This is a genomic window from Nigerium sp. (assembly GCF_039811905.1).
Classification (GTDB): Bacteria; Actinomycetota; Actinomycetes; order Propionibacteriales; family Propionibacteriaceae; genus Propioniciclava.
Genome location: NZ_JBDHZL010000005.1, coordinates 1 through 55,508, shown reverse-complemented (window position 1 = coordinate 55,508; position 55,508 = coordinate 1). Strand labels below are relative to the sequence as shown.

Annotated in this window: 53 protein-coding genes, 1 other RNA gene, 2 pseudogenes and 1 riboswitch (1 of these 57 running past the window's edge); of the genes and pseudogenes, 34 read left to right on the top strand and 22 right to left on the bottom strand. The window is 71.8% G+C overall.

The window, feature by feature from the left end:
• On the bottom strand, nucleotides 1-664 hold the 5' portion of the coding sequence (locus WMJ97_RS02610) for a sensor histidine kinase (RefSeq protein ID WP_347347401.1). The gene continues 587 nt to the left of window position 1, outside the view; the window shows 664 of its 1,251 coding nt (coding positions 1-664); the start codon lies at nucleotides 662-664; its stop codon lies beyond the left edge, outside the window.
• 10 nt (nucleotides 665-674) lie between these two features.
• Nucleotides 675-1,604, bottom strand: a complete 930-nt coding sequence (locus WMJ97_RS02605; protein ID WP_347347400.1) for a hypothetical protein — start codon at nucleotides 1,602-1,604, stop codon at nucleotides 675-677.
• Nucleotides 1,605-1,801: 197 nt separating this feature from the next.
• On the opposite strand from WMJ97_RS02605, the gene WMJ97_RS02600 reads away from it, so the two are divergent.
• Genes WMJ97_RS02600 through WMJ97_RS02590 form a run of 3 tightly spaced genes read left to right on the top strand, consistent with a single transcriptional unit; the run spans nucleotide 1,802 to nucleotide 3,364 of the window.
• Nucleotides 1,802-2,476, top strand: coding sequence for an SIMPL domain-containing protein (locus WMJ97_RS02600; RefSeq protein ID WP_347347399.1), 675 nt, complete (start codon nucleotides 1,802-1,804; stop codon nucleotides 2,474-2,476).
• A 44-nt stretch (nucleotides 2,477-2,520) separates the two neighbouring features.
• Complete coding sequence (locus tag WMJ97_RS02595) at nucleotides 2,521-2,886, top strand: NUDIX domain-containing protein (RefSeq protein ID WP_347347398.1); 366 nt, start codon at nucleotides 2,521-2,523, stop codon at nucleotides 2,884-2,886.
• Between the two features lie 10 nt (nucleotides 2,887-2,896).
• On the top strand, nucleotides 2,897-3,364 hold the full coding sequence (locus tag WMJ97_RS02590; RefSeq protein WP_347347397.1) for an NUDIX domain-containing protein: 468 nt from the start codon (nucleotides 2,897-2,899) through the stop codon (nucleotides 3,362-3,364).
• An 82-nt stretch (nucleotides 3,365-3,446) separates the two neighbouring features.
• On the opposite strand, the gene WMJ97_RS02585 is transcribed toward WMJ97_RS02590, so the two are convergent.
• From WMJ97_RS02585 to WMJ97_RS02575, 3 genes are read right to left on the bottom strand one after another with little or no spacing between them, the layout of a single operon-like run.
• Complete coding sequence (locus WMJ97_RS02585) at nucleotides 3,447-4,289, bottom strand: metal ABC transporter ATP-binding protein (protein ID WP_347347396.1); 843 nt, start codon at nucleotides 4,287-4,289, stop codon at nucleotides 3,447-3,449.
• Nucleotides 4,282-5,109: a metal ABC transporter permease gene (locus WMJ97_RS02580; protein ID WP_347347395.1), complete on the bottom strand. Its 828-nt coding sequence runs from the start codon at nucleotides 5,107-5,109 to the stop codon at nucleotides 4,282-4,284. The genes WMJ97_RS02585 and WMJ97_RS02580 overlap by 8 nt, the downstream gene beginning before the upstream one ends.
• A gap of 11 nt (nucleotides 5,110-5,120) precedes the next feature.
• Complete coding sequence (locus WMJ97_RS02575) at nucleotides 5,121-6,065, bottom strand: metal ABC transporter substrate-binding protein (RefSeq protein ID WP_347347394.1); 945 nt, start codon at nucleotides 6,063-6,065, stop codon at nucleotides 5,121-5,123.
• Between the two features lie 113 nt (nucleotides 6,066-6,178).
• Here WMJ97_RS02575 and WMJ97_RS02570 point away from each other — a divergent pair, with 113 nt between their 5' ends.
• The 3 genes from WMJ97_RS02570 (at nucleotide 6,179) to WMJ97_RS02560 (ending at nucleotide 9,965) form a co-directional block, all read left to right on the top strand.
• Complete coding sequence (locus WMJ97_RS02570) at nucleotides 6,179-6,808, top strand: YigZ family protein (protein ID WP_347347393.1); 630 nt, start codon at nucleotides 6,179-6,181, stop codon at nucleotides 6,806-6,808.
• Nucleotides 6,805-8,619 carry an ABC transporter ATP-binding protein gene (locus WMJ97_RS02565; RefSeq protein ID WP_347347392.1) on the top strand — a complete coding sequence of 605 codons (1,815 nt, stop codon included), beginning with the start codon at nucleotides 6,805-6,807 and terminating at the stop codon, nucleotides 8,617-8,619. Before WMJ97_RS02570 ends, WMJ97_RS02565 begins: the two co-directional genes overlap by 4 nt.
• 131 nt (nucleotides 8,620-8,750) lie before the next feature.
• Nucleotides 8,751-9,965: an MFS transporter gene (locus WMJ97_RS02560; RefSeq protein ID WP_347347391.1), complete on the top strand. Its 1,215-nt coding sequence runs from the start codon at nucleotides 8,751-8,753 to the stop codon at nucleotides 9,963-9,965.
• Nucleotides 9,966-10,031: 66 nt separating this feature from the next.
• On the opposite strand, the gene WMJ97_RS02555 is transcribed toward WMJ97_RS02560, so the two are convergent.
• Nucleotides 10,032-11,441, bottom strand: coding sequence for an alanine/glycine:cation symporter family protein (locus WMJ97_RS02555; RefSeq protein WP_347347390.1), 1,410 nt, complete (start codon nucleotides 11,439-11,441; stop codon nucleotides 10,032-10,034).
• Here WMJ97_RS02555 and pulA point away from each other — a divergent pair.
• From pulA to WMJ97_RS02540, 3 genes are all read left to right on the top strand, one after another.
• The gene (gene pulA, locus WMJ97_RS02550; RefSeq protein WP_347347389.1) at nucleotides 11,428-14,256 is read left to right on the top strand and encodes a pullulanase-type alpha-1,6-glucosidase; all 2,829 of its coding nucleotides are present in this window, start codon (nucleotides 11,428-11,430) and stop codon (nucleotides 14,254-14,256) included. The two genes, WMJ97_RS02555 and pulA, sit on opposite strands and share 14 nt — an antisense overlap.
• Nucleotides 14,257-14,824: 568 nt before the next feature.
• Entirely contained in the window at nucleotides 14,825-16,897 is a 2,073-nt protein-coding gene (tkt, locus tag WMJ97_RS02545) for a transketolase (RefSeq protein ID WP_347347388.1), read from the top strand.
• A gap of 207 nt (nucleotides 16,898-17,104) precedes the next feature.
• Nucleotides 17,105-18,862 (top strand): VanW family protein, encoded by a 1,758-nt coding sequence (locus tag WMJ97_RS02540; RefSeq protein WP_347347387.1) that lies wholly within the window; start codon nucleotides 17,105-17,107, stop codon nucleotides 18,860-18,862.
• Here the strand turns inward: WMJ97_RS02540 and mmuM are convergent.
• On the bottom strand, nucleotides 18,859-19,800 hold the full coding sequence (mmuM, locus tag WMJ97_RS02535) for a homocysteine S-methyltransferase (protein ID WP_347347386.1): 942 nt from the start codon (nucleotides 19,798-19,800) through the stop codon (nucleotides 18,859-18,861). The genes WMJ97_RS02540 and mmuM overlap by 4 nt on opposite strands.
• A gap of 108 nt (nucleotides 19,801-19,908) precedes the next feature.
• Here mmuM and WMJ97_RS02530 point away from each other — a divergent pair, with 108 nt between their 5' ends.
• Nucleotides 19,909-21,318 (top strand): amino acid permease, encoded by a 1,410-nt coding sequence (locus WMJ97_RS02530; RefSeq protein ID WP_347347385.1) that lies wholly within the window; start codon nucleotides 19,909-19,911, stop codon nucleotides 21,316-21,318.
• Between the two features lie 46 nt (nucleotides 21,319-21,364).
• On the opposite strand, the gene WMJ97_RS02525 is transcribed toward WMJ97_RS02530, so the two are convergent.
• Nucleotides 21,365-21,997, bottom strand: coding sequence for a hypothetical protein (locus tag WMJ97_RS02525; RefSeq protein WP_347347384.1), 633 nt, complete (start codon nucleotides 21,995-21,997; stop codon nucleotides 21,365-21,367).
• An 86-nt stretch (nucleotides 21,998-22,083) separates the two neighbouring features.
• Here WMJ97_RS02525 and fdxA point away from each other — a divergent pair, with 86 nt between their 5' ends.
• Nucleotides 22,084-22,404 carry a ferredoxin gene (gene fdxA, locus WMJ97_RS02520; protein ID WP_347347383.1) on the top strand — a complete coding sequence of 107 codons (321 nt, stop codon included), beginning with the start codon at nucleotides 22,084-22,086 and terminating at the stop codon, nucleotides 22,402-22,404.
• Nucleotides 22,401-23,507, top strand: coding sequence for a succinyldiaminopimelate transaminase (gene dapC, locus WMJ97_RS02515; protein WP_347347382.1), 1,107 nt, complete (start codon nucleotides 22,401-22,403; stop codon nucleotides 23,505-23,507). Before fdxA ends, dapC begins: the two co-directional genes overlap by 4 nt.
• Before the next feature lie 15 nt (nucleotides 23,508-23,522).
• Here the strand turns inward: dapC and WMJ97_RS02510 are convergent, their stop codons facing one another.
• Genes WMJ97_RS02510 through WMJ97_RS02500 form a run of 3 tightly spaced genes read right to left on the bottom strand, consistent with a single transcriptional unit; the run spans nucleotide 23,523 to nucleotide 26,584 of the window.
• Entirely contained in the window at nucleotides 23,523-24,368 is an 846-nt protein-coding gene (locus tag WMJ97_RS02510) for a hypothetical protein (protein WP_347347381.1), read from the bottom strand.
• Nucleotides 24,369-24,370: 2 nt separating this feature from the next.
• Complete coding sequence (gene dapD / locus WMJ97_RS02505; RefSeq protein WP_347347380.1) at nucleotides 24,371-25,303, bottom strand: 2,3,4,5-tetrahydropyridine-2,6-dicarboxylate N-succinyltransferase; 933 nt, start codon at nucleotides 25,301-25,303, stop codon at nucleotides 24,371-24,373.
• Between the two features lie 60 nt (nucleotides 25,304-25,363).
• Nucleotides 25,364-26,584 carry a hypothetical protein gene (locus WMJ97_RS02500; protein ID WP_347347379.1) on the bottom strand — a complete coding sequence of 407 codons (1,221 nt, stop codon included), beginning with the start codon at nucleotides 26,582-26,584 and terminating at the stop codon, nucleotides 25,364-25,366.
• A gap of 134 nt (nucleotides 26,585-26,718) precedes the next feature.
• Between WMJ97_RS02500 and dapE the strand changes: the two genes are divergently transcribed.
• From dapE to WMJ97_RS02480, 4 genes are all read left to right on the top strand, one after another.
• Complete coding sequence (gene dapE, locus WMJ97_RS02495; protein WP_347347378.1) at nucleotides 26,719-27,783, top strand: succinyl-diaminopimelate desuccinylase; 1,065 nt, start codon at nucleotides 26,719-26,721, stop codon at nucleotides 27,781-27,783.
• Nucleotides 27,784-27,793: 10 nt separating this feature from the next.
• Nucleotides 27,794-28,567 carry a TIGR00730 family Rossman fold protein gene (locus tag WMJ97_RS02490; protein WP_347347377.1) on the top strand — a complete coding sequence of 258 codons (774 nt, stop codon included), beginning with the start codon at nucleotides 27,794-27,796 and terminating at the stop codon, nucleotides 28,565-28,567.
• Complete coding sequence (locus tag WMJ97_RS02485; protein WP_347347376.1) at nucleotides 28,567-28,899, top strand: DivIVA domain-containing protein; 333 nt, start codon at nucleotides 28,567-28,569, stop codon at nucleotides 28,897-28,899. The genes WMJ97_RS02490 and WMJ97_RS02485 overlap by 1 nt, the downstream gene beginning before the upstream one ends.
• A gap of 70 nt (nucleotides 28,900-28,969) precedes the next feature.
• On the top strand, nucleotides 28,970-29,137 hold the full coding sequence (locus tag WMJ97_RS02480) for a DUF3117 domain-containing protein (protein WP_347347375.1): 168 nt from the start codon (nucleotides 28,970-28,972) through the stop codon (nucleotides 29,135-29,137).
• A 113-nt stretch (nucleotides 29,138-29,250) separates the two neighbouring features.
• Here the strand turns inward: WMJ97_RS02480 and glgA are convergent, their stop codons facing one another.
• Nucleotides 29,251-30,447 carry a glycogen synthase gene (gene glgA, locus WMJ97_RS02475; RefSeq protein WP_347347374.1) on the bottom strand — a complete coding sequence of 399 codons (1,197 nt, stop codon included), beginning with the start codon at nucleotides 30,445-30,447 and terminating at the stop codon, nucleotides 29,251-29,253.
• 150 nt (nucleotides 30,448-30,597) lie between these two features.
• Between glgA and glgC the strand changes: the two genes are divergently transcribed.
• Nucleotides 30,598-31,824, top strand: a complete 1,227-nt coding sequence (gene glgC / locus WMJ97_RS02470; RefSeq protein ID WP_347347373.1) for a glucose-1-phosphate adenylyltransferase — start codon at nucleotides 30,598-30,600, stop codon at nucleotides 31,822-31,824.
• 102 nt (nucleotides 31,825-31,926) lie between these two features.
• Here glgC and WMJ97_RS02465 read toward each other — a convergent pair whose 3' ends face one another.
• Nucleotides 31,927-32,601 (bottom strand): class I SAM-dependent methyltransferase, encoded by a 675-nt coding sequence (locus WMJ97_RS02465; protein ID WP_347347372.1) that lies wholly within the window; start codon nucleotides 32,599-32,601, stop codon nucleotides 31,927-31,929.
• Between the two features lie 38 nt (nucleotides 32,602-32,639).
• Between WMJ97_RS02465 and WMJ97_RS02460 the strand changes: the two genes are divergently transcribed.
• The 8 genes and pseudogenes from WMJ97_RS02460 to WMJ97_RS02425 form a co-directional block, all read left to right on the top strand.
• Nucleotides 32,640-32,861, top strand: coding sequence for a biotin/lipoyl-binding carrier protein (locus WMJ97_RS02460; protein WP_347347371.1), 222 nt, complete (start codon nucleotides 32,640-32,642; stop codon nucleotides 32,859-32,861).
• Nucleotides 32,862-32,871: 10 nt separating this feature from the next.
• Nucleotides 32,872-33,753, top strand: a complete 882-nt coding sequence (gene dapA / locus WMJ97_RS02455; RefSeq protein WP_347347370.1) for a 4-hydroxy-tetrahydrodipicolinate synthase — start codon at nucleotides 32,872-32,874, stop codon at nucleotides 33,751-33,753.
• 20 nt (nucleotides 33,754-33,773) lie between these two features.
• Nucleotides 33,774-34,211, top strand: coding sequence for a twin-arginine translocase TatA/TatE family subunit (locus tag WMJ97_RS02450; protein WP_347347369.1), 438 nt, complete (start codon nucleotides 33,774-33,776; stop codon nucleotides 34,209-34,211).
• Between the two features lie 40 nt (nucleotides 34,212-34,251).
• A complete protein-coding gene (locus WMJ97_RS02445; RefSeq protein ID WP_347347368.1) occupies nucleotides 34,252-35,517 on the top strand; it encodes a CBS domain-containing protein in 1,266 nt (421 codons plus the stop codon).
• Entirely contained in the window at nucleotides 35,510-36,106 is a 597-nt protein-coding gene (locus tag WMJ97_RS02440) for a DUF1003 domain-containing protein (RefSeq protein ID WP_347347367.1), read from the top strand. Before WMJ97_RS02445 ends, WMJ97_RS02440 begins: the two co-directional genes overlap by 8 nt.
• Nucleotides 36,107-36,116: 10 nt before the next feature.
• Entirely contained in the window at nucleotides 36,117-37,274 is a 1,158-nt protein-coding gene (locus tag WMJ97_RS02435) for a P-loop NTPase (RefSeq protein WP_347347366.1), read from the top strand.
• A gap of 29 nt (nucleotides 37,275-37,303) precedes the next feature.
• Nucleotides 37,304-38,242 (top strand): CoA ester lyase, encoded by a 939-nt coding sequence (locus WMJ97_RS02430; protein ID WP_347347365.1) that lies wholly within the window; start codon nucleotides 37,304-37,306, stop codon nucleotides 38,240-38,242.
• 2 nt (nucleotides 38,243-38,244) lie between these two features.
• Nucleotides 38,245-38,733: pseudogene (locus WMJ97_RS02425) on the top strand (general stress protein); the annotation flags it as partial.
• 427 nt (nucleotides 38,734-39,160) lie between these two features.
• Here the strand turns inward: WMJ97_RS02425 and WMJ97_RS02420 are convergent.
• From WMJ97_RS02420 to WMJ97_RS02405, 4 genes are all read right to left on the bottom strand, one after another.
• A complete protein-coding gene (locus WMJ97_RS02420; RefSeq protein WP_347347364.1) occupies nucleotides 39,161-40,471 on the bottom strand; it encodes a TrpB-like pyridoxal phosphate-dependent enzyme in 1,311 nt (436 codons plus the stop codon).
• A 56-nt stretch (nucleotides 40,472-40,527) separates the two neighbouring features.
• A complete protein-coding gene (locus tag WMJ97_RS02415) occupies nucleotides 40,528-41,661 on the bottom strand; it encodes a magnesium and cobalt transport protein CorA (RefSeq protein ID WP_347347363.1) in 1,134 nt (377 codons plus the stop codon).
• Between the two features lie 19 nt (nucleotides 41,662-41,680).
• Complete coding sequence (locus tag WMJ97_RS02410) at nucleotides 41,681-43,162, bottom strand: aminopeptidase P family protein (RefSeq protein ID WP_347347362.1); 1,482 nt, start codon at nucleotides 43,160-43,162, stop codon at nucleotides 41,681-41,683.
• 149 nt (nucleotides 43,163-43,311) lie between these two features.
• On the bottom strand, nucleotides 43,312-43,872 hold the full coding sequence (locus WMJ97_RS02405; RefSeq protein WP_347347361.1) for a histidine phosphatase family protein: 561 nt from the start codon (nucleotides 43,870-43,872) through the stop codon (nucleotides 43,312-43,314).
• Nucleotides 43,873-43,965: 93 nt separating this feature from the next.
• On the opposite strand from WMJ97_RS02405, the gene WMJ97_RS02400 reads away from it, so the two are divergent.
• From WMJ97_RS02400 to WMJ97_RS02390, 3 genes are all read left to right on the top strand, one after another.
• Nucleotides 43,966-44,709 carry a C4-type zinc ribbon domain-containing protein gene (locus WMJ97_RS02400; protein WP_347347360.1) on the top strand — a complete coding sequence of 248 codons (744 nt, stop codon included), beginning with the start codon at nucleotides 43,966-43,968 and terminating at the stop codon, nucleotides 44,707-44,709.
• 61 nt (nucleotides 44,710-44,770) lie between these two features.
• Entirely contained in the window at nucleotides 44,771-44,950 is a 180-nt protein-coding gene (locus tag WMJ97_RS02395; RefSeq protein ID WP_347347359.1) for a hypothetical protein, read from the top strand.
• A 3-nt stretch (nucleotides 44,951-44,953) separates the two neighbouring features.
• Nucleotides 44,954-46,378: an RNB domain-containing ribonuclease gene (locus WMJ97_RS02390; RefSeq protein WP_347347358.1), complete on the top strand. Its 1,425-nt coding sequence runs from the start codon at nucleotides 44,954-44,956 to the stop codon at nucleotides 46,376-46,378.
• A 44-nt stretch (nucleotides 46,379-46,422) separates the two neighbouring features.
• Here WMJ97_RS02390 and WMJ97_RS02385 read toward each other — a convergent pair whose 3' ends face one another.
• Nucleotides 46,423-46,737, bottom strand: a complete 315-nt coding sequence (locus tag WMJ97_RS02385) for a multidrug efflux SMR transporter (protein ID WP_347347357.1) — start codon at nucleotides 46,735-46,737, stop codon at nucleotides 46,423-46,425.
• A 10-nt stretch (nucleotides 46,738-46,747) separates the two neighbouring features.
• Nucleotides 46,748-46,814, bottom strand: a riboswitch (guanidine-III (ykkC-III) riboswitch).
• Between the two features lie 117 nt (nucleotides 46,815-46,931).
• Here WMJ97_RS02385 and WMJ97_RS02380 point away from each other — a divergent pair.
• From WMJ97_RS02380 to rnpB, 3 genes and pseudogenes are all read left to right on the top strand, one after another.
• Nucleotides 46,932-49,073: pseudogene (locus tag WMJ97_RS02380) on the top strand (alkaline phosphatase family protein); the annotation flags it as partial.
• Between the two features lie 86 nt (nucleotides 49,074-49,159).
• Nucleotides 49,160-49,711, top strand: a complete 552-nt coding sequence (locus tag WMJ97_RS02375; RefSeq protein ID WP_347347356.1) for a hypothetical protein — start codon at nucleotides 49,160-49,162, stop codon at nucleotides 49,709-49,711.
• A 31-nt stretch (nucleotides 49,712-49,742) separates the two neighbouring features.
• Nucleotides 49,743-50,164: RNase P RNA component class A (gene rnpB, locus WMJ97_RS02370), an RNA gene on the top strand.
• Between the two features lie 67 nt (nucleotides 50,165-50,231).
• Here the strand turns inward: rnpB and map are convergent.
• Nucleotides 50,232-51,077, bottom strand: coding sequence for a type I methionyl aminopeptidase (map, locus tag WMJ97_RS02365; RefSeq protein WP_347347416.1), 846 nt, complete (start codon nucleotides 51,075-51,077; stop codon nucleotides 50,232-50,234).
• 70 nt (nucleotides 51,078-51,147) lie between these two features.
• Here map and WMJ97_RS02360 point away from each other — a divergent pair, with 70 nt between their 5' ends.
• Nucleotides 51,148-51,378, top strand: a complete 231-nt coding sequence (locus WMJ97_RS02360) for a hypothetical protein (RefSeq protein WP_347347355.1) — start codon at nucleotides 51,148-51,150, stop codon at nucleotides 51,376-51,378.
• A gap of 10 nt (nucleotides 51,379-51,388) precedes the next feature.
• Here the strand turns inward: WMJ97_RS02360 and WMJ97_RS02355 are convergent, their stop codons facing one another.
• Together WMJ97_RS02355 and WMJ97_RS02350 are read right to left on the bottom strand one after the other, a co-directional pair.
• Complete coding sequence (locus WMJ97_RS02355; protein ID WP_347347354.1) at nucleotides 51,389-52,177, bottom strand: hypothetical protein; 789 nt, start codon at nucleotides 52,175-52,177, stop codon at nucleotides 51,389-51,391.
• A complete protein-coding gene (locus WMJ97_RS02350) occupies nucleotides 52,174-52,818 on the bottom strand; it encodes a SatD family protein (RefSeq protein WP_347347353.1) in 645 nt (214 codons plus the stop codon). Before WMJ97_RS02350 ends, WMJ97_RS02355 begins: the two co-directional genes overlap by 4 nt.
• Nucleotides 52,819-53,016: 198 nt before the next feature.
• Here WMJ97_RS02350 and WMJ97_RS02345 point away from each other — a divergent pair, with 198 nt between their 5' ends.
• Together WMJ97_RS02345 and WMJ97_RS02340 are read left to right on the top strand one after the other, a co-directional pair.
• On the top strand, nucleotides 53,017-54,354 hold the full coding sequence (locus WMJ97_RS02345; RefSeq protein ID WP_347347352.1) for a glutamine synthetase family protein: 1,338 nt from the start codon (nucleotides 53,017-53,019) through the stop codon (nucleotides 54,352-54,354).
• Between the two features lie 104 nt (nucleotides 54,355-54,458).
• Nucleotides 54,459-55,106, top strand: coding sequence for a GNAT family N-acetyltransferase (locus WMJ97_RS02340; RefSeq protein ID WP_347347351.1), 648 nt, complete (start codon nucleotides 54,459-54,461; stop codon nucleotides 55,104-55,106).
• Here the strand turns inward: WMJ97_RS02340 and WMJ97_RS02335 are convergent.
• The coding region (locus WMJ97_RS02335; RefSeq protein ID WP_347347350.1) for a sterol carrier family protein at nucleotides 55,056-55,508 on the bottom strand (453 nt) is incomplete at its 5' end. The two genes, WMJ97_RS02340 and WMJ97_RS02335, sit on opposite strands and share 51 nt — an antisense overlap.

Here is a 55,508-nt window from a genome sequence, read left to right as displayed (position 1 = left end):
CGGCCTGGACGACGATCACCGACAGCGAGTGCGCCACGACGTCGTGCATCTCGCGCGCGATGCGGGAGCGCTCCTGGGTGGCGGCCAGCGCGCGGGACTGGTCGCGCTCGCGCTCGAGGGCGTCCGCCCGGTCGCGCAGCGCCTGGATGTTCGAGCGCCGCGAGCGCGCGAGCATGCCCATGAACCAGGACGCCGCGACGCTCGCGGAGCCGAACATCCACCAGCCGAGCGGGTCGGTCGCCAGGGGCTCCGCGCCGTGGGCGATGGCGCCGACGACGGTCCAGTCGAGCGCGCCGACGAGCGCTGCGACCAGGCCGAACAGCAGCCACGGGCGCGTCAGGCGCGGGCGCCCGTAGGCGGCGACCGCGTACAGGGCGAGCAGCGCGGTGACGTTGCCGGGGAGGACGTTGTCGGTCCCCGCGAGTTGGATGAGGTGGGCGGGCACGAGCGCGAGCGCGCACAGGTCGGGGTGCGTCCGGCGCCAGAGCAGGGGAGCGCAGTAGAGCGCGGTCCAGCCGAGGCCGATCAGGAGGCCCCAGGAGCCCATCGTCCGGTTGAGGGCGACGGTGCAGCCGATCCAGACGGGCAGGAAGATCACCGCGGCCCACACGGCGTCGCCGGCCATCGGGCGGGCGGCGAACCAGGCGTGGAGACGGGCGATCACGCCCCTCAGCCTAGGGACGGCTGGTCGCGACGGCGTCCACCGACGGGATGGTCCGGGTGTGCGACCGCAGGAGGCTGCCGCGGGCGGCGAGCAGCGTGAGCGTCCACAACAGGGCGACGGTGGCGACGGAGTAGGGCGCGCCCAGATCGTCGGTGCCGGTGACGCGGATGAACGCCCCGAGCGCGGCGACGATCACCAGCAGCGCGACGGACGCCTGCGCGGCGCGCGCGCGCGGGCCGGCGGCGAACGCGGCGACGATGAGCAGGGCGGCGAGCCCGGCGAGCGCGAAGCGCGCGTACTGGAGGGGGAGGCTGCCGGCGGCGTCCGCGGAGAGCAGCCCCCACACCGGCCAGCTCATGCAGCGCGTGTACGAGCCGGGGCCGGCCGCGTACAGGCTGACCAGGTGCATCACGAGCAGGACGCCGACCGCCGACCACGCCAGCCGGGCCTGCCGGGAGGGGGCCCAGACGGCGGGCGTCCCGGGGGCAGCGCGCCGCACCGCCACCGCCGCGACCAGCGTCGCCATCATCGCGGCGAGGGCCGAGCCGAGGTCGGCGGCCGACACCCACGCGGGGAAGCGCTGCCCGATGACGACGCCGCGCCCGACGTAGCCGGCGACGATCGCGCCGGCGACGGCGACCCAGGAGAGCACCTTGACCAGCGCCCCGGCGTCGCGGCGGCGCGCGGCGACGACGGCGGCGATGAGCGCGGTCGGGCCGGCGAGGATGGCGGACGTCCGGTGGACCATCTCGATCCACGGGTTCTTGAACAGGGCGGCGGTGAGGGGTCCGTTGGGCAGCAGCGCGTTCGCGTCGCAGCCCGGCCAGTGGCCGCACTCGAAACCGGACTGGGTGGCGCAGACCACCGAGCCCATCGCGACCGCGAGCAAGGTGAACAGCGCGGCCGCCGAGAAGAGCCGGCGGGTGGCGGGGTTGGACATCGAGGCACTTTCGTCGTGGGGACGCCCCCAACGTAGACGTCCGGCCTGGTGGGCGCGGGGGTTTCTCAAAGCCCGGGGGTGGGTGCGTGCGTTCCTGGGTGCGTTTCTCCCTGACACTCTCCACACTCCCGTGTGGAGAGTGTCAGGGAGAAGCGCACACGCCGAGGCCCCCACCGGGGGCCGGTACCCTCGGACGCATGCGTATCACCGTCGTCGGCGAGCACCGCCTTGCACTGAGGCCCGAGCGGGCGACGCTGCAGGTCGAGGTGTCGTTCGAGTCCGCGTCCAAGGATGAGCCGGCCTCCGCCGCGACCCGCCTGATCGAGACGCTCACGCCCGAGCTGGAGGCGCTGCGCGACGCGCCGTCCCGCCCGGTGAGCAGTTTCTCCGTCGGCGCCATCGCGACGTCGTCGTGGCGGCCGTGGTCCGACGACGGCGGCGTCCCGCCGCTGCGGCACGCCGCGCGGGCGCGGGTCGGGGTGACGTTCGCCGACGTCCGGGTGCTCGCCGCGTTCATCGACCGCTGGGCCGCCGTGCCGGGCGTCAGCCTCGCCGACGTCGCGTGGAGCCTCACCGACGAGCGCCGCGCCGACGCCGAGCGCGAGGTGCTCGCCGCGGCGGTCGCGCGGGCGCGCGAGCGCGCCCAGATCATCGCGGACGCCGCCGGCGCCGGCGAGGTCCGCTTCGCCGAGATCGCCGACCCGGGGCTGCTCGGGCGGGCGGAGGGCGCCGGGGCGGGCGTCCAGGGCGACGGGGGCGGCGTCCAGCTTCTCGCGGTGTCGCGAAAAATGGGCGACGGTCAGGGCATCGACCTCAGCCCCGACGACCTCGAGGTCACGGCGCGGCTGCACGTCCGGTTCGACGCCGAGTGAGCGCCGGGAACGGCGACCGGCCTGCCGACCTGACGGTCGCCGCCGTGATCGCCCGGGACGCCGCGGGTCGCGTGCTGGTCGTCCGCAAGCGCGGCACGACGCGATTCATGTTGCCGGGCGGCAAGTTGGAGCCCGGCGAAACCTCGTTTGACGCCGCCCTTCGCGAGCTGCGCGAGGAGGTCGGCCTCGCACTCGACCCGGCGCGCCTCGCGCCGGTCGGCTCCTACCTGACGGACGCCGCGAACGAGCCGGGCTACACGCTCGCGTCCGACGTCTTCGAATACGCGGACCCGGTGGCCGGCGCCGCCGCCGACGCCGAGATCGCCGAGCTCGACTGGATCGATCCGCACGGCGTGTCACCCGCCTGGGCGCCCCTGTTGATTGAGCTGTTACCCCACCTTCGTGCATAGTATTGTCGCTATGACTTTGCCCGACGTGGCCGCGGCGATCCTGCGGCGCCGCGACGGACGTGTCCTGGCCGTGCGCCCCGCCGACGAGGCGGGGTTCCGCCTGCCGGGCGGAAGGATCCTCCCCGGCGAGACCGCCCTGGACGCCGTCCTGCGGGAGCTGCATGCCCTGGCGACGATCCCGCTGCACGAGCGGGACGTCCGCTTCTTCGCGTTCTACAGCCCCGAGCGCGCGGACGCCGGCCCCCGGCTCGTCGAGCTGTACGAGGCGCCGCGCCCCGTCGAGACCGCCCGGGCGGCGCGGGGCGCCGAGTTGCGCTGGATCGACCTGCGCCACCCGGACCCCGACCTCGACCGGACGCTCGCCGAGCTGCTGCCCGCCCTCCGCGTCCGCGACGACGACCCCGACTCCGGGACCGTGCCGGCCCACCGCCGCCGGACGACGACCTTCCGGCTCGGCCTCCGCTCGGTCCGCGCCTGACGGCCCGCGGGGCGCGGTACGCGGCGCGCCCGTGGGGCGCCCGGTTCCCGACGCCCGTGTCGGGCGCCCAGAGGGGCCCTGCCTACTCGGGGTGCGGGTGGTTTTTCGAGGACGCCCGCCTCCCGCGCTGGCGCTCGTGCGCGTGCGTGGGGTCGTCGACCAGGTCGAACGACGAGTCGTGCAGGGCGCCCAACCCGTAGGCGGTCTCCAGATTGTGCCGGGTGAGCACCTCGCCGGGCGGCCCGGCGGCGATGACCCGGCCGGCCATGAGCACCACGTGGTCGGCGGCCCGCGCCTCGTCGAGGTCGTGCGTGGTCAGCACGACCGAGTGCCCCCGCTCGCGCTCGGTGTGGATGATGGCATCGATCGTCCGGGCCGACACGAGGTCGAGGCCCGTCAGCGGTTCATCGAGCAGCAGCGCCTCGTGCTGCTGCGCGATGCCCTGCGCGACGTACACCCGCTGCCGCTGCCCTCCGGACAGCTCGCCCAGGTGCCGCTTGGCCAGGTCGGTCACCTCCAGCATCTCCATCGCGGAGTCGATGCGGCGGGTGTCCGCCGTCGAGAACCGCCGGAACAGCCCCAGCGTGCTGAACCGGCCCATCGCGACGACCTCCCGCACGGTGATCGGCGTCCCCTCGGGGAACGCCAGGGACTGCATCACGTAGCTGACGCGCCGGTAGGCGTCCTTGGGGGAGCCGCCGAGCACCTCCAGCGAGCCCGAGCGCGCCTCGACCACGCCGGCCAGCGCGTTCAGCAGCGTCGACTTGCCCGAGCCGTTCGGCCCGATGATCGCCGTGACCCCGTGGAGCGGGATCGTGAAGTCGGACGCCGCGACCGCGACCGACGACCCGTACGCCAGCTCGACGGCCTCGCCGCGGGCGAGGGGGGCTTCGGGGTGGGCGTCCGTGGGCAGGGAATCAGGCACGGGCGGCCCTCCTCGTCAGGGTCGTGATCAACAGGACGACGAAGAACAGCGCGACCGCCACCAGCGCCATGGTCGCGGCGCCGGCCGTGCCCGCGTAGTAGCTGATCGTCAGGCCCGCCCAGACGCACACGGCCGAGATCGCTACCGACGTGACGATCATGCGCGGCACGGTCCGGCTGACGAGGGCCGCCGTCGCGGGCGGCCCGACGAGCAGCGCGAACACCAGGAGGGTGCCGACCGCCTGGAAGCTGCCGATCACGGCCGTCGCGATCAGGGCCAGCAGCAGCGCGTGCGTCACCTTCGGACGCATGCCGAGCGTCTGGGCCTTCTTCGTCGAGAACGACAGCGCGAGCAGCGGGCGGTACAACAGCAGGGACGCCGCGATCACGACGGCGGCGAAGATCGCCTGGGCGACGAGATCGGACGCGGTGACGCCGAAGGCGTCCCCGAACAGGATGCTGTTGAGGCTGCCCGTGTACGACGTGCTCTTGGAGATGATCGCGACGCCGAGCGCCATCATGCCGACGAACAGCAGCCCGATCGACGTGTCTTCTTTCAGCGACGTCCGGCGGTGGATCAGCTCGATGCCGCCCACCATCGCCAGCGCCGCGACGGCCGCCCCGAGGTAGGGGGAGAACCCGAAGACCACCGCCGACGCGATGCCGGGCAGGACGCCGTGCACGAAGGCGTCCCCGAAGAAGCTCATGCCGCGCAGTACCAGCCAGACGCCGACCGCCGAGCACATCACGCCCGCGATCAGGCCCCCGAGCAGCGCGCGCTGCTGAAACCCGAGCAGAAAGGGCTCGATCAACCAATCCACGTCGGCCCAACCTACTTCAGCGCGTCGGCGATGAGCCGTGCGTTCGTCGTCATCATGCCGGCGTACGTCTCCGCGCCCGAGCCCTGCGGGCCGACGCTGTCGACGTAGAGGGGGACGACCTTGACGTCCTGCCCCGACTCGCGGGCGACGGTGTCGACGAGCTTGGGGCTGACCGTCGTGTTCGAGAAGATCGCCGGCACCTTCTCCTTCTTCACGGTGTCGATGACGCCGGCGAGGTCGGCCGAGGAGGGCTCGGCGTCCGTCGAGCCGCCCGGGATGACGACGCCCGCGATCTCGAAGCCGTACGCCTTCGCGAAGTAGGCGTACGCGTCGTGGTCGGTCACGAGCACGCGCCGCTGAGCGGGGATCGTGGCGAGCGTGGCGCGCACGTCGGCGTCCACGCGGGTGAGTTTGTCGGAGACCTCCCGGCCGCACGAGGCGTACCGCGCGTCGCCGGTCGCCTGGGCGAGGCGCTCGCCGATCGTGCCCGCCGCGGACGCCATGCGCTTGACGTCCATCCAAAAGTGCGGGTCGTCGCCGGTGTGGGCATGCTCGTCGCCCTCGGCGTGGCTGTGCGCCTCGCCGGCCTCGTGGCCGCCGCCGAAGGGGATCGGGTCGATCGTGGGGGCGATCTCGACGACGTTCCCGCCGTCGGCGGAGACGTTCGCCAGCGTCTGGGCCAGCCCCTCTTCGAGCCCGAGCCCGTTCGCGACGACGAGCTTCGCGCGCACCAGCTCGGCGACCTGCCCCGAGGACACCGAGAAGGTGTGCGGGTCGTTGCCCGGCCCCATGAGCGTCGCCGAGGTGCCTCCGGCGCACGTCGTGATGTCGGAGACGACCGAACCGAGCTCGGTCGTCGTGGCGACGGCGACCGGCGCGTGGGTGGCGGGGCTGGTGCACCCGGCGGACGCCACCAGCGTGGTGGCCGCCAGGGCGGCGAGCAGGCGAGAACGCATGAAGACCTCTCTTATTGGTAACGGTTCTCAATAGTGGCACACCGGGGGCCGGCGACGCGAACCGGGGCGGACGCCTGCGCGAGCGTCCCCGGCCCCGGTGGCAGGATGGGCATGTGCCCTGGTTGCCGCGCGGTTACCGCGCCGAGAGCGAGCTGGAGGTGAAGCGCTCGCGCTTCATCGCCACGCTCGCTCGCGCCGATTCGGAGGAGGCCGCCCGCGACGTGATCGCGAGCGTCCGGGGCGCGTACCCCGACGCCCGGCACCACTGCACCGCGTTCGTCGTGGAGGTGCCGGGCGCGCAGCCGATCGAGCGGTCGTCCGACGATGGCGAGCCCGCCGGCACCGCCGGCATGCCGATGCTCGAGACGTTGCGGGGGGCCGGTGTCTCGCAGGCGGTCGCGGTCGTGACCAGGTACTTCGGAGGCGTCCTGCTGGGCACGGGCGGGCTCGTGCGCGCCTACTCGGACGCCGTCGCCGCGGCCCTCGCGGCCGCGCCGCGCGTCGAGCCGGTGTCGCGCGCGCTGTTCGCCGTCACGCTCGACCACGCGGACGCCGGCCGCGTCCAGGGGGAACTGATGAACCACGGCGTCGACGTGGTGGACGCCGAGTACGGCGCCCGCGTTCGGCTGACGCTCGCGGCGTCCGGGGAGGGGGCCGACGTGCCGGGCCTGGTCGCGCAGGCGACCCAGGGCCGGACGCCCGCCGTCCCGGCCGGCAGCCAGGTCGTGGAGGTGTCCGCGTGAGCGACCCGCTGGCCGTCGGCATGACCGGGCCGCCGCACGGCCCGGCGAAGATCGACCCGGCCGACCGCGCCCAGTTGACCGAGTCGCCCGTGGAGTTCTCCCGCGTCGCCCACCTCTTCGCGCCCCACCGCGCGGCGCTCGTCGTGCTGACGCTGACGATCGTCGCGGCGTCCGTGATCGGAATGGGGCAGCCGTTCCTGCTGCGGGCCGTCATCGACGACGCGCTGCCGCATCAGAACACGCGGCTGCTCGGCCTCGCGGTGGCCGGCATGATCGCGATCGCCCTCGTCACCGCCGTGTTGGGCGTCGCGCAGACCTGGCTGGCGAGCCGCATCGGCGAGCGGGTCATGCACCGGCTGCGCGTCGACGTGTTCGACCATGTGCAGAACCAGGCGATCTCGTTCTTCAAGCGGACGCGGGGCGGGGAGATCCAAAGCCGCCTGCTCAACGACATCGCCGGGCTGCAGTCGGTGATCACGACCACGGCGACGTCCGTGGCGTCCAACTTCACGACCGCCGTCGCGACGGCCATCGCGATGGCCGCGCTGAGTTGGCGGCTGTCGCTGCTCTCGCTGGTCATCCTGCCGCCCGCGGTCTACCTGACGCGGCGCGTCGCGCTGATCAGGCGCGACATCACGTCGCAGCGCCAGCGGGTGCTGGCCGACCTGCACGCCCAGGTCGACGAGGCCCTCAGCGTGAACGGGGCGATGCTCACCAAGACGCTCGGCGCCGGCCAGTCGCGCCTGGACGCCTTCGAGGCCACCTCCGACGACCTCGTCGACCTCGACCTGCGCTCCCAGCTCGCCGGCAAGTGGCGGATGGCGACGATGCAGGTGATCTTCGCCGCGATCCCCGCGGTGATCTACCTGTCCGCGGGCTTCCCCGCGTTCTCGGGCGGTCTCACGATCGGCACGCTCGTCGCGTTCAGCGCGCTGCAGGCCACGATCTTCCGGCCCGTGCTGGGGCTGCTGAACGTCGGCGCGCAGTGGGTGGCGTCGATGGCCCTGCTCAGCCGCATCTTCGGCTACCTCGACCTGCCCGTCGAGGTGCCCCCGCCGGCCCACCCGGTGGCGTTCCCGCCCGACCGCGTGCGCGGCGACGTCCGGTTCGACGGGGTGTCGTATCGCTACCCCGACGGGGACGCCGACGTCGTCGCCGGCCTCGACCTGGAGATCCCGGCCGGCACCTCGGCGGCCCTGGTGGGGGAGACGGGGTCGGGCAAGTCGACGGTCGCGGCGCTGCTCGTCCGGCTGGCCGACCCGACGGCCGGCTCGGTCACGATCGACGGCGTCGACCTGCGCGACATCGCGCCCGCCGACCTGGCGCGCGTCGTCGGCGTCGTCACGCAGGAGACCTACCTGTCGCACACGACCATCCGCGAGAACCTGCGGCAGGCCCGCCCGGACGCCTCCGCCGCCGACCTGTGGGACGCGCTCGCCGCCGCGCAGGTCGACCACGTCGTCCGCGACCTGCCCGACGGGCTCGACACGATCGTGGGCGCCCGCGGCCACCGCTTCAGCGGCGGCGAGCGCCAGCGCATCGCCGTGGCGCGGACGCTGCTCGGCAACCCGACAGTGCTCGTGCTCGACGAGGCGACCAGCGCCCTCGACAACGAGACCGAGCGCGAGCTGCAGGCCGCCCTCGACCACCTCGTCGCCGGCCGGACGACGCTGACGATCGCCCATCGGCTCAGCACGATCCGGGACGCCGACCAGATCGTCGTCCTGGATCACGGCCGCGTGGTCGAGCGGGGACGCCACGCCGATCTGCTGGCGGCCGGCGGGGATTACGCGCAGATGGCGCGCGAATAACGCTTCCACTTTTCCTTCAAAAAGGACGCCCACGGCGGGGGTCGATGGGATAGCGTTCGTCCCGAAAATCAGGCCGAGCCAAACCGCGTCGCCGGGGTCGGCGCCCGGTGTGAGTAGAAGGAACGTCCCGCATGAGCTCCACCGCACCTCAGGCCCCAGCGCCCGCGCTGACCGGCCAACTCTTCCAGGTCCTTCTGGCCACGTTCGCGTCCGCCGCCGGCTTTTGGGCCTGGATGTCGATCGCCCCGCTGCAGCGCACCTACGCCCAGTCGATGGGCCTGGCCGAGGGCGAGATCGCGATGATGCTCGCCACGCCGATCATCGTCGGCTCGCTCGGCCGCATCCTGGTCGGCGCGCTCACCGACCGCGTCGGCGGCCGCAAGATGTTCACGGCGATCCTGCTGCTCGCGGTCCCCGCCGTCATCCTCGTCTCGGTGGCGGGGCAGACCCACAACTACCCGCTGCTGCTGGCGTCCGGCTTCTACCTGGGCGTCGCCGGCACCGTGTTCGCGATCGGCATCCCGTTCTCGAGCGCCTGGTACGAGCCCTCGCGGCGCGGGTTCGCCAACGGCGTGTTCGGCATGGGCATGATCGGCACGGCGGTGTCGGCGTTCGTGACGCCGCGGCTCGCCCAGTCCATCGGGTACGCGACCACGCACTACGTCATCGCGGGCACGCTCGTCGTGTTCGCGGCCCTGGTGTGGTTCCTCATGAAGGAGTCCCCGGCCTGGACGCCGCAGCACCAGCCGCTCGTCCCGCGCATCGCGGGCGCGTTGAAGCTCGCGGTCACGTGGCAGATGTGCTTCCTGTACGCGATCGTCTTCGGCGGCTTCGTCGCGTTCTCGACGTTCCTGCCGAAGTACCTCACCACGATCTACCCGCAGACGGTCGACCAGGTCGGCGCCGGCAACCGGATGGGGTCGTTCGTCATCGCGGCCGTCATCGCCCGTCCGTTCGGCGGCATGCTGGCCGACAAGCTCGGGCCCAAGCTCATCTCGCTCATCTCGCTGCTCGGCGTCGCGGTCATGGCGACGGTCGTGAGCTTCGAGCCGCCCGAGGGCATCGTCACCGGCTTCGCGTTCCTGTTCATGGCCGCCTGCCTCGGCCTCGGCCAGGGGTCGATCTTCGGCTGGGTGCCGCGCATCGCGCCGAAGGACAAGGCGGGGGCGGTCTCCGGCACGGTCGCCGCGGCCGGCGCCCTCGGCGGCTACTTCCCGCCGCTGGTGATGGCCGCCACGTACGACGCGGCCACGAACTCCTACCGGCTCGGGCTGTGGGCCCTGGTGATCACCGCCGTCCTCGGGCTCATCCTGACCGCGATCCTGAAGGATCGCCGCACCGCCTGAACGTCCGCATCCCCGCGGTGAGGCTCCCGTGGGCCCGACCGACGTCTGCCCGACCGACGCCGCCCCTCAGCGCCACGCGCTGAGCAGGGCGGCGTCCGGCATCTCGTCGGGAACGAACGCGACCTCGCCGCGGCGGCGTCCCTCGTAGTCGCGCAGGGCCGCGACGACCCACTTGGTGAGCGCGACCAGGCCGATCAGGTTCACGATGGTGATGAGGGCCATGGCGGTGTCCATGAGGATCCAGACCGTCGGCAGGGCCTGCACCGCGCCGATGCCGGTCGTCAGCACGGTGACGGCCGCCAGCAGCAGGTGCCGGCCGGGCCGGCGGCGGAGGAAGTCGACGTTCACCTGGGCGTACGCGTACGCGCCCAGGATCGAGCTGAACCCGAAGAAGAAGATCATCACCGACATGGGCCAGGACGCCCACGCGCCCAACTGGTGCGTCACGGCCTCGGTCGTGAGGGACGCCGACTGCTCGCGCTGCGTCACCCCGGGCGTGTAGACGACCGATCCGGTCGAGAGGATGATGAACGCCGTCGCCGAGCAGATCAGCATCGAGTCGACGAACACCCCGAGGCTCTGGATGAGCCCCTGCTGCACCGGGTGCGCGACCGTCGCGGTGGCCGCCGCGTTCGGCGCGGTGCCCATGCCGGCCTCGTTGGTGAACAGGCCCCGCTGGGCCCCGTTGAGCAGCGCGGCGGTCAGCCCGCCGCCGATGCCGGCCAGCCCCGGACGCAGCCCGAACGCCCCCGAGACGATGTCGGAGAGGAAGGCGGGCACCTGGGCGATGTTCGTGGCGATCACGACCACCGCGATGATGAGGTAGCCGAGCGCCATGAGCGGCGTGATCCACTCCGCGGCCCGCGCCACCCCCCGGACGCCCCCGAACACAACGAGCGCCGTCAGCGCCGCCAGCACGAGCGCCGACACCCACGTCGGGACGCCGTGCGCCTCGGCCACGCCCACCGCGATCGTGTTCGACTGCACCATCGGCATCGCGACGGCCATCGCGAACACGAGCAGCACCGCGAACAGGACGCCCCACCCGCGCGACCGCAGCCCGACGGAGATGTAGTAGGCGGGCCCGCCCCGGAATGTGCCGTCGTTCCACCGCACCTTGAACAGCTGCGCCAGCGTCGCCTCGGCGAAGCCGGTGGCCATGCCGACGGCGGCGACGACCCACATCCAAAAGATCGCGCCCGGGCCGCCCATGACGAGCGCCAGCGCGACGCCGGTGATGTTGCCGATGCCGATGCGCGTGGCCATGCCGATCGCGAACGCCTGGAACGACGAGATGCCCCCCTCGGCCCCCGACCGCGAATGCGCGACGTAGCGCAGCATGTCGCCGAACAGGCGCACCTGGACGCCGCGGGTGCGAATCGTCAGCCACAGCCCGACCGCGAGCAGCCCTCCCACCAGAACGTAGAGGTAGAGCTGCCCGTTGAACCGGTCCAATGCCGCGATGAAGTCGTCCACGGGGGAACCCTACGCCGTGCCTCCGGACGCCCGCGGCGGCGTCTGGGGGGCGTCCCGCCGTCACCCGGGCGCGGCCGTGGCGGGCGGGTGCCCCGAGTGCCAGAATGGGCGGGCTGTTTCAACCCAGGGGGTATGTGTGAGGGCGTACGGGGCGTCACCCGATCTCAGCATCAGCCGAGCGGTGTGGCCCACGCGGCGCATCATCGGGTGGCCCGCCGACGCGCTGCCGCCGGGGCTCGACCCCGCCGACCTCGACTGGAGCCTGCATTGGTCGCCGTCGGGGGGCGTCGACCCGTGGGCGTCCGAGCCGGTGCCGTGGCGCACCGCGCCGCTGCGGGTGGTCGACGCGGGCATGCCGGACGCCTTGGTGGCGCGCATGCCGCACCTGGCCGGGTTCGTGGCGCTCAGCGTCCCGGCGGACCTCGACGCCGGCGAGGTGGCCCGCGGGCAGGTCGCGGTGATGGCGCATCAGGCGTCCGGGCGGCTGGTGAACGCCAGCGGCGTCCAACTGGCCCATCTGCTCGACGAGATCTACGCGGCCGCCGGCCAGGCGGCCCTGGGTGCGTCCTGGAGCGACGGGCGTCCGACGCTGCGGGTGTGGGCGCCGACCGCGCGCCGGGTCGCGCTGCGGCTGTCCTTGCCGGGGGAGGACGAGGTCGTCCCGATGACGCGCGAGCCCGACGGCTGCTGGGCGGTCACCGGCGAGGCGAGCTGGCGCAACCTGTCGTACCTGTACGACGTCGAGGTGTTCGCGCCGACGTTCGGGCGGGTGGTGACCAACCGGGTGACCGACCCGTACTCGGTGGCCCTGCGGGCCAACTCGACCATGTCGGTGATCTGCGATCTGGCCGACCCCGGGCTCGCGCCCGAGGGCTGGGGCGAGGTGGCCGGGCCGCCGCTCGAGCACCCGGTCGACCAGGTCATCTACGAGCTGCACGTGCGCGACTTCTCGTCGGCCGACAAGACGGTGGACGCCGCGTTGCGCGGCACCTACCTCGCCTTCACGCAGGACAGCCTGGGCGCGCGTCACCTGCGGCGGCTGCGGGAGGCGGGGCTGACGACCGTCCAGTTGCTGCCGATCTTCGACAACAGCTCGGTGGAGGAGCGCCGCGAGCACCAAGAAGCCGTCAGCAAGGAGCGGCTCAAGGCGCTCCCGCCCGATTCGGACGAGCAGCAGCGCTACATCTCCGCGCGCCGCGACCGCGACGGGTTCAACTGGGGCTACGACCCCTGGCACTACATGGCCCCCGAGGGTTCGTACGCAACCGCGGACGCCGTCGACGGGCCGCAGCGCGTGCGGCAGGTCCGCGCGATGGTGGACGCCCTGCACCGGCTGGGCCTGCGCGTGGTGCTCGACCAGGTGTACAACCACACGACGTCGGCCGGGCAGGCGAACAATTCCGTGCTCGGCCGCATCGTGCCCGGCTACTACCACCGCCGCGACGACGTCGGCCGCGTGGCCACGTCGACGTGCTGCCCGAACGTCGCGACCGAGCACCGGATGGCCCAAAAGCTCATGGTCGACTCGGTCGTGCTGTGGGCGAAGCACTACCGGGTGGACGGCTTCCGGTTCGACCTCATGGGGCACCACAGCCGGGGGAACATGGTCGCCGTCCGGGAGGCGCTGGACGCGCTGACGCCCGAGCGCGACGGCGTCGACGGCCGCGGGGTCACGATGCACGGCGAGGGCTGGAACTTCGGCGAGGTCTCCGACAACGCCCGCTTCATCCAGGCCACGCAGGGCCAGCTCGGCGGGACGCACATCGGCACCTTCTCCGACCGGCTGCGGGACGCCGTGCGCGGCGGCGCGCCCTTCGACGTCGACCCGCGGCGGCAGGGCTTCGGCACCGGGCTGTGGACCGCACCGAACGCGTCCTCGGCCAACGGCAACACCTACGACCAGAAGGACCGCCTGCTGTACTACGGCGACCTCGTGCAGTTGGGGTTGGCGGGCACGCTCGCGGACGTCCGGTTCACCTCGCAGCTCACCGCGCTGAGCTGCCGGGGCGACGAGATCGACTACAACGGCGTCCCGGCGGGGTATGCGTGGGAGCCCGACGAGGTGGTCAACTACGTCGACGCCCACGACAACGAGACCCTGTTCGACGCGCTGACGATGAAGCTGCCGCTGACCGCGACGATGGAGGATCGCATCCGGGCGAACACCTTGTGTCTCGCGCTCGCGACGCTCGGTCAGAACCCGGTGATGTGGCACGCGGGCACCGACTTCCTGCGCAGCAAGAGCCTGGATCGCAACTCCTACGACTCCGGCGACTGGTTCAACTACCTCGACTTCTCGCTCACCGACAACGGGTTCGGCGCCGGGCTGCCGCCCGAGGTCGACAACGGCGTCCACTGGCGGTACATGAAGCCGCTGCTGGCGGATCCGGTGCTGAAGCCGTCGGCGTCCGACATGCGGCGCGCGCACGAGCTCGCGTTGGACCTGCTGCGGCTGCGGGCCTCGACGCGGCTGTTCCGGCTGGGCCGGGCGGCGGCGATCAAAGAGAAAGTGACGTTCCCGGTGTCGGGCACGTGGGCGCAGGTGCCGGGGGTGGTCGTCATGGTCGTGGACGACCGCGTCGGCGATCCGGTCGACGAGCGCTGGGCGCGGCTCGCGGTCGTGTTCAACGGCAGCGGATGGCCGGTGCGCCAGCGAGGGGACTTCCTGGGCGCGGGGGACTGGCAGTTGCACCCCGTGCAGCGCGAGGGCGCGGACGCCCTGGTGCGGCAGGCGGCGTTCGCCGACGGCGAGTTCGTCGTCCCCGGGCGCACCGTCGCCGTCTTCGTGGAGCCCCGTGTGGGCGTTTCTACCTGACGTTCTCCACACTCTGGTGTGGAGAACGTCACACGGCTCGCCGGCCTCGGGCCGCGTCCGGACGCCGTGGGCACGCTCTCACGGGTTGCACCACCCGCGCGGACGCCTGACCGGACGCCCGCGCGCGGCCCGGCCACGGCGTCCGGGAAGGGGCGTTGGCGAACGTTGACGACGTGCGCGAACAGCGGCGTCGCGAGATGAGTGGCCGCCTGGCGTCGCGTCCGGACGCGCGTGTCCACGATCCCGGGACCGGCGGCGAGACCTGTCGCACAGACTCCTGACCGCCGACGCTGACCCCCGCAGACCTGCGTCCGGACGCCTTCCTCGCCGACAGACGCGCCATGTGGCGTGTGACAAAACCCACACCAGAGTGTGGAGAACGTCAGGTAGAAACGCACACGGGGCCCGAGGAACCACCTCACCGACACCGTCGGACGCCGTCAGCACGGGAATACGTGCGCGGTTCACGCGCGACCAGCACTCCCGGGCCAGGATCGGGTGTCATAGGGTGATGGGGGTATCTGTCCCGCAGCAACCCATGACGAATCATGTGAGGAAAGTAGGCCCCATGTCCCAGCTCACCTGGACCGATCTCGACTCGAAGGCGGTCGACACCGCGCGCGTCCTGGCCGCCGATGCCGTGCAGAAGGTCGGCAACGGGCACCCGGGCACGGCGATCTCGCTGGCTCCGGTCGCGCATCTGCTGTACGGCAAGATCCTGAACTACGACCCCAGCGACGACCAGTGGCTCGGCCGCGACCGGTTCCTGATGTCCGCGGGTCACAGCTCCCTCACGCAGTACTGCCAGCTCTACCTGACCGGCATCGGCCTCGAGCTGAGCGACATCGAGTCGCTCCGCACGTGGGGCTCCCTCACCCCGGGTCACCCCGAGGTGCATCACACGAAGGGCGTCGAGTGCACGACCGGCCCGCTGGGCGCCGGCATCAGCAACGCGGTGGGCTTCGCGATGGCGTCCCGGCGCGAGCGCGAGCTCTACGACCCGGACGCGGCCCCGGGCGAGTCGGTCTTCGACCACTTCGTCTACGCGATCGCGGGCGACGGCTGCATGCAGGAGGGCATCTCGTCGGAGGCGTCCTCGCTGGCCGCGACGCAGAACCTGGGCAACCTGATCCTGATCTACGACGACAACCGCATTTCGATCGAGGGCGACACGAAGATCGCGATGAGCGAAGACGTCGAGGCCCGCTACGCGGCGTACGGCTGGCACACCGCCCACGTCGACTTCACCAACGGCTTCACCACGTACGAGGAGAAGGTCGCCGAGCTCTACGACGCGATCGTCGCCGCGCAGCAGGTCACCGACAAGCCGTCGTTCATCAAGGTCACCACGATCATCGGCTGGCCGCTGCCGACGAAGGCGGGCGACCATTCGGTCCACGGCGCCGCGCTCGGCGACGAGGAGATCGCGGGCCTGAAGAAGGAGCTGGGCTTCGACCCCGAGAAGACCTTCGAGGTCGCCGACGAGGTCATCGAGTACACCCGCGCGAACGCTGCCGACCGCGGCGCGGAGGCGCGCAAGGCGTGGGACGAGAAGTTCGCCGCCTGGCAGCAGGCCCACCCCGAGCAGGCGACGCTGCTCGAGCGCGTCCGCGCGCACGCGCTCCCGGAGGGCTTCGACGACGCCCTCCCGACGTTCGAGGCGGGCAAGATGTCGACGCGGAAGGCGTCCGGCAAGGTGCTGACCGCAATCGGCGCGGTCATGCCCGAGCTGTGGGGCGGCTCGGCCGACCTGGCCGGCTCGAACAACACGACGATCGAGGGCGCGAACAGCTTCTTGCCGCAGGAGCGCGGCTCGAAGGACTGGCCGGCCGGCGACGACGGCCGGACGCTGCACTTCGGCATCCGCGAGCACGCGATGGGCGGCGTCCTCAACGGCATCAACCTCTCGGGCCTGACGCGCGCCTACGGCGGCACGTTCCTGGTGTTCTCCGACTACATGCGTCCGGCGGTCCGGCTGGCGGCCATCGGCAACACGCCCTCCACGTTCGTCTGGACGCACGACTCCATCGGCGTCGGCGAGGACGGCCCGACGCACCAGCCGATCGAGCACGCGATGTCGCTGCGGCTCATCCCGGGCCTCGACGTCGTCCGGCCGGCCGACGCGAACGAGGTCGCGGCCGCCTGGAAGAAGATCCTCTCCACGAGCGATCGCCCGGCGGGCATCCTGCTGTCGCGGCAGGACCTGCGCACGTTCGACCGGGCCGAGGGCGGCGAGTTCGCCTCGACCGACGGCGTCGCGAAGGGCGCGTACACGCTGATCGAGGCGTCCGCGGAGCCTGCGGTGATCCTCGTGGCCACCGGCTCCGAGGTCGAGATCGCCGTCGACGCCCGCGAGCAGCTCGAGGCGAAGGGCGTCCCGACGCGCGTCGTCTCGATGCCGTGCGTCGAGTGGTTCCAGGAGCAGGACGACGCGTACCGCGCCGAGGTCCTGCCGGACGCCGTCCCGCAGGTCAGCATCGAGGCCGGCACGGTGCTGGGCTGGAAGAACATCCTCGGCCCGACGTCCGACTCGCTCGGGCTCGACCACTTCGGCGCGTCGGCGTCCGCGAAGGTGCTCTTCAAGGAGTTCGGCATCACCGCCGAGGCCCTCGCGGAGAAGGCGGAGGCGCTGCTCTCCTAGGTCGGTCCACGACCCCGGACGCCGATCCGCCCCGGTTGTTCGTCTCCGGTCGCGCACGGCGCGGCCTTGGCGCCGGCCCCCACGGGGGCCGGCGCCGCTGCGTCTGGAGGGTGGCCGTCCGGGGGCGTCCGCCGAAACCGGGTAGCCTGGCGCCACGTCGAAACACGTGTCCCTTCGATGGGGGCGCTAGCCGGAGGGGGTCGGTGGGTGAGCACGGAGGGTGACGCGGCGCGAAAGCCGCGCCGCACGGGGGCGATCGTCGCAGGAGTCGCGGGGGCGGCCGTCCTGATCGCGCTGGGGGTGACGTACGTCGTCGGGGCGTCCATGACGGGCTCGTCGCTGCCGCGCAACGCGTCGGTGTCGGGCATCCCGGTGGGCGGCATGACCCGCGCGCAGGCGACGAAGGCCGTCGAGGCGGGCCTGGCGTCCCTCGCCGACCGCCGGATCACCGTGACCGCGGGCGATCAGAAGGTCACGCGGCCGGCGTCCGGCTGGGGGCTCTCCATCGACTACGGGCGGACGGTCGCGCAGGCCGGCGGCGAGCAGAGCTGGAACCCGGTCGACGTCTGGGACACCCTCGTCGGTGGGCGCGACCACGCGCCCGTCGTCACGACGGACGCCGCGACGCTGGACGCCGGCGTCGCCGACCTCGCCAAGAAGTACGACCACGACCCCGTGGACGCCGCGATCACCGTCGAGAACGCGAAGCCGACGCTCGTCCAGGGCACGGCCGGCGGCACGCTGGAGCGGGAGAAGACCGCCGAGCTCCTCCAGCAGCGGTACCTGGCCGGCGGCGACGTCGCCGCGGCCGTCTCCGAGACGGACGCCGACATCACGAACGCCGAAGCCAAGGACGCCTACGACAAGATCGCCGTCCCCGCGCTCGGCTCACCGGTGACGCTCAAGTCGGGCGACCAGAGCGTCTCGTTGAGCCCGGCCGTCCTCGCGCCGGCGCTGTCGTTCGTCGCGAAGGACAGCAAGCTTCAGGCGTCCGTCGACGGCAAGAAGCTGCTCGCCAGCGCGAAGGCCCCGCTGGGGCCGTTCGGGCTGAAGCCCGCCCAGGACGCCGACGTCGTCCTCAAGGACGGCAAGCCGTCCGTGGTCGGCTCCCAGGAGGGCCGCGGCATCGACCCGCAGCGGCTCGCGGACGCGGTGACGCCGCTGCTCACGAAGCCGGCCGCGCAGCGCGCGGGCGGCGTCCAGGTCGACACGCTGAAGCCGTCGTTCACGACCGCGCAGGCGCAGGCGCTCGGCGTGAAGGAGATCACCGGCGAGTTCACGACCCGGTTCCCCGCGACGGCGTACCGGGTGAACAACATCGGCAAGTCGGCCCGGCTGGTGAACAACACCCTGGTCAAGCCGGGGGAGACGTTCAGCATGAACGAGGTCTTGGGCCCCCGGACGACCGCCCGCGGCTGGATGGCCGGCGGCGCGATCGACGGCGGCAAGGTCGTCGAGCGGATGGGCGGCGGCATCAGCCAAACCACGACGACCACGTTCAACGCGATCTTCTTCGCGGGCCTCGAGGACGTCTACCACAAGCCCCACTCGCTCTACTTCGACCGCTACCCCATGGGCCGCGAGGCGACGCTGGACTTCTACTCGGTCGACATGAAGTTCCGCAACGACTCCAAGTACGGCGTCCTGATGCAGGCGTTCACGAACAACCCGCGCGTCGGCGGGCGGGGCACGGTGACCGTGCGCGTCTGGTCGACGAAGGTCTACGACATCAAGGCGACCAAGCCGGTGCAGAGCCGGTTCCGGTCACCGGGCAAGCCGGTCGAGAACAACGCCGCGGTGTGCTCGCCGCAGAGTCCGATGACGGGGTTCCGGGTCGACTTCCAGCGGCAGTTCTACTCCGGCGGCAAGCTGGTGAAGTCCGAGCCGTTCACCTGGACGTACAGTTCGCTGACCGCCGTCACCTGCACCAACCCGAACGCCCGGCCCGACCGGAAGGTGCGTTAGGCGTCCGGACGCCCGCCCGCGTCGCCCACCTCGGCGGCAACGATCGCGATGTCGTCGGGGGTCGTCCGGCAGCAGCCGCCGACCATCCGGACGCCCAGGTCGAGCCATTCCGGCACGTGCCGGGTGAAGCGGTCGCGCCGGTCGGCGTCCCGCCAGGTCTTGGACGCCGGGTCGTACACGTCGCCCGAGTTCGGGTAGGCGAGCAGCGGCTTGCCGGTGTGGCGTCCGAGCAGCCGGAGCGCCGGCGTGACCAGCGCGGGCGCGACGCAGTTGGTGCCCACGGCGAGCACGTTCGCCTGGCCGTCGGCCCAGCGGGCCGCGTCGGCGAGGGGCGTGCCGTCGGCGAGCGTCTCGGGGTCGCGCAGTTGGAACGACACCCAGGCCGTCGTCGCCGGGAACTCCTCGGCGAGCAGCGCGACGATCGCGCGGGCCTCGGCGAGTTTCGGCTGGGTCTCGACGGCGAAGACGTCCACGCTGCCCGCCAGCGCCGCGATCCGCGGCCGATGGAAGCCGGCGAACCCTACGGCGTCCAGCTCGTAGTCGCCGGTGTATTCCGAGCCGTCGGCCAGGTAGGCCCCGTAGGGGCCGATGCTGCCGGCGACCGCCGTCCGGACGCCCGCGTGCCCGCGTTCGAACGCCTCGGACGCCTCCCGCGCCAACCCCGCGCCCCGCGCGATCAGCCCGGACGCCTCCGCGGCGGAGTAGCCCGCCGCCTCGAACGCGGGGACGTTCGCCTGGTACGTGTTCGTCGTCGCCACGCGCGCGCCGGCGTCGAAATAGCTCGCGTGGACGGCCCTGATCGCCTCGGGGGCCGAGTCGAGCGCCAGCGAGCCCCACAGCGCGTTCGCCGTGTCGACGCCACGGTGGGTGAGTTCGGTCGACATCGCGCCGTCGAGCACGACGACGCCCCCGTCGAGCAGGGCCTGTAGGTCGGTCACGGGGAGCACGCTACCCGGACGCCGACCGCGGCGGGCGTCCGGGGGTCGCCTGGCGACCACCCCACGGGACGAACCGTCCCACCCACCGGGCAGCCCTACTGTTCGCGCATGACCACTCCCGCGACCGTGGACGACGAAGCGGCCACGACCACCCTGCGGCGCAAGATGGGCACCCGCCACCTGCTGATGATCAGCTTCGGCGGCGTCATCGGTACCGGGCTCTTCCTCAGCTCCGGCTACACGATCAGCCAGGCCGGCCCCTTCGGCACCGTGCTGGCCTACACGGTCGGGGCGGTGCTCGTCTACCTGGTCATGATGTGCCTCGGCGAGCTGAGCGTGGCGATGCCGTACACGGGGGCCTTCCACGTCTACGCCACGCGCTACATCGGCCCGGCGACGGGCTTCGTCGTCGCGGTGCTCTACTGGCTCACCTGGACGATCGCCCTCGGCTCGGAGTTCACCGGCGCCGGGCTGATCATGCAGCAGTGGTTCCCGGGCACGCCCGTGTGGGTCTGGAGCGCGCTCTTCATCGCGGTCATCTTCGCCCTGAACGTGTCGTCGGTGCGGCTGTTCGCCGAGGCGGAGACCGTGCTCTCCAGCATCAAGATCGCCGCGATCATCATCTTCATCGTGCTCGGGACGCTCGCCATCGTCGGCATCATCCCGCTCATCGGCCACGACCGCGCGCCCGGCCTGACGAACCTCACCGAGGGCGGCCTGTTCCCCAACGGCATCGGCGCGGTGTTCGCGACGATGCTCACCGTGAACTTCGCGTTCTCCGGCACCGAGCTGATCGGCATCACGGCCGGCGAGACGAAGGACCCGACGACGACCGTCCCGAGGGCCATCCACGCGACCCTGTGGCGGCTGACGGTGTTCTTCATCGGGTCGATGGTCGTCATGGCCGCGCTCATCCCGTGGCGGGAGGCGGGCGTCGACCGGAGCCCGTTCGTGCTCGTGTTCGCGTCGATGGGCATCCCGTTCGCGGCCGACATCATGAACGTCGTGGTGCTCGCCGCGATCCTGTCGGCGGCCAACTCGGGGCTGTACGCGTCCACGCGCATGCTGTGGTCGCTGTCGAACGAGGGCACGATCCCGGCCGCCTTCACGCGGACGAACCGGTTCGGCGTCCCGTCGCTCGCGCTCGCCGCGTCGATGATCGGGGGGCTGCTGGCGCTGCTGAGCTCCGTCGTCGCGGCGGAGACCGTCTACCTCGTGCTCGTCTCGATCTCGGGGCTGGCGGTCATGCTCGTGTGGGTCGCGATCGCCTGGTCGCAGTTCAACTTCCGGCGCGAATGGCTCGCGAGCGGACACACCGTGGACGAACTCAGCTACCGTGTCCCCGGTTACCCCGTCGTCCCGATCCTGGCGTTCGCGATGAGCCTGGCCTCCTGCGTGCTGATCGTCTTCGACTCGGGGCAGCGCTCGGCGCTGTTCTACACGATCCCGTTCGTCGCGCTGTGCTACGCGGCCTTCGCGCTGCTGAAGCGGCGCCGCGCCCGCGACGCCTCCCGCTAGGCGTTTCTACCTGACATTCTCCACACTCTGAGGTGGAGAACGTCACTCACCCCAGGCGCGCGAAACCGGCGCCGGCGAGCGCTTCGGCCGCGGCGTCCGACGGATCCTCGACGACCAGGCACACGCTGCGCGCGTTCGCGCGGGTGGCCCACCAGCAGGCGTCCACGACCGGGCCCAGCCACCCCGGCTCGCCCGGCGTGCAGCCGAGCGCGACCACCCACTCGCCCTCCACGCGCGCCCGGACGCCGCCGAAGCTCGCCCGCTCGCCCCACGGCGCGACCGTCTCGGGGGCCGGACGCCCGGCGAGCACGTCAACGATGCGGGCGACCCACACGGGCCCGACAGGGGCGGCCCGGTGGGGGCCGGCGCTCCCGGGCCCGTCCGCAGCATCCGTCTCGGACGCCTCGCCCCCCAGCGCGGCGGCGACCAACTGCGTGAGCAGGGCGGGCGGCGTCCTCAGCGGGTCGCGGCCCCGCGACACCGGGACGCGCTTGCCCGCGGACACCGCGTCCCAGGCCAGCGTGTGCACCACGCCGCGTCGATCCACGATCGACAGCGTGTCGCCGGTCAGGGCTGTGACGAAGCCGATCACGTCGGTCGGCGAGCCGTGCTCGACCGCTCGGACGCTCACCCGCTCACCCACGTGCAAGGAGGGGAGAAGGCGTTCGATCGGGTGCATGGACGTGTCCTGTTCGTCGGGGAGGGCCGCTGTAGAGTGGCGAACGGCAGCCCATGGTAGGGGCGCCGAGCAACAGGAGGCGATACATGACCTACGTGATCACGCAGCCCTGCGTCGATGTGAAGGACCTCGCGTGCGTCGAGGAATGTCCTGTCGACTGCATCTACGAGGGCAACCGCATGCTGTACATCCACCCCGACGAGTGTGTCGACTGCGGCGCGTGCGAGCCGGTCTGTCCGACCGAAGCGATCTTCTACGAGGATGACGTCCCGGCCGATCAGGCCGAGTACTACGACATCAACGTGAAGTTCTTCGACGAGATCGGCAGCCCCGGTGGCGCGGCCAAGCTCGGCAAGATCGACGCCGACCACCCGACCGTCGCGGCCCTTCCGCCGCAGGGCGAGTGAGCGACCCGGTCTCCCAGCGGCTCCCGGATTTTCCCTGGGACACGATCGCCGGCGCGAAAGCGCTGGCGATCACGCATCCCGGGGGGCTGTGCGACCTGTCGGTCGGCACCCCGGTCGACCCGGTCCCGGCGCTCGCCATCGAGGCCCTCACGGCCTCGGCCGGGCGCTGGGCGGGCTACCCGACGGTGTGGGGGACGCCGCAACTGCGCGCCGCGATCATCGACTACCTGGCGCGCCGCTGGGGCGCCGTCGACCTGACGGACCATCACGTCCTGCCGGTCGTCGGCACGAAGGAGATGGTCGCGCACCTGCCGCTGCAGCTCGGGCTCGGTCCGGGCGACACGGTGGTGTTCCCCGAGTGCGCCTACCCGACGTACGAGGTGGGGGCACGTCTCGTCGGCGCGCGTCCGGTCGCGTGCGACGACCCGGCGCGGCTGGCCGAGTTCAGGCCGTCGCTGGTCTGGATCAACAGCCCCGGCAACCCCACCGGCCGCATCCTGACCGCCGACGAGATGCGCGCCTGGGTGCGGGCCGCCCGCGCCGCGGGCGCCACGCTGGCGTCGGATGAGTGCTACGGCGAGTTCGCGTGGGACGCCGAGCCCGTCTCCGTGCTGAACCCCGCCATCAACGAGGGCAGCCTCGAGGGGCTCCTCGCCGCGTTCTCCCTGTCGAAGCGCTCCAACATCGCGGGCTACCGCGCCGGCTTCCTGGCGGGGGACGCCGCCCTCCTCGGCGAGCTGCTGCAGGTCCGCAAGCACTCGGGCCTGATGATGTCCGGCCCCGTGCAGGACGCGATGACGACCCTGCTCGGCGACCAGGCCCACGTCGAGGAGCAGCGGCAGCGGTACCTGCGCCGGCGCGACCTGCTGCGTCCGGCGCTGGAGGCCGCGGGCTTCCGCGTCGAGCACTCCGAGGGCTCGCTGTACCTGTGGGCGACCCTCGACGAGAACTGCCGCGACACCGTCGACCGGCTCGCCGCCCTCGGCATCCTCGCCGCGCCCGGCGACTTCTACGGCCCGAAGGGCGCGCAGCACGTCCGCCTGGCGCTCACCGCCACCGACGAGCGCATCGCCGCGGCGTCCGAGCGCCTGCGGGAGGCCTGAGCGCCCGGCCGGCGCTCAGGCCAGCTCGATCACCACGGTGGACGCCGTGGTGGCCGAGGTGCCCGACCAGCGCGGCATGATCGTCGCCGACGGCTGCCAGGTGCGGTCGCCCACCGACACCGACCGGACGCCGTACGTCTTGGCGTTCGCGACCGCGATGCTGGCGGCCTGCCAGGCGTTCTTCGTGGACGCCGTGCGCACGGTCACCGTGGTGCCCGACCGCGAGACCTCGTCGCTCGTGGGCAGGGTCTGCCCGAAGAACGTCACGAGCCCGCCCGGGTTGCCGGCGGGCAGGCCGCGCACCACGCAACTGAAGGACGCCGGCGTCTCGCCGCTCAGCGAGCTGGCCAGCAGCTTCGACTTCGCGACGTGCTTGTCGTACGCGTCGGGGTAGCCGCTGCGCTGCACCTTCTGCGCGACGTCGCCGACGTCGGCGTTCTGCCAGTTGTTCACCTGCGCGAGCGCGGCGTAGAAGGCGCGGGAGGCGTAATACGGATCCATGATCTGGGCCCGCGTGCCCCACGCCTGCGACGGCCGTTGCTGGAAGATGCCGATCGAGTCGCGGTCGCCGTAGGAGAGGTTGCGAATCCCCGACTCCTGAAAGGCCGTCGCCAGCGCGATCGTCACGGCCCGCGGCGGCAGCCCGCGGCGCGCCGCGACGCCCGAGATGATCGACGCGTTGCGGGACTGCTCGAGGTCGATCTCGGCGCTGTCGCCGAGCACGAGTGCCGAGCAGCGCTCGGCCCACGGCCCGGGCTGCTTGGTCGCCGTGTAGTAGACGACCGCCGCCCCGGCACCCAGGGCGAGCAGCAGCACGAGGACGATCGCGACCCACCAGGGCCGCCGGCGGCGACGAGCCATCCTCAGTTCGCGTGCAGCGCGGCGTTGAGCTCGACCGAGTGGCCCTTCCGCGGCCGGACCTCCACCGCGCCGGTCACCGAGTTGCGCAGGAAGAGCAGCCCCGGCGTGCCCGACAGCGTCGCCGCCTTCACGACCTCGCCGCCCGGCAGCGTCACCTTCGTGCCGGCCGTCACGTACAGGCCCGCCTCCACCACGCAGTCATCGCCGAGCGAGATGCCGATGCCGGCCTCGGCGCCGAGCAGGCAGCGCTCGCCGATCGACACCTGCTGCTTGCCGCCGCCCGACAGGGTGCCCATGATGGACGCCCCGCCGCCGATGTCGGACCCGTCGCCGACGACGACGCCCGCCGAGATGCGCCCCTCGACCATCGAGGTGCCGAGCGTGCCGGCGTTGAAGTTCACGAAACCCTCGTGCATCACGGTCGTGCCGGACGCCAGGTGGGCGCCCAGCCGGACGCGGTCGGCGTCCCCGATGCGCACCCCCGACGGCACGACGTAGTCGACCATGCGGGGGAACTTGTCGACCCCGAAGACCGTCACGTGCCCGCGGGCGGCGCGGAGCGCGGCCCGCACCTCCTCGAAGCCGTCGACCGCGCAGGGGCCCGCCGACGTCCACACCACATTCGGCAGCACGCCGAACACCCCGTCGAGGTTGATCGTGCGCGGCTGGCACACGCGCGCCGACAGCAGGTGGAGCCGCAGGTAGGCGTCGGCCGGGCCGGCGGGCGCGGCGTCGAGGTCGATCTCGGTGAGTACGACCTCGGTGCGCACCCGACGCACCTCGTCGTCGGACGCCGCGGCCGTCAGGGACGCGGGCGCCGGCGAGCCGTCGCTCGCGCCGAGTTGCGGATCGGGGTACCAGACGTCGAGGACGCCGCCGTCGAGCGTGAGGGTCGCCAGGCCATAGGCCCAGGCGGTGCGCGGGGAATCGGTCATGCGGACCAGCCTAGCGGCGCCCCCCGACGGTCTCCGTCGTGCGACAGGCCCCGTGGACGACTACGAATTGCCCCAGCGCGCCGCGGGGTTCGCGGGCTTCAGGTCGACCGTCAGCGGCGTCGTCGTGGAGAACTTCGTCGTCGTGTCGGCGGGCTGCCCGTTCACCGTCGTCTTGGCCGCCACCGAGACGTCGAGCCGGACTGGCCCGGACGCCGTGAGGCGGTCGGCGTCCAACTCGGGCTTGAAGCCCGCCCACGGGTCATTGGTCAGCGTGTATTGCACGCTGCCCGGCGTCACCGTGCCGCTGATGCGCCACGGACAGCCCTGCGGCGCGGACTGATGCGTATCGAAGCACGCCTTGAGCGCAGCCTGGCCGGCGGCCTTCGCCGCGTCGGTGCCGCGCTGGCTGAGCGCGAGCGTCGGGGAGAGGCGCGCCGTGGCCGCGCCCGGGTCGGTGACGACCACCGGGTCTCCGGTGACGGTCACCTTGTCGTTCGCGGCGGTGGCGGCGTAGGTGCCCGGGAAGACCTGGTTGAGCGTCTGCGTCACCGCCTGCCCGTTGACCAGCACGGACGTCGGGCTCACCGCCAGCTCGCCGGTCACGTCGGCCAGCTCCCAGGTGCCTCCGGTCGTCGACAGACCCAGGCGCGTGTCGACGGCGCGGTCGCCGAGCTTGTAGCTGACCTGGGCGACCGCCTGGTCGCCCGCGGCGTTCAGTTCGATGTCGCCGACGCGCACGTCGGTCAGGGGGGCCGCCTTCTGGGACGCCTGCAGCGCCGCGTCGCTCAGCAGGCCGCCCTGGGCGGGCGGGTTGGCCCCGAAGTCGAGGGCCGCCTGCGCCTTGCCGGACGCCAGCGCGTCGTAGTAGCCCGTCACCACCCGCGTCACCGCGTCCTTCTGCGCGTCGCTCGCGTTGGAGCGCGACCACGTCACGGCGCCCACCACCAGCGCGAGCACGAGGGCCAGCACGCCGACCCAAACCCACGGGTTGCGCAGCCACGCCGGGTTGCCCGCGTCGCCCTCGGACGCCGCCGGCTCGCTGCCCGCCTCACCCTCGGTGTGACCCGGCGTGTCGGACGCCGCCGGTTCGCCGCCGTCGGCGGCCGGCAGCTCGGCGGTGCGCTCGGATTCGGGCTCGGCGCCCTCGCCCTCCACGGACGTGGCGGAGGCGGGGGACGCGGCCTGTTCGGCCGCCCCCGCGTCCACGGGCGCGGCCGGCGCGGGTTGCCCGGTGCCCGCCTCGCCGGCGGGATCGTGGGCGAAGTACTCGTCGTCTTTCACGGGTCTCCTTCGTGGTGCTACTACCCACAACATCCTGCCACGCGGGGGTGACACTCCCTCAGGAGGGGCCCGGCGGCCGTCGCGTCGCGGCGCGCGCACTTGCGGCAGCCCTCCGGTGCGGAAAAGCTTGCGGTATGACCCTCGACCTCAGCCAGCCCCTGCCCGACCTGCTCCGGGCGATCGTCGACATCGAGTCGGTGAGCGGCAACGAGCGGGCGCTCGCGGACGCCGTCCAGGCCGCCCTCGCGCCGCTGGAGCACCTCACGCTGTTCCGCGACGGGGACACGGTCATCGCCCGCACCGATCTCGGGCGTCGGGTGCGCGTCGTGATCGCCGGGCACCTCGACACCGTGCCCGTGGCGGGCAACCTGCCGAGCTGGGTCGAGGGCGACCTCATCTACGGGCGCGGCACGTGCGACATGAAGGGCGGCGTGGCCGTCCAGTTGGCGCTCGCGGCGTCCCTGACGGACCCGCGCCACGACGTCACGTGGGTCTTCTACGACCACGAGGAGGTGGCGGCCAGCCTCAACGGGCTCGGCCGCGTCGCCCGGACGCACCCGGAGCAACTCGAAGCAGACTTCGCCGTCCTCATGGAGCCGACGGACGCCCAGGTCGAGGGTGGCTGCCAGGGCACGCTGCGCGCGGAGATCACGACCACCGGCACGAAGGCCCACTCGGCGCGGGCATGGAAGGGGCACAACGCGATCCACGACGCCGCCGGCATCCTGGACCGGCTGGCCGCCTACGAGCCCCGGAACGTCGTCGTCGACGGGCTGGAGTACCGCGAGGGGCTCAACGCGGTCCGCATCGCGGGGGGCATCGCCGGCAACGTCATCCCCGACCGGTGCACGATCGAGATCAACTTCCGCTTCGCGCCCGATCGCACGCTCACCGAGGCGCAGGCCTTCGTCACGGACGTCTTCGCCGGGTACGACGTCGAGTTCACCGACCTCGCGCCGGCCGCGCGTCCGGGCCTGGACCTGCCCGCGGCGCGCGAGTTCGTGGACGCCGTCGGCGGCGAGCCCGGCCCCAAGTACGGCTGGACGGACGTGGCGCGCTTCGCCGAGCTCGGCGTCCCGGCCGTGAACTTCGGGCCGGGGGACCCGGGCAAGGCGCACGCCGACGACGAGTTCTGCCCGGCGTCCCATCTGGACCGCTGCGCGGCCGCCCTGACGCGCTGGCTTTCCCCGCGGCAATAGGGTGGCGGCCATGGGTAAGAAGTACCGGCAGCAGGGTCCCGTCATCCGGCGAGCGGGCCAGGTGCAGGCGACGACCACCGACCAGCGGCTCCTGCAGTCGCGCGGCCCGACCGACTGGGTGCATTCGGACCCGTGGCGGGTGATGCGCATCCAGTCCGAGTTCGTGGAGGGCTTCGGCACGCTCGCCGAGCTCGGCCCGGCCGTCAGCGTGTTCGGGTCGGCCCGCACGGCGTCCGACAACCCCTATTACGAGCGGGCGGTCGAGTTGGGCGCGGCCCTCGCGGACGCCGGCTACGCGGTCATCACGGGCGGCGGCCCCGGCATCATGGAGGCCGCGAACAAGGGGGCGCGGGAGGCCGGGGGCACGTCGGTGGGCCTCGGCATCGAGCTGCCCTTCGAGGAGCGCCTCAACAAGTACGTGACGCTCGGCATCAACTTCCGGTACTTCTTTGTGCGGAAGGTGATGTTCCTCAAGTACGCCCAGGGCTTCATCGTGCTGCCGGGCGGGTTCGGCACGTTCGACGAGCTGTTCGAGGCGCTCACGCTCGTGCAGACGAAGAAGGTGACGTCGTTCCCGATCGTCTTGTTCGGGTCCAGCTACTGGCAGGGCCTGCTCGACTGGCTGGAGCAGTCGGTCGAGACCGACGGGTACATCGGCCGCATCGACCGCGACCTGCTGCACGTCACCGACGACGTCGCCGAGGCCGTCGCGATCATCGTCAAGCACGGCGAGAGCGTCGAGCGGGCCGCCCAAAAGGCCCTCCGCGAGGAGCGGGGCAACTGATGCCCGGCCTCGAGTGGGTCATCTACGCGCTCGCCCTGGTGGCCTTGTGGCTAGGGGCGATGGCCGCGCACGGCCGCTTCGGCGGCATGCCGCCCGCCGTCGTCGACGTGCCGCAGCCCACGCTGGCCGAGGGCGCGTTGACCGCCGACGAACTGCGGACGGTGCGCCTCGCCGTCGTCCCGCGCGGCTACTCCATCGCGCAGGTGGACGCCCTCCTCGAACGCGTCGCCCGCCAACTCGACGTCGCCGAAACGCACCGGGACGCCGCCGACGGCGACCCGTCCGCGTGGGGCGCCGACGAGGGCGTACGCTCACCGGCGACGGGTCGCTGACCGGATCGTCGCGGAGGTTCTGCGATACTAGGGGGCGCAAACTACTGCAATCACGTGAATCGAGGTAACGATGGCAGCGATGAAGCCGCGTACTGGAGACGGACCGATCGAGGTCGCCAAAGAATCTCGGGTGATCGCGATGCGCATCCCGGCTGAGGGCGGCGGTCGGCTCGTGATCGAGATGAATGCGCAGGAGGCGGAGGCGCTCTTGGAGGCGCTCAAGGGCGTCGTCGGCTAGCCGGCTTCGTCGCCGCACCACCACGACGCGAAGGCCGCCGGCCCGGGCACGTTGCCCGGGCCGGCGGCCTCCTCGCGTGAGGTGGGTCCCGGCGCCGGCGCCGGGACGGCGGCTCACTTCGCCTTGTTCTCCTCGTGGGCGCGGATCGCCGCCTCGTAGACCTGAACCGTCTCCTGCGCGATCTTCTCCCAGCTGAACTCGTCGATGCAGCGCTGCCGTCCGGCCTTGCCCATCTTCTCCGCGAGTTCGCGGTCGCGCGTGATCTGGTTGATCTTGTCGGCGAAGGTCTTCTCGAAGTTCGCGATGAACTCGGCGTCGTCGGCCTTGGCCGGGTCGTAGGGCACCAGCAGGCCGGTCTCGCCGTCGACGACCACCTCGGGGATGCCGCCCACCGCGCTCGCGACGACCGGGATCTCGCAGGCCATCGCCTCGAGGTTCACGATGCCGAGCGGCTCGTAGATCGACGGGCACGCGAACAGGGTCGAGTGGGTGAGCACCTGACGCACGGACGCCCGCGGCAGCATCTCCTGCACCCACGTGACGCCGCTGCGGGACTGGTTCAGCTCCCCGAACGCCTTGTCGAACTCGGCGGCGATCTCCGGGGTGTCCGGCGCGCCCGCGAGCAGCAGGATCTGGGTGTCGGGGTCGAGGAACTGGGCCGCCCGGACGAGGTGGACCAGGCCCTTTTGGCGCGTGATGCGACCCACGAACGTGACGATCGGCTTGGACAGGTCGACGCCCAAGCCCTCGATGACGTCGGTGTCGTGATCGGGCTTGAACTCCTCGGGGTCGATGCCGTTCTTCACCACGTGGATGCGCGCCGGATCGACGTTCGGGTAGGCGTTGCGGATCGCCGGCACCATCGCCTCGCTGACCGCGATGACGGCGTCCGCGTGCTCGTACGCGGTCTTCTCCGCCCACGACGACACGTGGTAGCCGCCCCCGAGCTGCTCGACCTTCCACGGGCGGTCGGGCTCGAGGGAGTGCGCGGTCACGACCAGCGGCACGTCCTGGTAGACCGAGCCGAGCAGACCGGCGAAGCAGACGTACCAGGTGTGCCCGTGAATGACGTCGACCTCAGGGATCGCCGCGGCCATGGACACATCGGCGCCGATGGTCCTGATGGCCGGGTTCGCGCCCTCGGGCCAGTCTTCGGAGTGGGCGGTCGCGTCCTCGCGATCCTTACCCATGCACTGGACGTCGACGGAGTCGGTGAACTTGCGGAGTTGGGGGACGAGCTGCCCGACGTGAACGCCGGCGCCGCCGTAGATGTACGGGGGATATTCCCGAGTCAGGATCGATACGCGCATACGGGGCATCGTGTCATACGGACCCCGCGCAGGTCAGCAGAATTCGCAAGGCCCGCGGCGGTGGACCCGTCCGATGAAGCGGGGCCGAAGAGGGGGTGAAAAAATCGCGATTCCGTTGTGGCCGGTCGCCAAACACCCTAGGTTCAGGGTATGACTGATCGACCCAACGTCTTGTCGTTGGTGCTCGCCGGTGGCGAGGGTAAACGCCTGATGCCGCTCACCGCCGACCGCGCCAAGCCGGCCGTCCCCTTCGGGGGGACCTACCGCCTCATCGACTTCGTCCTGTCCAACCTGGCGAACAGTGATCTGACGAAGATCGCGGTGCTCACCCAGTACAAGTCCCACTCGCTCGACCGGCACATCTCGCAGACGTGGCGCATGTCGACGTTGCTCGGGAGCTACGTCACGTCCGTGCCGGCGCAGCAGCGTACGGGCAAGCAGTGGTACCAGGGCAGCGCCGACGCGATCTACCAGTCGCTGAACCTCATCACCGACGATGATCCCGACTACATCGTGGTTTTCGGCGCCGACAACATCTACCGCATGGATGTCGAGGCGATGCTCACCGCGCACATCGATTCCGGGCTCGACTGCACCGTCGCAGGCATCCGGGTTCCGCGCTCCGAGGCGTCCGCGTTCGGCATCATCGACGCCGACGCGTCCAACAAGATCATCCAGTTCCTGGAGAAGCCGGCCGATCCGCCCGGGCTGCCCGACAGCCCCGAGGAGTCGTTCGCGTCCATGGGCAACTACATCTTCACCAAGGACGCCTTCGTCAAGTGCCTGACCGAGGACGCGGACGACGAGAACAGCAAGCACGACATGGGCGGCAACGTGGTGCCCTACTTCGTCGGGCGCGGGCGCGCCCAGGTGTACGACTTCACGCAGAACGATGTGCCGGGCTCCACGGAGAAGGATCACAGCTACTGGCGTGACGTGGGCACGATCGACGCCTACCACCTGGCCCACATGGACCTGGTGAGCGTCCTGCCCGAGTTCAACCTGTACAACCGCAAGTGGCCGATCTTCACGCTGCAGCCCCAGCTTCCGGGCGCGAAGTTCACGCTGCGCGGCAACGCCGAGGATTCGATCGTGTCGGCCGGCTGCATCATCTCCGGCGGCGACGTCGACCGCTCGGTGCTCTCGCCGAACGTCAACATCGACAAGTGGGCGAAGATCGAGGAGTCGATCCTGTTCCACAACGTCCGGATCGGCCGCAACGCGGTCGTGCGCCGCGCGATCCTCGACAAGAACGTCGTGGTCGAAGACGGTGCGGAGGTGGGCGTCAGCCGCGAGGCCGATCTCGCGCGCGGCTTCTACGTCTCCGAGGCGGGCATCACGGTCGTGGCGAAGGGTGGCCGGGTGACGGCGCAGTAGGCGTCCCGCGGTCAGCGACGTCGGGCCCCGGCCGATCAGTGATGATCGGCCGGGGCCCTTCGATCGTTCAGCGGCGCCGGACGCCGCGGCGCGTCGGACGCCTCAGGCTCGCGTGGCCACGAGCAGGCCGTCGCCCACGGGCAGCAGCAGGGGGGTGAACTCGTCCATCTGCGTGACGGCGTCGAGGGCCTCGCGCACGATCACGGTCTCGTCGCCCTCGTTCGACGCGTCGGCGATCGTGTCGCCCGCGAACGCGTGATTCAGCACGAGGAGCCCGCCCGAGCGCAGCAGCCGGGACGCCTGCGCGACGTACTCCACGGACTCGAGCGCGTCGCCGTCGACGAAGACGAGGTCGTACGCGGCGTCCGACAGCTTGGGCAGCACGACGAGCGCGGCGCCGGCGATGAGCCGGGCGCGCCGGTTGACGATGCCGGCCGCGGCGAAGACCTTGCGGGCGGCGGCCTGATGGTCGCTCTCGGTGTCGATGGAGGTGAGGATGCCCTCGGGGTTCATGCCCTCGAGCAGGGCGAGCCCGGAGACGCCGGCGCCGGTGCCGATCTCGACCGCCGCCCGCGCGTCGATCGTGCGCGCCAGGAACGTCAGCGTCGCGGCTGCGCCCGGAGAGACGGCCGGGAGGCCCAACTCGACGGAGGAGCGCCGCGCCTGCTGGGCGAACTCGCCCTCGGGGACGAAATTCTCGGCGAACTGCTTGGACGCCGCAGCCGCAGCCGTGCCGCCTTGGCGGCCCGCGGCGGATGTCTTCGGTGTGGGATTCACGAAGGTCAGCCTATCGGAACACCCTACGATGTCGTTTCATGAGTCATACCGTTACCGCCGAGATCGTCGCCAACGTGCTGAGCGTCGGCGTCGAGGTCGGCCAGCGGGTGGAGGCGACCGACGAGGTCGTTCTGCTCGAATCGATGAAGATGGAGATCCCGGTGCTCGCCGACGTGGCAGGCGTGGTGAGCGAGATCGTGGTCAAGGCGGGCGACGTGGTTCGCGATGGTGACCCGCTGGTCATCATCTCCAGGGCCTAGACTGCGACCCATGGTTCAGCTTCCCTTCGGCCGCCTGATGACGGCCATGGTCACCCCCTTCGAAGCCGACGGCGGCCTCAACGTGGGCGAGGCGCGCCGGCTGGCGGCCTACCTGGTGGATGAGCAGCACAACGATGCGCTCCTCATCAACGGAACGACGGGGGAGTCGCCGACGACCACCGATGCGGAAAAGCTCGCGCTGCTGCAGGCCGTCAAGGCGGAGGTCGGCGACCGGGCCAAGATCGTCGCCGGCGTCGGCACGAACGAGACCGCCGCGACCATCGACCGTGCGCGCGACGCCGAGGAGGCCGGGTGCGACGGCGTGCTCGTCGTCACCCCGTATTACAGCAAGCCTCCGCAGGACGCGCTGGTCGAGCACTTCACGATGGTCGCCGACGCGACGAGCCTGCCGGTCATGCTCTACGACATCCCGGGGCGAACCGGCACGCCGATCGAGCCGGCGACCATGATCGAGGTCGCGAAGCATCCCCACGTCGTCGCGGTGAAGGACGCGAAGGGCTCGCCCGTCACGTCGGCGCACGTGATGGCGGAGACCGATCTGGCGTTCTACTCGGGCGACGACGCGATGACGCTGTCGCTGATGGCGGTGGGCGGCGTCGGCGTCGTGGGCACGTCCACGCACTTCACCGGGGTGTTGGCGAAGCCGATGATGGAGGCGTTCGCGGCGGGCGACACGGGCACCGCGCTGGAGCTGTACCGGCGGCTGCTGCCGGTGTTCACCGGCGTGTTCGCCACCCAGGGCTGCATGCTCGTGAAGGCGGGCCTGGCGGCGCGCGGGTGGGCGACCGAGACGCTGCGGCGTCCGCTGAAGGCTGCCTCGGCCGAGCAGCAGGCTGCGTTCGTGGCCCTGCTGGACGAAGCGGGGCTCTAGGGCGACGCCGGGGGCGCGGCATGGATTTCAACGGACCGGAGCTCATCATCCTGGTGGCGCTCGCCATCATCATCTTCGGCCCGGAGAAGCTGCCCGAACTGGCCCGCAAGCTGGCGCGGATCATCGCGTACCTGCGCCGGATCGGGGGGGACGCCCGCGCCCAGCTCCGCGACGAGCTGGGCCCGGAGTTCGACAACATCCACCTCGCCGACCTGAACCCGAAGACGTTCGTCTCCCGGCACCTGCTGAGCGCCGACGAGGTGAGCGACCTGCGGGAGATCCGCGACGACTTCGCGGGCGCGCGCGAGGACCTGCGGTCGGCGACGGCGTCCGGGGCGACGGCGGCGTCCATCGCGCGGCCGGACGACGGCGCGGACGGCGACGAGCCGGCGGCCGCGGACGGCAACGGCGACCCGGAGTTCCTGCGCGCGGTGGCCTTCGATCCCGAGGCGACCTGAGACTTGCCCCTTGTCGCAGGGGGCGCGCTACCCTCCATCCGTGAGCGGATCGTCGTCGGCAGTGTTCGTCTCGCGGATCCAGAGCCTGCCCATCCTCGACCGGGGTGGTGACCAGGTCGGCAAGGTCCGCGACGTCGTCGTGCAGAACCGCACCCAACTGAGACCTCCGCGCGTCAAAGGCCTAGTGGCCGAGCTGTTCGCGCGCCGCCGGGTCTTCCTGCCGATGGAGCGCGTCCACTCGATCGACACCCAGCAGATCATCATCTCGGGGGTCATCAACACGCGCCGGTTCGAGCGCCGCGACGGGGAGCTGCTCGTCGTGGGCGACCTGTTCGACAAGCAGGTGGCCCGCGTCGGCACGAGCGAGTTGGCCACGATCTACGACGTCGCGATCAACCAGCCCCGCACGCACGAGTGGGCGGTGTCCGAGGTGGCGCTCAAGGAGCCGTCGCCGCGGCGTCCGTTCGGGCGCGGGCACGTCGTCATCGTGTCGTGGCGAGACGTGCCCGACTTCTTCATCGAGTCGCGGCAGGAGAACGAGCAGCTCATCGCGCGGCTGACCGACATGAAGCCGGCCGACGTGGCGCGCGAGTTGCACGACCTGAGCCCCGAGCGGCGGGCCGAGGTCGTCCAGGCGCTGGAGGACGACGTGCTCGCCGAGGCGCTCGAAGAGCTGCCGGAGGCCGAGCAGGTGTCGGTCATCGCGTCCCTCGACACCGAGCGCGCGGCCGACGTGCTGGAGGAGATGGATCCCGACGACGCGGCCGACCTCATCGCCGAGCTCGACGACGAGACCGCCGAGACGATCCTGGGGCGGATGCAGCCGGAGGACGCGGAGGACGTCCGGACGCTGCTCACCTACGACGCGGCGACCGCGGGCGGCCTGATGACGCCGGAGCCGGTGATCCTCGCGCCCGACGCGACGGTGGCGGACGCGCTGGCGCTCATGCGGCAGGAGGAGATCAGCTCGGCGCTCGCCGCGCTCGCGCTGGTCGTCCGGCCGCCGCTCGAGACGCCGACCGGCCGGTACCTGGGGGCCGTGCACATTCAGCGGCTGCTGCGCGAGGCGCCGTCGCTGCTGGCGGCGAACCTCGTCGACAACGACATCGAGCCGCTGGCCCCCGACGCCGACGTCGCCCACGTCGCCCGCTACTTCGCGACCTACGACCTGGTGTGCGCGCCGGTCGTCGACTCCGACCAGCGGTTGCTCGGCGCGGTGACCGTCGACGATGTGCTCGACCACATCCTGCCGGCCGACTGGCGCGGCGCCCAGCTCGCCGGGCGAGGGGAGGCCGCCGATGCCTAGCGCGAACCCGCCCCGCCTCAACACCCCCGGCCGCGAGCGGCAGTGGCTGCCGCGGCTGAAGTTCTCCGCCGACACGTTCGGGGAGTTCGCCGAGGGCTTCGCCCGGTTCATGGGCACGGCCCGCTTCCTGATCTGGATGACGATCTTCATCGTCGTCTGGCTCGTCTACAACGCGGTGGCGCCGGAGAACGCTCGGATCGACCCGTTCCCGTTCATCTTCCTGACGCTCGTGCTGTCGCTGCAGGCGTCCTATGCGGCCCCGCTGATCCTGCTCGCGCAGAACCGGCAGGACGACCGCGACCGGGTCAGCCTCGAGCACGACCGCGAGGTGTCCGCGCAGTCGCGCGCCGACATGGACTTCCTCGCCCGCGAGCTCGCGTCGCTGCGCATGCGCGTGAACGACATGCCCACGCGCGACTTCCTGCGCTCCGAGCTGCGCGACCTGCTCGAGGAGTTGAAGGGCGAGGACAGCGAGGAGGCGGGCGAGGACGACGAGCGCGCCCAGCGGCCGGCGGCGTCCGACTCCCGGCGCGAGCGGCGCCGGGAGGGTGCCCACCGTCAGGGGGAGGGCTCCCGGAAGCAGGGCTAGACTCGGGCGCATGCCTGCTGACCATCCACTGCTTCCGGCCGTCCACGAGGCGCTGGCCACCGTCAACGACCCCGAGATCCACAAGCCGATCACCGAGCTCGGCATGGTCGACTCGGTGGAGGTCGACGACAACGGGGTCGCCAGCGTGACGGTGTTGCTGACGATCGCCGGCTGCCCGCTGTCCAACACGATCGAGCACGACGTCCGCTCCGCGCTGCAGCGCGTCGAGGGGCTGACCGGGCTCGAGCTCGAGATCGGCGTCATGACCGACGAGCAGCGCGCCGAGATGAAGAAGAAGCTGCGCGGCGGCGTCGCCGAGCGCGAGATCCCGTTCGCCCGGCCCGACAACCTCACCCAGGTGCTGTTGATCGCGTCCGGCAAGGGCGGGGTCGGCAAGTCGTCGGTGACGGTGAACCTGGCCATGGCGCTCGCCGAGCAGGGCAAGAGCGTCGGCGTGTTGGACGCCGACATCTACGGCCACTCGATCCCCCAGATGCTGGGGCTGATGGACGCCTCGCCGACCGCCGTCGACGACATGATCATGCCGGTGCCGGCGATGGGCCTGAAGGTCATCTCCATGGGCATGCTGAAGTCGTCGCGCGACCAGGTGATCGCCTGGCGCGGGCCGATCCTCGACAAGGCGCTGCACCAACTCCTCTCCGACGTGTACTGGGGCGACCTCGACTTCCTGCTGCTCGACCTGCCGCCCGGCACGGGCGACGTCGCGATGAGCCTGGGCAGCAAGCTGCCGAACGCGGAGGTGATCGTCGTCACGACCCCGCAGCAGGCCGCCGCTGAGGTGGCCGAGCGGGCCGGCACGATGGCGTCCATGATGGACCAGCGGGTGTTGGGCATCGTCGAGAACATGTCCTACCTCGAGGTCGAGTGCCCGCACTGCCACACCGAGCACAAGGTCGACGTCTTCGGCGTCGGGGGCGGCGACGAGGTCTCCGACGCGCTGACGATGCGCCTCGGGTACGACGTCCCCGTCCTGGCGCAGGTGCCGCTCGACCCCATGCTGAGGGCGGGCGGCGACGACGGCGTCCCGCTGGTCGCGGTGCAGCCGCAGCGGCCCGCGTCCGTCGCGCTGGCCGGGCTGGCGGAGCGGCTCGCGACGCGCCGGCGCGGCCTGGCCGGGCGCAAGCTCGGTCTTCACGTCAACGCCTGATGCTCGGCGCTGCGCACTAGGGTGGCTTTGTGAGTTCGACATCGTTCGTCCGGCGGACCGTCCTGGCAGTTCCGGGGTCGTCCGACCGGTTCATCGCCAAGGCGCGCACCCTCGGGGTCGACGCGTTGTTTCTCGATCTGGAAGATGCGGTGGCGCCCGCCGTCAAGGTCGAGTCGCGCCAGCGCATCGTCGACGCGCTGAACGACCCGGCAGGGTTCCAGGCGCCGTTGGTGACCGTCCGCGTGAACGACTGGACGACGCCGTGGACCTACGCCGACGTCATCGCGCTCGTCGAGGGCGGCGGCGCCCACTTCTCGGCCATGCTGCTGCCGAAGGTGCAGTCCGCCGCGCACGTCCAGGCGCTCGACATGCTGCTGTCGCAGGTCGAGCACGCCGCCGGGCTGCCTGTGGGGCGCATCGGCATCGAGGCGCAGATCGAGGACGCGGTGGGGCTCGTCCACGTGAACGAGATCGCGGCGTCCAGCCCGCGCCTGCAGACGCTGGTTTATGGGCCGGGCGACTTCATGGCATCCATGGGCATGGGCGGCCTCAACGTGGGCACGCAGCCGAAGGGCTACCACGCCGACGCGTTCCATCACGCGCAGATGGAGATCCTGGTCGCCGCGCGGGCCCACGGGCTGCAGGCGATCGACGGGCCGTTCGTGGGCGTCCGGGATCTGGAGGGGTTCAAGACGTCCGCGCGGTCGAGCGCCGCGCTCGGCTACGACGGCAAGTGGGTGCTGCACCCGACGCAGGTGGAGGCCGGCAACGAGATCTACTCGCCCGACCCCGCCGACTTCGCGCGGGCGTCCCGCATCATGAAGGCCTACCACGAGGCCGCGACCGTCGCCGGCGGGGCGACGGGCGCGATCGTGGTCGACGACGAGATGGTGGACGAGGCGGGGCTGAAGCTGGCCGCCGCGATTCTCGCCCGCGGCGAGGCCGCCGGAATGGGAGGAACCACATGACCATGCCGCAGAGCTTCGGCACGCAGAACGCACCGCTGTCGGCGGGCCAGGCGCTCTTTCAACTCGAGTACCCCCAGTCGGTGGGCATCTTCAACAGCTACGCGGACGCGCAGCACGCCGTCGACTATCTCGCCGACCAGAACTTCCCGGTGGGCAACCTGGTGATCGTCGGCACCGACCTGAAGCTCGTCGAGCGGGTCACCGGGCGCCGCACGTGGGGGACCGTGCTGCTGCAGGGCGTCCAGTCGGGCATCTCGACGGGCCTGATCGTCGGCCTGATCATGATGTTCGTCAGCCCCGGCGGCAACTTCGTCATGCTGCTGCTGACAGCCCTGATGATCGGCATGCTCATCGGCATCGCGTTCGCCGCCCTCGGGTACTCGATGGCCGGCGGGAAGCGCGACTTCAACTCGATCACCCAGACGATCCCGAGCCGCTTCGAGCTGCTGTGCGAGCACAAGGTCGCCGGCGACGCGCGCAACCTGCTCGCGCAGTCGCAGCAGGGACGCGCCGCCGCGTTCGACCCGAAGCGTCAGCAGCAGGGGTACGGCCAGCAGGGCTACGGCCAACAGCCCCAGCAGGGGTACGGGCAGCAGGGCTACGGCCAGCAACCCCAACAGGGCTATGGGCAGCAGCCCCAGCAGGGCTACGGCCAGGGGTACCCGCCCTACGGCCAGGGGTACGGGCAGCCCCAGCAGGGCTATCAGCCCCAGCCCCAACAGGGCTACGGCCAGCAGCCGCAGGGCCGGCCGGGTGACGTGCAGCAGGGCGAGCGGCCGGCGTCCGAGGGCGACCAGCAGGACGCCGACGCGCGCGACGAGCGTCTCTACCAGCGTCCGGACGACAGCAAGCCCGACAGCAACAGCTGACGCCCGTCGAGGGGGCGCGCCCCGCCGGGAGCGCCCCCCGGACGCCCTCTCAGGCGTCCTCCATCGTGCCGGCGAGGTAGTCGGCATAGGCCGGCAGGTCGAGCTGGCCCGACCCGGAGACGCCGATGAGGATGACCTCGTCGCTGCCCGTCTCCTTGGCCTTCTCCGCCTGGCGCAGCGCGCCGGCGATCGCGTGGTTCGATTCGGACGCCGGGACGATGCCCTCGGTGCGGCTGAACAGGACGCCGGCGCGGAACGCCTCCACCTGGCCGAGCGCCACCGCCGAGATGAGCCCCTCGTGGTAGGCGTGCGACACGAGCGGGGCCATGCCGTGGTAGCGCAGGCCGCCCGCGTGCACGGGGGACGGCACGAAGTCGGCCCCGAGCGTGTACATCTTCAGCAGCGGCGTCATGCCGGAGACGTCGCCGTGGTCGTAGCGGTACTCGCCCTGGGTGAGCGACGGTGCCGCGGCCGGCTCGCACGCGGTGACCTGCACCCCGGCGCCGTTCACGATGTTCTCCCGCAGGAACGGGAAGCAGATCCCCGCCAGGTTCGACCCGCCGCCCGCGCAGGCGAACAGGTGGTCGGGCAGCCGCTCGCCGAAGGCGTCCAACTGCTTGAGGGCCTCCTGGCCGATGACGGTCTGGTGCAGCGCCACGTGGTTCAGCACCGAGCCGAGCGAGTAGGACGCCTCCGGGTCCTTCACCGCCTCCTCGATCGCCTCGGAGATCGCCATGCCGAGCGATCCGGGCGTGTCGGGGAAGCGCGCCTGCAGCGCGCGGCCCGCCTCGGTCGTGTCGGACGGCGACGGGGTCACGGACGCCCCGAACGTCTGCATCAGCATCCGCCGGTACGGCTTGCCCTCGTAGGTGCTGCGCACCTGGAACACGTCGCACTTCATGCCGAACGTCTCCGCCGCGAACGCGAGCGCGGAGCCCCACTGCCCGGCGCCGGTCTCGGTGGTGAGGCGGCGGCGTCCGGCCTGGGCGTTGTAGTAGGCCTGCGGGATGGCCGAGTTGGTCTTGTGCGACCCGACCGGCGAGGCGCCCTCGTACTTGTAGTAGATGCGCGCCGGCGTCCCGAGGGCCTTCTCGAGGCGGCGGGCCCGGTACAGCGGGGAGGGCCGCCACAGGCGGTACACCTCGCGGACGGCGTCCGGGATCTCGATCCAGCGCTCCGCGGACGCCTCCTGCTCGATCAGCCCCATCGGGAAGATCGCCGCGAGGTCGTCGGGCTGCAACGGCTCGCGCGTCGCCGGGTTCAGCGCCGGCGGGGGAGGCGTCGGGAAGTCGGCGACGATGTTGTACCAGTGCGTCGGGATGTCGGACTCGTCGAGAACAACTTTGGTCAGTTCAGTCACGCGCCCACAGTAGAGAACGCCGAGGCCGGACGCCGCTCGTATCGCCGGACGCGGCGTCAGAGCCAGTGCCGCCGCCGGAAGTACCAGGCGACGGCGGCCATGCCGACGAGCATGATCCCGATGACGACGAAGTAGCCGTTCTTCGTGTGCAGCTCGGGCATGTTGTCGAAGTTCATGCCGTAGATGGCGCCGAGCGTGGTCGGCACGGCCAGGATCGCGACGGCCGCGGAGATCTTGCGCATGTCCTGGTTGTCGGAGACCGACGTCCGGTTGAGCGCGGCCTGCAGGATCGTGCCGAGCACCTCGTCGAGCGACGCGACGCTTTCGCGGGTGGCCTGGAGGTGGTCGGCGAGCTCGCGGAAGTAGGCGTGGGCGTCCTCGGGGATGGCGGCGTACCGGCGCGTCTGGAGCGCCTGCAGCGGCGCCTGCAGGGGGAACACCCGTCGCTTGAACTCGATCAGCTCCCGCTTCAGCTGGTAGGGACGCTCGACCTCGTGCTCCCCGTCCTTGGCGAAGACGGCCGCCTCGATCTCCTCGACGTCCTCCTCCATCTCGGCGGCCGTCTGGGCGAAGTCGTCGATGACGAGATCGAGCACCCGGTAGAGGACGCGCCAGGGGCCCATCACCATCTCGTCGGGGTCGGTCTCGAAGTCGCGGCGCAGCAGCCGCATCGCGTGCCGCCCGCGCTTGCGCACGGTGATGATGTACCACGGCCCGAGGAACACCATGACCTCGCCGGTCGACACGATCTCGGACGTCTCGGTCAGCTTGTCGTGCTCGACGTAGTCGACGGTCGAGATGACCATGAAGAGGTTGTCGTCGAAGGACTCGAGCTTCGAGCGCTGGTGGCCCTCGACCACGTCCTCGCTGGCGAGCTCGTGCAGCTCGAACATCATCCCGACGGCGTCCATGAGCTGCTCGCTCGGGTCGCGCAGGCCGAGCCACACGTAGCCGGCGCCCGCGCGGGCGCTGTCGACGGCGTGGCGGAAGTCCGTCTCCGGCTGGACGCGGCCGTCGGCGTACCAATGCCAACTCACGCCCGGCGCGGTATCGGGGTCGAAGGCGGCGCGTCGCAGCTCGGCGCGCTCCGGGCCGTCGGGACGCCTGGGCCCGCCGGGCCGCCCGTGAGCGTCGCCGCCGGGCGGCTCGGGGACGCCGGACTGGTCGGTCGAGGAGGCGGTCGTGCTCACGGGACGCATCCCCTCTCGATCAGGGCAGCAGCGCTGCCATCCAGGCTTCGACGTCGTCGGGCGTGCGGGGCAGCTTGTCCGACAGGATGCGGGCGTCGCCGTCGGTGATGAGGACATCGTCCTCAATGCGGACGCCGATGCCGCGCAACTCCTCCGGCACGAGCAGGTCGGTGGACTTGAAGTAGAGCCCCGGCTCCACCGTGATGACCATACCGGGCCGCAGGGTGCCCTGACGGTAGTACTCGTTGCGAGCCTGGGCGCAGTCGTGGACGTCCATCCCCAGGTGGTGCGACGTCCCGTGGACCATCCAGCGGCGATGCTGGCCGCCGCGCAGCGGGTCGAGGGACTCCTCGACGTCGACGGGCAGGATGCCCCAGTCGCGCAGGTACGTCGCGATCACGCGGATCGCCGCGTCGTGGACGTCGCTGAACGTCGCGCCCGCCCGGGCCGCGGCGATGCCGGCGCGCTGGGCGTCCAGGACGGCCTCGTAGACGCGTCGCTGCTCGGCCGTGAAGCGGCCGTCGACCGGCAGCGTCCGGGTGATGTCGGCGGTGTAGAGGGTGTCGTTCTCGATGCCGGCGTCGATGAGGACCAGGTCGCCGGGGTGCAGGTCGCCGTCGTTGCGGATCCAGTGCAGCGTGTTCGCGTGGTCCCCGGACGCCGCGATCGTGTCGTACCCGACCGCGTTGCCGCGGTGGCGGGCGTACAAGCCGAAGATGCCCTCGACCCAGCGCTCGCCGCGGCCGCGCTCGACGGCCGTCGGGAGCTGCCGGACGACCTCCTCGAACGCCTCCGCCGTGGCGTCGCAGGCGGACTGGAGCTCGTCGACCTCGAAGTCGTCCTTGATCAGGCGGAGCTCGGAGAGCATGGTCGCCAACTCCGCGTCCTCGCACGGGTCGAAGGTGACCTCGTTGGTGCGCCGCAGCTCGTCGAGCAGGCTGGTGAGGCGGTCGTCGACGTCGCGCACCACGCGGGTGGCGATCGCGCCCGCGTCGGTCGTCAGGGCGGCCGGCAGGTCGGTCAGCGGCCGGCACTCGATGCCGGTGATCGCGGCCATCTCCTCCAGCGACTCCCGCTGCCCGACCCACATCTCGCCGTAGCGGGCGTCCGCGTAGAACTCGGGGTCGGTGCGTGGCGCCCGCGGCTTGAAGTACAGGGCGGCGTCGTGGCCCTCGCCCTCGCGGGGCTCGAGCACGAGGACGGCGTCCGGCTCGCGGTCGGTGCCCAGGCCCGTCAGATGCGCGAACGCGGTGTGGGCCCGGTAGCGGAAGTCGGTGTCGTTGGACCGCGTCTTGAGCGGCCCCGCCGGCACGACGATCCGCTCGCCGGGGAACGCGGCGCTGACGCTGTCGCGCCGGTCGGCGGCGAACCGGGCGGCCGGAAGCTGCTCCGGTAGGTCGACGGGGTAGGGCGCCCAGTCCTCGGGGATGAACGCGACGAAGGCGTCCGAGAAGGGCATTTGGCGGTTCGGGATCTTCGGCTGTTTGGCCCTGTCGTCCATCGATAACCTGATTCCTGGACGCGGCGGCCCGCCAAGACGGCCCGCCGGATTCGTGCGATACCCGCTCACCCTACCGCGCTGCGGCTACGGGAAAAGAACGCGGTGGTCCCGCCCACCCCGAGGGGCGAAAGGGACCACCCCGACGCCGGTCAGCTGTTCCAGCGGATGACGGCCCACGACTCCTTCTCGCGGCCCATGATCGACACGCTCGCGACCTGCAGCGGGAAGCTCTGGCCGAAGATGATCGGGAAGTCGAGCCAGCACAGCGCCAGCACGCGGGACGCGTGGCCGTGGCCGAAGCAGATCGCTTTGTCGACTCCGGACGCCCGCACGCGCGCGACGATGCGCGTGAGGCGGGCGCGGACGTCGTCGGCGGACTCCCCGCCCGGGCACCCGTTGAACCAGATGCGCCAGCCGTGATGCTGCTGCCGGATCTGCTGGCTGGTGAGGCCCTCGTAGTCGCCGTAGTTCCACTCGGCGAGATCCTCGGTGATCTCGGGGTCGCTGAAGCCGGCGAGCTCGGCCGTGTGCAGCGCGCGGCGCCGCGGGCTGCTGAGGATGAGGCCGAATTCCGAGGCGTCGAGCCGGGAGCGCAGGGAGGTGGCCTGCTCGACCCCGTGCGGGGTGAGCTCAAGGTCGGTCACGGAGGTGTGTTGACCGGACTTGCTCCATTCGGTCTCGCCGTGCCGGACCAGATAAAGGTCTGTCATGGGGTCATCTTGCCTGGTGGGCGGCCCGGGCGCATCACCGGGGACGCTAGAGTGGCGGGTCAAGGTCTGGCCCGATTGGAAATGGAGACCACGATGAAGGCTGCCCCCGACGCCCAACTGCGGCTGCTCGACCTGCAGGCCGTCGACACGGCGGTGGCGCAGCTCAAGCACCGGCGGGCGTCCCTGCCCGAGACCGCGAAGATCAAGGCGGCACAGGCGGAGCGTTCGGCGTTGTCGGAGCAGGTCGTGGCCGTCCGCACGCGCGTGTCGGACCTGGAGGTGGAGCAGGCGCGCTCCGAGTCGGACCTCGAGCCGGTGAAGGCGCGCCGCGAGCGGAACCAGAAGCGGGTGGACGCCGGCGAGATCTCCGACCCACGCGCGCTGCGGTCGATGCTCGACGAGATCGAGCACCTCGGCCGCCGCATCGGCGACCTGGAGGACGCGCAGCTCGAGGTCATGGAGCGGCTGGAGGCGTCCCAGGGCGAGCTGGCCGAGCTGACCGAGCGCCGCGCCGCCGACGACGTGACGCTGCGCGAGCTGCTGGCGCAGCGGGACGCCGCCGTGGGCGCGATCGACGCCGAGCTCGCCGAGCGGGCGACAGAGCGCGACGTGATCGCCCGCGACATCCCGACGCCGCTGCTCGACCTCTACGCGAAGGTCGCCGGGAAGAGCGGCGGGCTGGGCGCCGCGCCGCTGCGGCAGGGCCGGTGCGGCGGGTGCCAGCTGGAGCTGACGCACGCCGACCTCGCCTCGTACCGCGCGGCCGCCCCCGATGAGGTGCTGCGCTGCGAGGAGTGCAACCGGATTCTGGTCAGGACGCCCGATTCCGGCCTGTGACCTGGGCGGATACAGTGCGGGTGACGCGCGGGCGTCCGCCGGCGCGAGAGGAGAACCCACGATGAGCGAGTCGAACCAGGCCTCCGACCTGCCCAACCCGCACCGGCCGCAGGCGTCCGGGCCGGCGTCCGAGGCGAAGCAGACCGACGATCGCGCGGGGCGCGAGCGTCCGAACGAGTCGACGAACGGGCTGCCCGACCCGGCGTTCGCCGACCCCGAGAACCCGGCCGACCAGGGCTGACCCGTGCCCGCGCGCCACATTCTCGTCGAGGAGATGCCGGCCGACCTCCGGGAGGGCGTGGAGAAGCTGCGCACGGCGCTGGCCGTGCCGGCGTCCTTCCCTGACGACGTCGTCGCGGAGGCGGAGCGGGCGGCGTCCGGGGTCGCGCTGCCCGAGCGCGACCTCACCGACGTGCCCTTCGTCACCATCGACCCCGAGGGGGCGCGCGACCTCGACCAGGCCGTCCACCTGGAGCGGTCGGGGGAGGGCTACCTCGTGCGCTACGCGATCGCGGACGTGGCCGCGTTCGTCGCGCCCGGCGGCGCGATCGACGCGGAGGCGCACCGGCGCGGCGTCACGCTGTACGCCCCGACGATGCGGACGCCGCTGCACCCGCCCGTGCTCTCCGAGGGGGCGGCGAGCCTGCTGCCGGGCGAGGTCCGGCCGGCGCTGGTCTGGGAGCTGACGCTGGACGCCTCCGGCGCGACCACCCACGCGACCGTCGCGCGGGCGCGCGTCCGCAGCACCGAGCAACTGAGCTACGCGGGCGTCCAGCGGGCGCTGGACGACGGGTCGGCGTCCGCGATGCTGGGCCTGCTGCGCGAGGTCGGGCAGGCGCGCGAACGGCTCGAGATCGAGCGCGGCGGCGTCAGCCTGAACGTGCCCGAGCAGGAGGTGCACGCGACGGGCGACGTGTGGGAACTCGCGTTCCGGACGCCGCTGCCCGTCGAGGGCTGGAACGCCCAGATCTCGCTCATGACCGGCATGGTCGCGGCGGCCATGATGCTTCAGGGGCGCGTCGGGCTGCTGCGGACCCTGCCGCCGGCCAAGGACGCCGACGTCGAGCGGCTGCGCGCCACCGCCCGCGCGCTGCGCATCGCGTGGCCGGCGTCGACGGGCTACCCCGACTTCGTCCGAAGCCTCGACCCGGCGGTGCCCGCCCACGCGGCGATGCTGAACGCGTGCACGACGCTGTTCCGCGGCGCCGGGTACGCCCCCTTCGACGGCGAGGCGCCCGAGCAGCCGCTGCACGCCGCGCTGGCCACGCCGTACGCCCACTGCACCGCCCCGCTGCGCCGGCTCGCCGACCGGTACGCCGGCGAGGTGTGCGTCGCGCTGTGCGCCGGCTCCGAGGTGCCGGGCTGGGTGCGCGCAGAACTGCCGGGCCTGCCCGAGACGATGACGGACGCCGACCGCCGCGCCAAGAAGTACGAACGCGGCATCGTCGACCTCGTGGAGGCGCTGGTGCTGCGTCCCCGCGTCGGGGAGACGTTCACCGGCACGGTGCTCGACCTCGACTCCGACCGCGGCCAGGGGCGCATGCAGGTGCAGGAACCCGCGATTCAGGCCCGCGTCGACGGACGCCAGTTGCGCCTGGGCGAGGAGTGCTCCGCCAGGCTGGTGACGGCCGACGTCGTCGACGGGGTCGTCCGGTTCGAGCAGGTCTGACCCGCTCGAACCGGCGCGTGTGCGCGGGCTGGCGCGGCGTCCGGTCAGTGGAGCAGCTTGAGGCCGATCACGCAGCCCACGATGCCGAGCAGCAGCAGGACCTTCAGCGCGGAGACGGCCTCCTGCCCGGTGGCCATCGCGAAGGCGACGGTCAGGGCCGCGCCGATGCCGACCCAGACCGCGTACGAGGTTCCGGTGGGCAACTCCCGCATCGCGTAGGCGAGGCCGGCCATGCTGCCGAGCAGCGCGACGGCGAACACGACGGTGGGGACGGGGCGGCTGAAGCCCTCCGAGCGGCCGAGCGCGGTGGCCCAGACGGCCTCCAGCACGCCGGACAGCACGAGCACGAGCCACGACATGACGTTTCCTTTCGCGCCGTCTTGTCGCGGTCCGGGTACGGCTGCCCCTCGTCCGGGAGCCCGGCGTCGGGCTCGTGCCCATCGTCGCACGGGGGCGTCCGCGTGGCCAGCCGGGCCGGAGGCGTCCGATCGCTGGGGCAGTGTTCACCCGGATGTCACCTCGCAGGGTGACCGATGGGTATAAGACGAGAGCTATGAGAAGAACACTGCGTGGTGTGGGCGTCGCGGCCGCTTCCGCCGCCTGCATCGCTCTGCTCGGGGCCGCGGCCCCCTCGACCGCCCAGCCCGTCGCGCCGCAGGATGGGGCCGACACGATCTCGGCCACCGGCCTGCGCCCCGGCCAGATCAAGCACGTGTGGCTCATCATTCTCGAGAACAAGTCCTACGACGCGACGTTCACGGGCCTGAACCAGAACAGCTACCTGTGGAAGACCCTCCCGTCGCAGGGGGCGCTGCTCAAGAACTATTACGGCACCGGGCACTACAGCCAGGACAATTACATCACCCTGGTCTCCGGCCAGGCGGCGTCCACCGACCTGCAGGAGGACTGCAGCGTCGCGAACACCGACTTCGGCAGCAACGCCAGCATCGTCCGCCAGCACACGGGCCAGCGGTTCGGACGCACCGACAACTACGGTCAGGCGATGTCGCTGGCGGGCGCCAATGCGAAGAACGGCAAGAACGGGTGCACGTACCCGAAGCAGGTCCCGACGCTCTTCAACCAACTGGACGCCGCCGGCCACGCGTGGAAGGGCTACGCGCAGGACTTCCGCGTCCAGCAGGGCCGCGAGGACGCCCTCGGCGGCGCGCCGGGCACCCGGGAGAACGACCCGACGCGCAACCCGAAGTCGATGACGCCCTCGGACGCCGACAAGGCCCTCGGCATCACGTCGTTCACCGGGGCTCAGGCGAACGACCAGTACGTGGCGAAGCACTTCCCGTTCGCCTGGTTCCACGCGCTCACCGGCGACGACAACTCCGGTAACGACGCTCTCACCACCCCCGCCGACGGCGGCACGGCCACGGACGCGGACCACCTCGTCAACCTCGACGACCCGGCCCGCGGGCTGCTCGCCGACCTGAAGAAGCCCGCCGGCCAGGTGCCCGCGTTCAGCTGGATCACCCCGAACAACTGCTCGGACGCCCACGACTCGACCTGCAAGGGCAACAACCTCTCCGGGCTGTTCGACGCGAACGGCAACCCGGACTACTCCAAGCCGCTGTCCACGCCGCCGAAGAATCACACCGGCGGGCTGTACGCGGCCGACCTGTTCTTGAAGTACTACGTCCCGCTCATCGAGCGCTCGGACGCCTTCAAAGACGGTGGCCTCATCAACATCACGTTCGACGAGGCCAACCCGCCCTTCACGGACATGTCGTTCAACAACGCGACCGACCAGACGCCGGTCGCCCGGGCGGCCCGCCGCCACGAGATCTATCGCTACACGAACCCGAGCATCCAGAGCACGGCCCAGGGGTACCTCACCTACCCGGCCAACCGGTTCCCCCTGCCCGGCGCGATGGCGAAGAACTACATCAACGCGGACGCCGCCGGCCAGAACATCAACGGCCGCAACGTCGACTGGGCCCCGACCGGGCCCAACTCGACGCTCGGCACCGACCGGTACGGCAACCAGCTCTTCCCCGGGCCCGGCTTCAACGGCTACATCACGCGGCCGCCCTCGTGCGAAGAGGACACGGCGCTGGTGAACGCCGACCAGAGCAACTGCGTCCACGGCGCGAAGAACACGAGCTCGAGCTTCGCGCCGGCGACGACGATCAAGGCGTCGGCGGCGTCCGGGGCGACCGCGGCGTCGGCCGCGGTCACGGTCGAAGACCTGGGCCGCGCCGTCACCGGCACGGGCATCCCGGCCGGGTCGTACATCGGGTCGGTCACGAACGTCGGGCCCGTCATGGTGGCGAAGGCAGGCGACCCGGTGACGAACGCCTCGTTCGGCCTGGTGGACGCCACGGGCCGACCCGTCCGGACGACCGCGGCCGTCACGAGCGTGACCCTCTCGGCGACCGGCATCCCCGGCCATCTGACGACCGGGCAGACGCCGCTGGCCACGTTCGACGCCCAGGACCCGACGCCCGGCGGCGGCATCACCGGCTCGGTGCTGATCTCCCCGCTGATCAAGCCCGGGACCGTCTCGACGACGAACTACAACCACTATTCCTGGCTGCGGACGATGGAGGACCTCTTCCAGGTCGCGCGCGGCGACCGCCACGACCCGCTCGCCGCCGGCAGCGTCAGCGGCGGCCTGGACGGGCAGGGCCACCTGGGCTTCGCCGCCCAGGAGGGCCTGCGCCCGTTCGGGCGCGACGTGTTCACGAGGGCCGGCCGCTGAGCGGCGGCGTGACGGCCCGGCCGGCCGGCGGGCGACCCCGTCGGCCGGCCCCGTCCGGGAGGGGACGACGGGTGATCGACACTGTGACGACGCGACTGGCCGCGCTCGCGCTGGGCGGCGTCCTGATGCTGGTCGGGTGCACGGGGACGCCGCGGCCGGCGTCCTCGGCCGACGGGCTGGGGGACTGGCCGACGTTCCTGCCGTCGCCGACGCCCGGTGCCGCGGCGACGGGGAGCACGGCGTCCCCGGCGATGTCGTATCCGGGCAGCCCGGTGGTCGTCCGGACGGACGGGGGCCACGTCCGCGTGGACGTGGAGGGCCCTTCGTACCCGCCGGGCACGAAGGTGGGCGCCGAGCGGGTCGAGGTGACGTTCGGGGTGACCTTGTCGGAGGCGTCCGGGAGCGTCGACCTGAGGCGCGCCACGTTCGACGTGCTCGACCATCAGGGTGGGATCCGGCGGCTGACGACGTCCGGGCGGGCGATGCCCGGGGTCGTGCGACCGGGGGAGCGCGTGGAGCTACGCCTCGTCGGCAGCGTGCCGGCGGGCGAGGGGCTGCTGCGGTTCTACCCGGCCGGGTCGCACGCCGCCGCGGCATGGGACTACGTCACCGAGACCGACTGAGGCCCGGCAGCGGGTAGACTGTCCGGCTGGACGAGTCAGCCGGGCGGCCGCGGCGCGCGAGCGTCGAGGAAAGTCCGGACTCCACAGGGCAGGGTGGTGGGTAACGCCCACCCGGGGCAACCCGCGGGACAGTGCCACAGAGAACAGACCGCCCTGGAACGCGGCGGGCAACCGCCGGCCGCCAGGGTCAGGGTGAAACGGTGGTGTAAGAGACCACCAGCGCCCCCGGCGACGGGGGCGGCTCGGTAAACCCCACCCGGAGCAAGACCAAGAAGGGCCTTCGGGCCCGCGGACGCCGTCCGAGCGCAGCCCGCGCGAGGCGTCCGGGTAGGTCGCACGACATCGCCGGCCCACGGCCGGTGGATCGAAGGCGGCTGGCAACAGCCGTCGCAGATGGATGGTCGCCGACCCCCTCGGGGGCCACAGAATCCGGCTTACAGGCTGGCTCGTCCCCTCTTCCCGCGCTGACAAGCGCCGACGGACGCCGCGGGTGCGGCGAGTCCGTCGGCGGTCCGCCTCGTCAGGCGGCGTCCGTCGTCAGGATCTCGGCACCCCGGGGCGTGACGACCATCGTCTGCTCCCACTGCGCGCAGCGGGAGCCGTCGTTGGTGACGACGGTCCAGTCGTCGTCCCACACGTGCGAGTGGTAGTCGCCGAGGGTCAGCATCGGCTCGATCGTGAAGGTCATGCCGACCTCCATGACCGTGTCGAACGCCGGCTGGTCGTAGTGCGGGATCACCAGCCCCGAGTGGAACGCCGTGTGGACGCCGTGGCCCGTGTAGTCGCGGACGACCCCGTAGCCGAACCGCTTCGCGTACGCCTCGATGACCCGGCCGATCACGTTGATCTGCCGCCCCGGACGCACCGCCTTGATGCCGCGGTTCATCGCCTCGCGCGTGCGCTCGGCGAGCAGTTTGGACGCCTCGTCGGGCTCGCCGCAGAAGAACGTCCCGCAGTTGTCGCCGTGGACGCCGTTCTTGAACGCGGTGACGTCGATCTTGACCATGTCGCCGTCCTCCAACGGGCGGCCGTCGGGGATGCCGTGGCAGATGACCTCGTTGACGCTCGTGCAGATGGACTTCGGGAAGCCCCGGTAGCCGAGCGAGCTCGGGTAGGCGCCGTGGTCGCACATGTACTCGTGCGCGACGGCGTCCAACTCATCGGTCGTGACGCCCGGCGCGATCGCGTCGGCGGCGGCCAGCATGGCGGCGCGCGCGATCTGCCCTGACTCGCGCATCGCCTCGATGATCTCGGGCGGCTGCACGTTCGGGCCCCGGTAGCGCTCGGGGCCGCGCTTGTCGACGTAGTCGGGGCGCGGGATGGACGCCGGGACCGGCCGGCGCGGGCTGATGGGGTAGGGCTTGATCGTCACCGTCCGATCATAGTTCGATGGGTCCGGACGCCGTTGCCGGCGCCGTTCGAGCGAAGGAGCCCGCATGTCTGACCCAGAGTGGTACTACTGCCTGAAGCATCACGCCGTGGAGGCCCGCGACGGCTGCAAGGCCGAGGATCGGCTCGGGCCGTACGCCACGCGCGAGGAGGCGTCCCACGCCCTGGAGAAGGTCGCCGAGCGCAATGAGGAATGGGACAACGACCCGCGCTACCACGACGACGACGAGGGCGACTCCGCCGACGACCGCGACGGCGTCGGGCCGTTCGGCGGCTGAGCGGGCCGGCTCAGACGAGCAGCGTCGAGCCGAGGGCGATCAGCCAGCTCGTGAAGCTGCCGACCAGGAAGTACTCGGTCACCTCGTCGACCGTCGACGGCGGCTGCCCCAGCGGGGTCTCGCTGCGCGCGACCGCCTGCAGCTCGGGGAAGCGCAGCAGGCCCTTCGCCGCGATGACGAGCGCCGCCGCCTCCAGGTTGCCGGCGAGCGTCAGCCCGAAGATGAGCAGGCGCTCCATCGGGCCCAGCAGCCGCCCCCCGCGCAGCCGCTGCGCCGGCCGGACCAGCGGGGTGCCCCCGGACGCCCCCGTCGCCCCGCGCGTGGACGTCGCGCCCACGGCGACCAGCACCGCCCGGACGACGTGGTTGGCCGACGAGAGGTGGAAGAGGCCCCACGCCCCGAGGGCCAGCGCGGTCGTCGGCGCGCGTCCGGCGAGGCCGGGCACCTGGAGCCAGGCCAGCCAGCCGGCCAGCGGGCCCGCCACCGGCCCGGCCAGCCCGGCCGCCGCCAGCACCAGCACCGCCGCCGCGCCGGCCGCGCCCAGCGCGGCCCGCGCGTGGCCGACGCCGAGCTCGGCCCGGGGGGCGTGCGTGCGCCAGAGCTGCAGGCAGGCCAGGCACGCCGCCAGCGCCAGCCAGGCGGCCGCCGGCGCGGGCCCCGCCCAGAGGTGACCCAGCCCGAAGACCAGCGCCATCGCCGCAGCCCCGGACGCCTGCGGCGCCCACCGCGCCCGCGTGACGGCGCCCCCCACCAGATCGGCCACCCCGAGGCCGAGCACGAGCATCGCGAGCCAGCTCACGCGGCCCTCCCCAGGTCGGTGAGCGCGCCGGCGAGCACCTCGAGCGACTCGCGCCGCACCCGCTGCGAGACCGCGGACGCCGACACGCCCTCGGCCGCGGCGAGGTCGCGCTGCGTCACGCCGCGCAGCAGCCCCGCCAGGATGCGGAGCGAACGGTGGTCGAGCCGGGCCATCATGGCGTCCACGCTAGCGAGCGCGGCTGACAATTCCGGGGCCGGGGAGGGCTCGTCGGGGGCCGACCGCACGAGCATGCGACGGGACGCCTGCGCCGCCTGGCCGGCCAGCGCCTCCACCGCGACGATCGCGTCGCGGGCCGCCCACCAGGCCGAACCGTCCTGGATGCCGGCGGCGGCGTCCACCGTTTCGACGCGGCCCCGCCCGAACCCGAACCGCACGTCGGACGCCTCCGCCAGCGCCAGCCGGACGCCGTAGGCCGCCCCGAGCGCGCCGCCGAGCGTGGCGAAGACGCCCTGGAACTCGTCGCCGACCGTGACGCGCAGCGGGTGCAGGGGTGTGAGCGCGGCGTTCTGCAGCTCCAGGGCGGCGACCAACTCGTCGTGCAGCGCGCGCCGGTCGGCGGCGGCGCGTGACGAGACGAGGTCGCCGAGGAGCGCGACGCACTTGGAGGCGACGAAAGCCATGAGTAGAGCATAGCTTCATTTTCGCGAAGTGAAGCGTTTTTCTTCATTAGGGCGGCCAAGAGCCGTGCGACTGGGAAGCCGCCGCGGAAGGCGTCCGCTTCACGGCGTCGAAGTGAAGCCTGTGACTTCACCAAGACGGTGTCAGGAGCGGAAGACGAATGTAACCCGCGTGTAACACGTGCCCACAAGAATGGGTTCATGGATAAGCAGACCGAGTTCGTCTTGCGCTCCATGGAGGAGCGCGACATCCGCTTTGTTCGGCTCTGGTTCACCGACGTTCTGGGTTATCTCAAGTCGGTCGCCATCGCGCCGGCCGAACTGGAGGGCGCGTTCAGCGAGGGCATCGGCTTCGACGGCTCCGCGATCCAGGGGTTCGCGCGGGTGTACGAGGCGGACATGGTCGCTCATCCCGACCCCGCGACGTTCCAGTTGCTGCCGTGGCGCGGCACGACGCAGGGCACGGCGCGGATGTTCTGCGACATCCGCCTGCCCGACGGCTCGCCGTCGTACTCCGACCCCCGGTACGTGCTGAAGCGCGCGATGCGCAAGGCCGCCGACATGGGCTTCACGTTCTACACGCACCCCGAGATCGAGTTCTACCTGTTCAACCAGCCGATCGTGCCGGGGGAGTCGCCGACGCCGGTCGACACGTCGGGCTACTTCGACCACACGACCTCGATGGCCGGCACCGACTTCCGGCGCAAGGCGATCACGATGCTCGAGCAGATGGGCATCTCGGTCGAGTTCAGCCACCACGAGGGCGGGCCCGGGCAGCAGGAGATCGACCTGCGCTACGCGGACGCCTTGTCCATGGCCGACAACATCATGACGTTTCGGGTCGTCATCAAAGAGGTGGCGGTCATGCAGAACCTCTTCGCGTCGTTCATGCCGAAGCCGCTGTCGACCGCGCCCGGCTCGGGCATGCACACGCACGTGTCGCTGTTCGAGGGCGACTCGAACGCCTTCTACGACGCCTCGTCGGAGTACCAGCTCTCCAAGACCGGCCGGCACTTCATCGCGGGCCTGCTGCACCACGCCCCCGAGATCAGTGCGGTGACGAACCCGTTCGTGAACAGCTACAAGCGCCTTGCGTACGGCGGCGAGGCGCCGTCCTACATCTGCTGGGGCCAGAACAACCGCTCGGCGATGGTCCGCGTCCCGATGTACAAGCCGAACAAGCCGAGTTCCGCCCGCGTCGAGTTGCGCTCGATGGACAGCTCGGCGAACCCGTACCTGTCGTTCGCGCTGATCCTGACCGCCGGCCTGTCGGGCATCGAGCAGGAGTTGCCCCTGCCCGAGCCCGCTGAGGACGACGTGTGGTCCCTCACCGACCGCCAGCGGCAGGCGCTCGGCATCAAGCCCCTGCCGAGGAACCTCGACGCGGCCGTCCGGGCGATGGAGAACTCCGAGCTCGTCGCCGACACGCTCGGGGAGCACGTGTTCGACTTCGTCCTGCGGAACAAGCGCTCCGAGTACGAGGAGTACATGCGCCAGGTCACGCCCATGGAGCTGTCCAAGCTGCTGCCGACGCTCTGAGCGGGCGTCCGGGAGACGGGACGCCGTCGGGCCGGACACCCCGTCCGCGGCGTCCGGCGCCCGGCCCCGAACGGGTGTCGCGAACAGGCACGAATCGGCGTCGGGTGCACCCCCGGGACACGGCGTGGGACGGCGTCCGGACGCCGCGGCGCGTGTGTCACAGTGGCCCCACTGTGAACTTCTACTTCGCCGAATACGCCCCGGACTCCCACGGCGTCCCGCTGGACGACGTCTCGGTTCGCGAGGGCGAGCCGGCCGACATCGCCGGGTGCGGGCGGCTGGCCGCGCTCCGCGAGGGCGGCGATCCGGCGGTGTGGGCCGAGCGCCTCGAACGGGTGATCGGCCCCGACAACCTGCTCTTCGTGGCGACCGCCGGCGACCGCATGGTCGGGTACGGCCGCCTGTCGTGGCTGACCCCGCAGGCCGACGGCGGCCGGCGCGCTCCCGACGGCTGGTACCTCTCGGGGGTCGTGGTCGATCCGTCCGCGCGTCGCCAGGGCGTGGGGCGGGCGCTGACGCGGGCGCGGTGCGCGTGGGTGTGGGGGCGCAAGCAGACCGTCTATTACGTCGCGAACGCCGGCAACCGGGCGTCCATCGACCTGCACCGCGAGATCGGCTTCTACGAGGTCACCCGTGACTTCGCGATGCCCGGGGTGACGTTCAGCGGCGAGGCGGGCGGCGTCTTGTTCGCCGCGACCGAGTCATCGCAGGGGGAGCAGGTCGTCGAGCTGCGCATGCGCTCCGCTGGCTGAGACGCGGTGGGCCGCGACCGCGTCGGCCCACGTGAGGTCGCCTGAGGCGAGCAGCAGCCAGGTGGCGGCGTCCGTCTCGACGACGTTGGGCGGCGTGCCGCGGCGATGCACGGAGTTGACGCCCGGGATCCCGATCTGCACGGCCGCGAACGGCGGCACCCGCACCTCGACGAGGTGCCCGGGATGCCGCTCCTCCAGCACCCGCAGCGACCGCCGGACCGCTCCGGCCAGGGCCGAGCGGCCGACCGGCGGCGCGGCGTCGGGGCTCTCGCGCACGACGGACGTCACCAGCCGTACCTCGGCGTCCGCCGCCTCGGCGTCGCTGAGGGACGCCGGGTCGCCCAGCCAGCCGGGCGCGACCCCGCGCTCGGCGAGCCGTGCCGCCTCGGACGCCAGCCGCCC

Excerpts from the sequence above, each read along its gene's own strand:
- WMJ97_RS02605 (WP_347347400.1), bottom strand. The coding sequence starts at position 1,604 with ATGTCCAACCCCGCCACCCGCCGGCTCTTCTCGGCGGCCGCGCTGTTC.
- WMJ97_RS02600 (WP_347347399.1), top strand. The coding sequence starts at position 1,802 with ATGCGTATCACCGTCGTCGGCGAGCACCGCCTTGCACTGAGGCCCGAG.
- WMJ97_RS02590 (WP_347347397.1), top strand. The coding sequence starts at position 2,897 with ATGACTTTGCCCGACGTGGCCGCGGCGATCCTGCGGCGCCGCGACGGA.
- WMJ97_RS02575 (WP_347347394.1), bottom strand. The coding sequence starts at position 6,065 with ATGCGTTCTCGCCTGCTCGCCGCCCTGGCGGCCACCACGCTGGTGGCG.
- WMJ97_RS02560 (WP_347347391.1), top strand. The coding sequence starts at position 8,751 with ATGAGCTCCACCGCACCTCAGGCCCCAGCGCCCGCGCTGACCGGCCAA.
- pulA (WP_347347389.1), top strand. The coding sequence starts at position 11,428 with ATGAAGTCGTCCACGGGGGAACCCTACGCCGTGCCTCCGGACGCCCGC.
- tkt (WP_347347388.1), top strand. The coding sequence starts at position 14,825 with ATGTCCCAGCTCACCTGGACCGATCTCGACTCGAAGGCGGTCGACACC.
- WMJ97_RS02530 (WP_347347385.1), top strand. The coding sequence starts at position 19,909 with ATGACCACTCCCGCGACCGTGGACGACGAAGCGGCCACGACCACCCTG.
- WMJ97_RS02525 (WP_347347384.1), bottom strand. The coding sequence starts at position 21,997 with ATGCACCCGATCGAACGCCTTCTCCCCTCCTTGCACGTGGGTGAGCGG.
- fdxA (WP_347347383.1), top strand. The coding sequence starts at position 22,084 with ATGACCTACGTGATCACGCAGCCCTGCGTCGATGTGAAGGACCTCGCG.
- WMJ97_RS02510 (WP_347347381.1), bottom strand. The coding sequence starts at position 24,368 with ATGGCTCGTCGCCGCCGGCGGCCCTGGTGGGTCGCGATCGTCCTCGTG.
- dapD (WP_347347380.1), bottom strand. The coding sequence starts at position 25,303 with ATGACCGATTCCCCGCGCACCGCCTGGGCCTATGGCCTGGCGACCCTC.
- dapE (WP_347347378.1), top strand. The coding sequence starts at position 26,719 with ATGACCCTCGACCTCAGCCAGCCCCTGCCCGACCTGCTCCGGGCGATC.
- WMJ97_RS02490 (WP_347347377.1), top strand. The coding sequence starts at position 27,794 with ATGGGTAAGAAGTACCGGCAGCAGGGTCCCGTCATCCGGCGAGCGGGC.
- WMJ97_RS02485 (WP_347347376.1), top strand. The coding sequence starts at position 28,567 with ATGCCCGGCCTCGAGTGGGTCATCTACGCGCTCGCCCTGGTGGCCTTG.
- WMJ97_RS02480 (WP_347347375.1), top strand. The coding sequence starts at position 28,970 with ATGGCAGCGATGAAGCCGCGTACTGGAGACGGACCGATCGAGGTCGCC.
- glgA (WP_347347374.1), bottom strand. The coding sequence starts at position 30,447 with ATGCGCGTATCGATCCTGACTCGGGAATATCCCCCGTACATCTACGGC.
- glgC (WP_347347373.1), top strand. The coding sequence starts at position 30,598 with ATGACTGATCGACCCAACGTCTTGTCGTTGGTGCTCGCCGGTGGCGAG.
- WMJ97_RS02460 (WP_347347371.1), top strand. The coding sequence starts at position 32,640 with ATGAGTCATACCGTTACCGCCGAGATCGTCGCCAACGTGCTGAGCGTC.
- dapA (WP_347347370.1), top strand. The coding sequence starts at position 32,872 with ATGGTTCAGCTTCCCTTCGGCCGCCTGATGACGGCCATGGTCACCCCC.
- WMJ97_RS02450 (WP_347347369.1), top strand. The coding sequence starts at position 33,774 with ATGGATTTCAACGGACCGGAGCTCATCATCCTGGTGGCGCTCGCCATC.
- WMJ97_RS02440 (WP_347347367.1), top strand. The coding sequence starts at position 35,510 with ATGCCTAGCGCGAACCCGCCCCGCCTCAACACCCCCGGCCGCGAGCGG.
- WMJ97_RS02435 (WP_347347366.1), top strand. The coding sequence starts at position 36,117 with ATGCCTGCTGACCATCCACTGCTTCCGGCCGTCCACGAGGCGCTGGCC.
- WMJ97_RS02410 (WP_347347362.1), bottom strand. The coding sequence starts at position 43,162 with ATGGACGACAGGGCCAAACAGCCGAAGATCCCGAACCGCCAAATGCCC.
- WMJ97_RS02405 (WP_347347361.1), bottom strand. The coding sequence starts at position 43,872 with ATGACAGACCTTTATCTGGTCCGGCACGGCGAGACCGAATGGAGCAAG.
- WMJ97_RS02400 (WP_347347360.1), top strand. The coding sequence starts at position 43,966 with ATGAAGGCTGCCCCCGACGCCCAACTGCGGCTGCTCGACCTGCAGGCC.
- WMJ97_RS02395 (WP_347347359.1), top strand. The coding sequence starts at position 44,771 with ATGAGCGAGTCGAACCAGGCCTCCGACCTGCCCAACCCGCACCGGCCG.
- WMJ97_RS02385 (WP_347347357.1), bottom strand. The coding sequence starts at position 46,737 with ATGTCGTGGCTCGTGCTCGTGCTGTCCGGCGTGCTGGAGGCCGTCTGG.
- WMJ97_RS02360 (WP_347347355.1), top strand. The coding sequence starts at position 51,148 with ATGTCTGACCCAGAGTGGTACTACTGCCTGAAGCATCACGCCGTGGAG.
- WMJ97_RS02350 (WP_347347353.1), bottom strand. The coding sequence starts at position 52,818 with ATGGCTTTCGTCGCCTCCAAGTGCGTCGCGCTCCTCGGCGACCTCGTC.
- WMJ97_RS02345 (WP_347347352.1), top strand. The coding sequence starts at position 53,017 with ATGGATAAGCAGACCGAGTTCGTCTTGCGCTCCATGGAGGAGCGCGAC.